The organism is Staphylococcus sp. HGB0015, from assembly GCF_000411275.1.
Taxonomy (GTDB): domain Bacteria; phylum Bacillota; class Bacilli; order Staphylococcales; family Staphylococcaceae; genus Staphylococcus; species Staphylococcus schleiferi.
On record NZ_KE150418.1, the window covers coordinates 726,754 to 780,142 of the forward strand.

Annotated in this window: 49 protein-coding genes and 2 pseudogenes; 35 read left to right on the top strand and 16 right to left on the bottom strand. The window is 36.3% G+C overall.

The genetic code is table 11. The features are described from left to right. On the top strand, nt 1-597 hold a 597-nt coding region (locus HMPREF1208_RS09775), incomplete at its 5' end, for a Rib/alpha-like domain-containing protein (RefSeq protein ID WP_037559464.1). A gap of 136 nt (nt 598-733) precedes the next feature. On the opposite strand, the gene HMPREF1208_RS09780 is transcribed toward HMPREF1208_RS09775, so the two are convergent. After that, a complete protein-coding gene (locus tag HMPREF1208_RS09780; RefSeq protein ID WP_016426224.1) occupies nt 734-1,915 on the bottom strand; it encodes a glycosyltransferase family 4 protein in 1,182 nt (393 codons plus the stop codon). Nucleotides 1,916-2,516: 601 nt separating this feature from the next. Between HMPREF1208_RS09780 and mqo the strand changes: the two genes are divergently transcribed. Next, nucleotides 2,517-4,022 carry a malate dehydrogenase (quinone) gene (gene mqo / locus HMPREF1208_RS09785; RefSeq protein WP_016426225.1) on the top strand — a complete coding sequence of 502 codons (1,506 nt, stop codon included), beginning with the start codon at nt 2,517-2,519 and terminating at the stop codon, nt 4,020-4,022. 248 nt (nt 4,023-4,270) lie between these two features. Here mqo and HMPREF1208_RS09790 read toward each other — a convergent pair whose 3' ends face one another. Further along, nucleotides 4,271-5,641 (bottom strand): HAMP domain-containing sensor histidine kinase, encoded by a 1,371-nt coding sequence (locus tag HMPREF1208_RS09790; protein WP_016426226.1) that lies wholly within the window; start codon nt 5,639-5,641, stop codon nt 4,271-4,273. Beyond that, entirely contained in the window at nt 5,634-6,311 is a 678-nt protein-coding gene (locus HMPREF1208_RS09795; RefSeq protein ID WP_016426227.1) for a response regulator transcription factor, read from the bottom strand. The genes HMPREF1208_RS09790 and HMPREF1208_RS09795 overlap by 8 nt, the downstream gene beginning before the upstream one ends. Nucleotides 6,312-6,540: 229 nt before the next feature. Here HMPREF1208_RS09795 and HMPREF1208_RS09800 point away from each other — a divergent pair, with 229 nt between their 5' ends. Beyond that, a complete protein-coding gene (locus HMPREF1208_RS09800) occupies nt 6,541-7,605 on the top strand; it encodes an ABC transporter permease (RefSeq protein ID WP_016426228.1) in 1,065 nt (354 codons plus the stop codon). After that, complete coding sequence (locus tag HMPREF1208_RS09805) at nt 7,602-8,303, top strand: ABC transporter ATP-binding protein (RefSeq protein ID WP_016426229.1); 702 nt, start codon at nt 7,602-7,604, stop codon at nt 8,301-8,303. The genes HMPREF1208_RS09800 and HMPREF1208_RS09805 overlap by 4 nt, the downstream gene beginning before the upstream one ends. A 122-nt stretch (nt 8,304-8,425) precedes the next feature. Here HMPREF1208_RS09805 and HMPREF1208_RS09810 read toward each other — a convergent pair whose 3' ends face one another. Next, nucleotides 8,426-9,211, bottom strand: coding sequence for a YdcF family protein (locus HMPREF1208_RS09810; RefSeq protein ID WP_016426230.1), 786 nt, complete (start codon nt 9,209-9,211; stop codon nt 8,426-8,428). A gap of 308 nt (nt 9,212-9,519) precedes the next feature. Between HMPREF1208_RS09810 and HMPREF1208_RS09815 the strand changes: the two genes are divergently transcribed. From HMPREF1208_RS09815 to tenA, 4 genes are all read left to right on the top strand, one after another. Then, entirely contained in the window at nt 9,520-9,984 is a 465-nt protein-coding gene (locus tag HMPREF1208_RS09815; RefSeq protein WP_016426231.1) for a MarR family winged helix-turn-helix transcriptional regulator, read from the top strand. 14 nt (nt 9,985-9,998) lie between these two features. After that, nucleotides 9,999-11,486: a TcaA NTF2-like domain-containing protein gene (locus tag HMPREF1208_RS09820; RefSeq protein WP_231371817.1), complete on the top strand. Its 1,488-nt coding sequence runs from the start codon at nt 9,999-10,001 to the stop codon at nt 11,484-11,486. Between the two features lie 475 nt (nt 11,487-11,961). After that, a complete protein-coding gene (locus HMPREF1208_RS09825) occupies nt 11,962-12,504 on the top strand; it encodes a TetR/AcrR family transcriptional regulator (RefSeq protein WP_016426233.1) in 543 nt (180 codons plus the stop codon). Nucleotides 12,505-12,645: 141 nt separating this feature from the next. After that, a complete protein-coding gene (gene tenA, locus HMPREF1208_RS09830; RefSeq protein WP_016426234.1) occupies nt 12,646-13,323 on the top strand; it encodes a thiaminase II in 678 nt (225 codons plus the stop codon). Nucleotides 13,324-13,427: 104 nt separating this feature from the next. Here the strand turns inward: tenA and HMPREF1208_RS09835 are convergent, their stop codons facing one another. Continuing rightward, complete coding sequence (locus HMPREF1208_RS09835; protein ID WP_016426235.1) at nt 13,428-14,051, bottom strand: hypothetical protein; 624 nt, start codon at nt 14,049-14,051, stop codon at nt 13,428-13,430. Nucleotides 14,052-14,362: 311 nt separating this feature from the next. On the opposite strand from HMPREF1208_RS09835, the gene HMPREF1208_RS09840 reads away from it, so the two are divergent. Together HMPREF1208_RS09840 and HMPREF1208_RS09845 are read left to right on the top strand one after the other, a co-directional pair. Next, nucleotides 14,363-14,689: a thioredoxin family protein gene (locus HMPREF1208_RS09840; RefSeq protein WP_016426236.1), complete on the top strand. Its 327-nt coding sequence runs from the start codon at nt 14,363-14,365 to the stop codon at nt 14,687-14,689. A 101-nt stretch (nt 14,690-14,790) separates the two neighbouring features. Beyond that, a complete protein-coding gene (locus HMPREF1208_RS09845) occupies nt 14,791-15,693 on the top strand; it encodes an alpha/beta hydrolase fold domain-containing protein (RefSeq protein WP_016426237.1) in 903 nt (300 codons plus the stop codon). Between the two features lie 474 nt (nt 15,694-16,167). On the opposite strand, the pseudogene HMPREF1208_RS12470 reads toward HMPREF1208_RS09845, so the two are convergent. Beyond that, a pseudogene (locus HMPREF1208_RS12470) lies at nt 16,168-16,251 on the bottom strand (hypothetical protein); the annotation flags it as partial. Here HMPREF1208_RS12470 and HMPREF1208_RS09850 point away from each other — a divergent pair. Then, nucleotides 16,214-17,200: a PTS sugar transporter subunit IIC gene (locus HMPREF1208_RS09850; protein WP_231371823.1), complete on the top strand. Its 987-nt coding sequence runs from the start codon at nt 16,214-16,216 to the stop codon at nt 17,198-17,200. The pseudogene HMPREF1208_RS12470 and the gene HMPREF1208_RS09850 sit on opposite strands and share 38 nt — an antisense overlap. A 142-nt stretch (nt 17,201-17,342) precedes the next feature. Here the strand turns inward: HMPREF1208_RS09850 and HMPREF1208_RS09855 are convergent, their stop codons facing one another. Further along, nucleotides 17,343-17,828 carry a thioesterase family protein gene (locus HMPREF1208_RS09855; RefSeq protein ID WP_016426239.1) on the bottom strand — a complete coding sequence of 162 codons (486 nt, stop codon included), beginning with the start codon at nt 17,826-17,828 and terminating at the stop codon, nt 17,343-17,345. A gap of 176 nt (nt 17,829-18,004) precedes the next feature. Between HMPREF1208_RS09855 and fni the strand changes: the two genes are divergently transcribed. The 3 genes from fni to HMPREF1208_RS09870 all read left to right on the top strand — a co-directional run bounded on the left by fni (nt 18,005) and on the right by HMPREF1208_RS09870 (nt 22,161). Continuing rightward, on the top strand, nt 18,005-19,036 hold the full coding sequence (fni, locus tag HMPREF1208_RS09860) for a type 2 isopentenyl-diphosphate Delta-isomerase (RefSeq protein WP_016426240.1): 1,032 nt from the start codon (nt 18,005-18,007) through the stop codon (nt 19,034-19,036). A gap of 261 nt (nt 19,037-19,297) precedes the next feature. Beyond that, on the top strand, nt 19,298-20,503 hold the full coding sequence (locus tag HMPREF1208_RS09865) for a GTP-binding protein (protein ID WP_016426241.1): 1,206 nt from the start codon (nt 19,298-19,300) through the stop codon (nt 20,501-20,503). 458 nt (nt 20,504-20,961) lie between these two features. Then, entirely contained in the window at nt 20,962-22,161 is a 1,200-nt protein-coding gene (locus tag HMPREF1208_RS09870) for an IS110 family transposase (protein WP_281182775.1), read from the top strand. A gap of 45 nt (nt 22,162-22,206) precedes the next feature. Here HMPREF1208_RS09870 and HMPREF1208_RS12685 read toward each other — a convergent pair whose 3' ends face one another. From HMPREF1208_RS12685 to HMPREF1208_RS09895, 5 genes and pseudogenes are all read right to left on the bottom strand, one after another. Then, nucleotides 22,207-22,485, bottom strand: a complete 279-nt coding sequence (locus HMPREF1208_RS12685) for a hypothetical protein (protein WP_442852182.1) — start codon at nt 22,483-22,485, stop codon at nt 22,207-22,209. A 176-nt stretch (nt 22,486-22,661) separates the two neighbouring features. Continuing rightward, nucleotides 22,662-22,967: pseudogene (locus tag HMPREF1208_RS12690) on the bottom strand (transposase); the annotation flags it as partial. A 389-nt stretch (nt 22,968-23,356) separates the two neighbouring features. Next, nucleotides 23,357-24,556: an IS110 family transposase gene (locus tag HMPREF1208_RS09885; protein ID WP_331270901.1), complete on the bottom strand. Its 1,200-nt coding sequence runs from the start codon at nt 24,554-24,556 to the stop codon at nt 23,357-23,359. A 344-nt stretch (nt 24,557-24,900) separates the two neighbouring features. After that, nucleotides 24,901-26,112 (bottom strand): sodium/glutamate symporter, encoded by a 1,212-nt coding sequence (gene gltS, locus HMPREF1208_RS09890; RefSeq protein ID WP_016426245.1) that lies wholly within the window; start codon nt 26,110-26,112, stop codon nt 24,901-24,903. A gap of 145 nt (nt 26,113-26,257) precedes the next feature. Next, nucleotides 26,258-27,091, bottom strand: a complete 834-nt coding sequence (locus HMPREF1208_RS09895) for an AraC family transcriptional regulator (protein ID WP_016426246.1) — start codon at nt 27,089-27,091, stop codon at nt 26,258-26,260. Between the two features lie 135 nt (nt 27,092-27,226). Between HMPREF1208_RS09895 and HMPREF1208_RS09900 the strand changes: the two genes are divergently transcribed. The 5 genes from HMPREF1208_RS09900 to HMPREF1208_RS09920 all read left to right on the top strand — a co-directional run bounded on the left by HMPREF1208_RS09900 (nt 27,227) and on the right by HMPREF1208_RS09920 (nt 31,427). Then, nucleotides 27,227-28,090, top strand: a complete 864-nt coding sequence (locus HMPREF1208_RS09900; protein WP_016426247.1) for a hypothetical protein — start codon at nt 27,227-27,229, stop codon at nt 28,088-28,090. A gap of 162 nt (nt 28,091-28,252) precedes the next feature. Beyond that, entirely contained in the window at nt 28,253-28,573 is a 321-nt protein-coding gene (locus HMPREF1208_RS09905) for a PadR family transcriptional regulator (RefSeq protein ID WP_016426248.1), read from the top strand. After that, nucleotides 28,570-29,127, top strand: a complete 558-nt coding sequence (locus HMPREF1208_RS09910) for an HAAS signaling domain-containing protein (protein ID WP_016426249.1) — start codon at nt 28,570-28,572, stop codon at nt 29,125-29,127. Before HMPREF1208_RS09905 ends, HMPREF1208_RS09910 begins: the two co-directional genes overlap by 4 nt. Then, nucleotides 29,124-29,945 (top strand): DUF4097 family beta strand repeat-containing protein, encoded by an 822-nt coding sequence (locus HMPREF1208_RS09915; protein WP_016426250.1) that lies wholly within the window; start codon nt 29,124-29,126, stop codon nt 29,943-29,945. The genes HMPREF1208_RS09910 and HMPREF1208_RS09915 overlap by 4 nt, the downstream gene beginning before the upstream one ends. 159 nt (nt 29,946-30,104) lie before the next feature. Further along, a complete protein-coding gene (locus HMPREF1208_RS09920) occupies nt 30,105-31,427 on the top strand; it encodes a Na+/H+ antiporter NhaC family protein (RefSeq protein WP_016426251.1) in 1,323 nt (440 codons plus the stop codon). A gap of 56 nt (nt 31,428-31,483) precedes the next feature. On the opposite strand, the gene HMPREF1208_RS09925 is transcribed toward HMPREF1208_RS09920, so the two are convergent. Next, a complete protein-coding gene (locus HMPREF1208_RS09925) occupies nt 31,484-32,098 on the bottom strand; it encodes a DNA-3-methyladenine glycosylase (protein ID WP_016426252.1) in 615 nt (204 codons plus the stop codon). Nucleotides 32,099-32,277: 179 nt separating this feature from the next. On the opposite strand from HMPREF1208_RS09925, the gene HMPREF1208_RS09930 reads away from it, so the two are divergent. From HMPREF1208_RS09930 to HMPREF1208_RS09960, 7 genes are all read left to right on the top strand, one after another. Beyond that, entirely contained in the window at nt 32,278-32,955 is a 678-nt protein-coding gene (locus HMPREF1208_RS09930; RefSeq protein WP_016426253.1) for a DUF805 domain-containing protein, read from the top strand. A 155-nt stretch (nt 32,956-33,110) separates the two neighbouring features. Further along, complete coding sequence (locus HMPREF1208_RS09935; protein ID WP_016426254.1) at nt 33,111-34,496, top strand: YfcC family protein; 1,386 nt, start codon at nt 33,111-33,113, stop codon at nt 34,494-34,496. Between the two features lie 153 nt (nt 34,497-34,649). Next, entirely contained in the window at nt 34,650-35,525 is an 876-nt protein-coding gene (locus tag HMPREF1208_RS09940) for an ABC transporter ATP-binding protein (protein WP_016426255.1), read from the top strand. Then, nucleotides 35,518-36,768: an ABC transporter permease gene (locus tag HMPREF1208_RS09945; protein WP_016426256.1), complete on the top strand. Its 1,251-nt coding sequence runs from the start codon at nt 35,518-35,520 to the stop codon at nt 36,766-36,768. The genes HMPREF1208_RS09940 and HMPREF1208_RS09945 overlap by 8 nt, the downstream gene beginning before the upstream one ends. A 190-nt stretch (nt 36,769-36,958) precedes the next feature. Further along, complete coding sequence (locus HMPREF1208_RS09950) at nt 36,959-37,291, top strand: YnfA family protein (protein ID WP_016426257.1); 333 nt, start codon at nt 36,959-36,961, stop codon at nt 37,289-37,291. Between the two features lie 35 nt (nt 37,292-37,326). Then, nucleotides 37,327-38,349: an aldose epimerase family protein gene (locus tag HMPREF1208_RS09955; RefSeq protein WP_016426258.1), complete on the top strand. Its 1,023-nt coding sequence runs from the start codon at nt 37,327-37,329 to the stop codon at nt 38,347-38,349. Between the two features lie 245 nt (nt 38,350-38,594). Beyond that, nucleotides 38,595-38,804 (top strand): helix-turn-helix transcriptional regulator, encoded by a 210-nt coding sequence (locus HMPREF1208_RS09960; protein WP_016426259.1) that lies wholly within the window; start codon nt 38,595-38,597, stop codon nt 38,802-38,804. A gap of 78 nt (nt 38,805-38,882) precedes the next feature. Here the strand turns inward: HMPREF1208_RS09960 and HMPREF1208_RS09965 are convergent, their stop codons facing one another. Further along, the gene (locus HMPREF1208_RS09965; protein ID WP_016426260.1) at nt 38,883-39,533 is read right to left on the bottom strand and encodes an MOSC domain-containing protein; all 651 of its coding nucleotides are present in this window, start codon (nt 39,531-39,533) and stop codon (nt 38,883-38,885) included. 121 nt (nt 39,534-39,654) lie between these two features. On the opposite strand from HMPREF1208_RS09965, the gene HMPREF1208_RS09970 reads away from it, so the two are divergent. Further along, nucleotides 39,655-40,356: a ribose 5-phosphate isomerase A gene (locus HMPREF1208_RS09970; RefSeq protein WP_016426261.1), complete on the top strand. Its 702-nt coding sequence runs from the start codon at nt 39,655-39,657 to the stop codon at nt 40,354-40,356. A gap of 35 nt (nt 40,357-40,391) precedes the next feature. Here the strand turns inward: HMPREF1208_RS09970 and HMPREF1208_RS12540 are convergent, their stop codons facing one another. Continuing rightward, a complete protein-coding gene (locus HMPREF1208_RS12540) occupies nt 40,392-41,564 on the bottom strand; it encodes a CPBP family glutamic-type intramembrane protease (protein ID WP_016426262.1) in 1,173 nt (390 codons plus the stop codon). Between the two features lie 525 nt (nt 41,565-42,089). Between HMPREF1208_RS12540 and hutG the strand changes: the two genes are divergently transcribed. Next, entirely contained in the window at nt 42,090-43,028 is a 939-nt protein-coding gene (gene hutG, locus HMPREF1208_RS09980) for a formimidoylglutamase (RefSeq protein WP_016426264.1), read from the top strand. A 73-nt stretch (nt 43,029-43,101) separates the two neighbouring features. Here the strand turns inward: hutG and HMPREF1208_RS09985 are convergent, their stop codons facing one another. Beyond that, nucleotides 43,102-43,974, bottom strand: coding sequence for a LysR family transcriptional regulator (locus tag HMPREF1208_RS09985; RefSeq protein WP_016426265.1), 873 nt, complete (start codon nt 43,972-43,974; stop codon nt 43,102-43,104). Nucleotides 43,975-44,161: 187 nt separating this feature from the next. Between HMPREF1208_RS09985 and HMPREF1208_RS09990 the strand changes: the two genes are divergently transcribed. The 7 genes from HMPREF1208_RS09990 to HMPREF1208_RS10020 all read left to right on the top strand — a co-directional run bounded on the left by HMPREF1208_RS09990 (nt 44,162) and on the right by HMPREF1208_RS10020 (nt 53,155). Further along, nucleotides 44,162-45,472, top strand: a complete 1,311-nt coding sequence (locus HMPREF1208_RS09990; protein ID WP_016426266.1) for a YjiH family protein — start codon at nt 44,162-44,164, stop codon at nt 45,470-45,472. 18 nt (nt 45,473-45,490) lie between these two features. Next, nucleotides 45,491-47,155 (top strand): urocanate hydratase, encoded by a 1,665-nt coding sequence (hutU, locus tag HMPREF1208_RS09995; protein WP_016426267.1) that lies wholly within the window; start codon nt 45,491-45,493, stop codon nt 47,153-47,155. Continuing rightward, nucleotides 47,155-48,393, top strand: coding sequence for an imidazolonepropionase (hutI, locus tag HMPREF1208_RS10000; RefSeq protein WP_016426268.1), 1,239 nt, complete (start codon nt 47,155-47,157; stop codon nt 48,391-48,393). The genes hutU and hutI overlap by 1 nt, the downstream gene beginning before the upstream one ends. A gap of 312 nt (nt 48,394-48,705) precedes the next feature. Continuing rightward, nucleotides 48,706-49,896, top strand: a complete 1,191-nt coding sequence (locus HMPREF1208_RS10005; protein WP_016426269.1) for a SulP family inorganic anion transporter — start codon at nt 48,706-48,708, stop codon at nt 49,894-49,896. After that, nucleotides 49,886-51,016, top strand: a complete 1,131-nt coding sequence (locus tag HMPREF1208_RS10010) for an amidohydrolase (RefSeq protein WP_016426270.1) — start codon at nt 49,886-49,888, stop codon at nt 51,014-51,016. The genes HMPREF1208_RS10005 and HMPREF1208_RS10010 overlap by 11 nt, the downstream gene beginning before the upstream one ends. Before the next feature lie 213 nt (nt 51,017-51,229). Continuing rightward, on the top strand, nt 51,230-52,531 hold the full coding sequence (locus HMPREF1208_RS10015) for a Na+/H+ antiporter NhaC family protein (RefSeq protein ID WP_016426271.1): 1,302 nt from the start codon (nt 51,230-51,232) through the stop codon (nt 52,529-52,531). Between the two features lie 117 nt (nt 52,532-52,648). Then, complete coding sequence (locus HMPREF1208_RS10020) at nt 52,649-53,155, top strand: SRPBCC family protein (protein ID WP_126496114.1); 507 nt, start codon at nt 52,649-52,651, stop codon at nt 53,153-53,155. Nucleotides 53,156-53,389 lie beyond the last annotated feature (234 nt).

Sequence of the window (53,389 nt, forward strand, 5' to 3'; positions counted from 1 at the left end):
ATTCCAAACTATCCAGAAGGTAAAGAAACACCAAAAGTTACTATCGATGACCCAACACAATTACCAGATGGTAGTCAATCAGGTACAACAGATGTGGGTGTAACAGTGACGTACCCAGATGGAACGACAGACCATATTACAGTATCAGTGACAATCGGTGAGCAAGTGGATAAAGATGGCAATGAACCAAAAGTAGAAGGTATTACGAAGAAAGGTACGGGTGTTACTGTTGAAGATGTGATTGGCGTAATCACAGTACCAGACTATCAAGAAGATAAAGGCACACCACAAGTGACAGTAGACAATCCAAACCAATTGCCAGATGGAACACAATCAGGAACAACAGATGTGGCTGTAACAGTGACGTATCCGGATGGCAAAGCAAGTCATATTAATGTCCCAGTAACAATTGTAGAACAAGCTGAAGGTCAGTCTGAAGAAAGTAAAAATAATGAGCAAATTTCGAATAAAGGTAACCAAAAATCATTACCTGATACAGGTGGAAATGATAATAACGCTACAGTATTCGGAACATTATTTGCAGGATTAGGATATCTACTATTTATTGGACGCAGAAAGCGTAATAAAGATCAATAAATGAAGTGATTATTAAAAATTGAAGGGGACAAGTTCTCCCCTTCAATTACCTTTATAACTTATGAAATAGTTGTAAATTTATAAAAATAAAACAAAGCCATTCAAAGATGAAACAAATATCTTTGAATGGCTTTTATTATGAGTTTATATTGTGTGGCTGAACGACGGCATCTATAGTGTCTTTGAATTGTTGATATATGGCTTCTGGTTGGTAGTTGTCTACAGTTTTATACCCATTTTGTATAATCGGTTTAAGGTATTTAGAGCTATCATATTCCATGATTTCCAATATTTGCATTGCCAATTGTGAGGGTTGGTGGTGTGGAACTAAAAATCCATTTTGACCGTGATTTATGATGGATTCGGGTCCAGTGTTGCCATCAAAACTAATCACGATGCTCCCCTGATTCATTGCTTCCAAAATGGTCATGCCAAATCCTTCGTTGCGCGATGGTATGCAAGTGATCTTACTTTCAGCAATATAGGTACTTAAGTGTTGCGTTGTTGGACGTAAAAAGATTAAATCTTGAATGCGTAAAAAATTGATTTGTTGTTGTAAGGCTTCTTTTTCACTACCGTCACCAAAAATAGAAACAGTGTAACCAAAGTCTCTTAAATCATCTTGAATTTCAAAAATGGCTTGTATTAATAGATCGAACCCTTTTTCATATTCAAATCGACCTGCAGCAATAATTTGTCGCTTTTTCATAATGTGGTGGCGTTTTTCATCAATCATATTGGTAACGACAAAAATTGGAATATCCAAGTATTCAGCATAGCGCTTTTTGTCTTGAACCGTTAAAGTTGTCACTGCGCTGAGTTGTGGATAATAAGTCAGAATTTCATCTTTTAATTCAGGGGAATGGGCATCTAAGTTCATATGTTCCATTCCGATTGTTACTTGGTGATGTTTACCAAACCGAGCAATTAATATGTTATGGCTTGCACGCGTGCCGACAAAAACATCTGATTGATCATTTTGAATGGCATGGATGATTTTTTTCTCAATATAACTTGAATATTGACGATAGCCGGGCTCGTATTTGGATAAATATTTTGGTTTTAATAACGGTGTAAATTTACGAATTCGGTTGGCAGCGAGCGGCATCAAGTGACGTATTCTGAGTTGATAATAGATGAGAGGCTTGACGATGACACGTGAATCAAGATTGAAATAGGGTTTATCTTTAGATTTGAAAATAGAAATAATTGTCACTTGGTGTCCTTGACGAACGAGTTGGTTCGCGAGGTTTGTAATGGTTTTTACTGTACCGCCAACTGCATAAATGTTATGCATTAAAAAAGTGATAGACTTCATGTCGCATCCCTCAATTGCTTGCTTTTTATATATTATATCATTCTTAAAATCATTAGTGTTAGAGAAGTGATAATTTTATTCGGAATATTTGAAAATTTATATATACATAAAAATGTTAATTTGTTTGAAAGTAAAAATAGTAGTATTAAAAATTCATAATTTTAATCGCAAACGCTTTTTTCTTCTATGATTAAGGTATATAATTGAAGTAATAATCATCATGATGGGTGTACTTTGAGGCACATTTATCAAACAATTTTGAAAGATTGATGATGATTCATTTGAGTCAATGTGAGTTTGAGGCTGACGCTGTCACCATGTTACGTCAATTTTTACATATTTCGCGGTGAGATGGCGCAATCCATTTGATTACGTACTCACGCTTAACAAAGGGCAAAGCTGGGAATATGAATGAATTCACATTTAAGTGTGGTCGCTAGTTGATACGTAGCCAGTGACGTACTTCTATTGCTGCTTAAACTAAAGCCGTTAGAAGTTGAGCGCTCCTCACGGGATAGAATGTGGCAATGGATTCTGGGTTAAAATTGTCTATCCTACATGCAAACAAATGATTTAAAACGAAAAGGGGGACTGGATTGTTATGAACAACTTACATAACAAGACAGATGTCGTACTTATCGGCGGCGGAATTATGAGTGCTACATTAGGAACATTACTAAAAGAGTTGGAACCAGACTGGGATATTAATGTTTTTGAACGCTTAGATGAATGTGCGCAAGAAAGTTCAAATGTATGGAATAATGCTGGAACAGGTCATTCTGCATTATGCGAATTAAACTATACAAGCGAAAAAGAAGACGGCACGATGGATATTTCTAAAGCGATTAAAATTAACGAGCAATTCCAAGTGTCTAAACAATTTTGGTCATATCTCGTTAAAAAAGGTCAATTACAAAATCCTGAAGCATTTATTCGTACAGTACCTCATATGAGTTTTGTAACTGGGGAAGAAAATGTAAGATTTTTAGAAGCACGTGTAAAAGCACTCCGTGAAAATGTACTGTTCCAAGGCATGTCTCTAGCAGATGATTTTGAAACATTAAAAGAATGGGTGCCTTTAATGATGGAAGGCCGTGAAGATACAACGACACCGATTGCGGCAACGCGAGATGAATCGGGGACAGATGTCAATTTTGGGGCATTAACACGTAAGTTATTGTCACAAATTAAAGCCAAAGGGGGCGCGCTGTATTACGAACATGAGGTGTTAGACTTAAAGCAACATAAAGATGGAACTTGGACTGTGAAGATTAAAGATTTAAAAGAAAATCGTGTTTTCACAGTGTCATCTAAATTTGTATTCATTGGGGCAGGGGGCGCTAGTTTACCGTTATTACAAAAAACAGGTATCCCTGAATCCAAACATATTGGAGGCTTTCCGGTAAGTGGGCTGTTTTTAGTATGCAAAAATCCAGAAGTTGTGCAAAAACATAGAGCTAAAGTTTATGGTAAGGCTGAAGTAGGTGCACCACCTATGTCGGTTCCACACTTGGATACACGTTTTATTGATGGTGAACGTGCATTATTATTTGGTCCTTTTGCAGGTTTTTCACCTAAATTTTTGAAAACAGGTTCATATTTAGATCTCATTAAATCTGTGAAACCTAATAATGTCACAACTATGTTAGCAGCGGGTGCGAAAGAAATGGGATTAACGAAGTATCTCATCCAACAGCTGTTACTTTCAAATGATCAAAGAATGGCGGATTTAAAAGCCTTTGTACCAACTGCACAAAATGAAGACTGGGAAGTAGTTGTGGCCGGTCAACGTGTTCAAGTGATTAAAGATACTAAAGAAAAAGGTAAAGGCACGCTTCAATTTGGTACGGAAGTGATTACTTCTAAAGATGGTACACTTGCGGCACTTTTAGGCGCATCACCAGGTGCTTCTACTGCAGTTGCAGTGATGCTCGACATTTTACAACGTGCATTTCCAAATCAATTTAAAGAATGGGAGCCACGTGTAAAAGAAATGGTACCTTCATTCGGTAAGCGTCTTACAGATGAAATCGAACTTTTTAAATCTTTGAATCATGAAATTTCAAAACAATTAAAATTAGATGAGTCTGGTACATTATTAAGTTAATAGTGACTTATCTTTAAATATAGAAGTTATAAAGGCGTAACCAAAGCCTAATGAATGGGACAAAACTTGAAATCAAAAGTTTTGTCCCTTTTTTTAATGACATAATGAAATTGAACCTCATTTGTTAAATAATAAATGAGGGAAACGCGGGGGAGCTAAGGTGATTACTTTCTTATAGAAACGAAAGTCTTTTCCAGATTCAGATTGTTACAGCTTATGTGCGTTCTGCTCAAGGCTTTAGACTCTTGTTAAGCATGGCGTGGCAATATGATTGTAAATGTCGTGCCGTCACCCAGTTGACTGTTAACGCTAATTTCTCCATGATGGCGTTCTATAATAGATTTTGTAATTGCTAGGCCTAATCCATTGCTATCAGTATGTGATGTCGTTTTATAAAAACGCTCAAAGATGTGTTTTTGAACTGATTCAGACATACCAGGGCCATCGTCTGTGACCTCAAAGTAAACATTCTTATCATTTGCTGTGAGTTGGATTTCAATCGTCCCATAAGTATCTGTATATTTAATCGCATTACGAATGATATTTTCAAAAGCCTGGGTCAGTAAACGTTGATTTCCTTTAATCGTAACTTCATCCAGATCATATATTAAGACTTGATTCTTTTGGTCAATCGCATAGTTTTCGTTTTTTAAGATAGCCAATACACATTGATGTACTTTGATGTCATCGTCAAATTGAAGATGTGCATCATTGTCCAGTTCAGATAACAATAGAAGCTGACGTGTCAATTGACTTAAGCGATGAGTTTCATCATAAATCTTAGCAATATAGTCCGATTGTTTAGGTGTTGTTTTTTCTTGTTGTAATTGGGTTAATAAATGATGAATATGTGTTAAAGGCGTTTTAATCTCATGAGAGACATTTTGTACAAAGTGTTGGCGCATATCATCGAGTTGTTTTAATTCAAGGCGCATCGTATCAAAATGTTGTTGTAATGTCCCCAATTCATCACGACGTGTAATAGCAATTGGTGTTGCGAAATCACCAGACATCATACGTTCTGTTGCATTTCTAAGTTGTTTCACAGGCTTCACTAAAGCATAAGTGGACCAAATAACAAGTAAAATAGAAATAACAACGAGTAATACGAGTAAAACGAGCAGAAAAATTCTAAATTCTGCAAAGGTATGACCGATATCAGGTCGGATAAATACGGCATAACGACCATGATCAGTTTTAAATTGAGTGCCGACTGTATTACGTGTTTCATTATCAAAAAAGCCAGTAATAAAAGGATGAAAAGGTCTTTTTGCGATTCCGTGATAGTCATGACCGGATAAGACGTGTGAAATTGTTGCGCGATTTAAATTATCTTTCCTAAAAGGTTCTCCGAAAGATTGAACTTCCCCCTTTGCATTGTATGCGACCACTTGATAATTAAGATTTCCTAATAATGTTAAATAGCGCTTTAAATCTTGTTCTTGCTGTGCTTCTTTATAAGCTTGTGCGCGTTTTAAAGTAGCCATTATTTTCGCATCGTTTTTGTCTTTGAGTTCAAAGTGATAATAAATATTGGAAATTTCAAAACTTAAAAGGGCGCTAATAATCATAACCGTCAGTGTATAAATAGCAAAACGAGAATAAAGTGATTTAAGCATTTTCCATCACCTTATAACCGATACCACGAACGGTTTCGATATGGATATTAGCTCCAAGCTTAGCCAATCGCGTGCGCAAGCGTTTAATGTGGACATCCACAGTTCTTTCATCCCCCTCATAATCCAAGCCCCATATTTTTTCAATCAGTGATTCACGTTCAAAAACTTGTCTAGGGTAAGCAACTAATAAACTCAGTAAGGCAAACTCTTTATTAGGTAATATCATGCCTTTAGACCCCACTTTTACTTCTAATTGACTTTGATCTATTGTTAAATTTCCTAATGTCAGTTGTGTAGCTGTTTCGACTTGATATCGTCTTAATACAGCTTTAATTCTAAAGACAAGTTCAGCCACTTCGAACGGTTTTGTGACATAATCATCTGTTCCAGCTAAAAAGGCGCGTTCCTTATCGTTTAGGGCATCTCGTGCTGTTAACATAATGACGGGATATTCATAGTCATATTTTAAAGTTTGGCATAGCTCAAAACCGTCCATACCGTCCATCATAATATCTACAATTGCAATATCAATCGTGTGCTTTTCAAGGTAACTCAGTGCGGCTTCTCCACTTTTTAATGAAACGGCATGATAGCCTTCATGTTGGAGGCGTGTTTCGACATAGTTTAGTATTTCAGGGTCATCGTCTACGATTAAACACGTGACTGGCATGCTTCCACAACCTTTCTTTTATAAATGAGAGCGACGTTTCATAATTTGTTATCTATTGTATCATGTCTATTTTGAAACTGGGTAACCAAAGGTGATTGTTGCACAGCGCTCCCTAAACGTCTTTCACGAAAATATTTAATAAAAATGATGAAACCGTCTATTGTTCATATTCAGTTCATATTTCCGAAGTAAACTGTGAGAGAAATGAGAAAGAAAGGGAGTCGTGTTCATGTCTATTGCATTAAATGAACTGAAGTTTCATAAATTTAAATATCTGTTAATTACGTTTATTGTGATCTTACTGGCAAGTATGGTGCTCTTTATTACGGGATTAGCACAGGGCTTAGCAAGAGAAAATATTTCGCTTATTGATTCCTTTAAATCAGAACAATTTGTGATTCAAAAAGGCGTGGATCAACAACTTGAAAAATCGAATTTGTCAGATTCGGAACAGCAAGCCGTTGAAAAATTCGTTACGCAGTCTCCTTTAAAATTAACCATGGCAACTGGAAAATTTAAAGGGGATACGATGGATATGTTATTCGCAACAATGCCGAAGCAAGAATTACCTTCATTAAAAGCAGGTCAACTTCCACAACATGACGGGGAAGTCACTATAAATAGTAAACTCGAGGGAGAAGGTTTACACATCGGTGATACGATTCATATCAAAGGGAATGATACAAAATTGAAAGTTGTCGGCTTCTTCGATGATGCGATGTATGCACATACGAATGTGGCATTGGTCAATGAAGGCGGTCTTAAGAAAGTTGCCAATCATCAAAGTGCGACTGCTTTATACTTTTTGAATCATGTGAGTAAAAATGATATTGACCATCTTAAACAGATAAAAGATGTGAAAGTCGTAAATAAAGACGATTTAACGGGTGCAATTCCAAGTTATCAAGCAGAACAAGCACCACTGAATATGATGATTGTCAGCTTATTTGTAATTACTGCTATTGTTTTGACTGCATTTTTCTATGTGATGACGATTCAAAAAACGGCAGAAATCGGTATTTTGAAAGCAATCGGAATGAAGACAAGTCACTTATTATGGTCATTACTATTCCAAATTCTGTTTATTACAATCATTGGTGTCTTGATTGCATTGGGAGTTATTGCAGGCCTTTCCGCAGCATTGCCTGTTACAATGCCGTTTCATATTAGTATGATGAACATGGTGCTCGTTGTGATTGTCTTTATCGTGGTCGCCGTGATTGGGGCGCTGTTATCGTTGATTCGTGTTTTTAAAATTGACCCTATTGAAGCAATTGGAGGTGGAAATCAATGAGTTTAATTGTCCAAGATTTAGTCAAAACGTTTGGTAAGGGTGAAGCAGAGACCAAGGTTCTGAACAATATTAATTTTGAAGTCAATCCCGGTGAATTTGTCATTTTAAATGGTGCATCTGGATCGGGTAAATCAACATTATTATCTATTATTGGCGGGCTGCTTTCTCCTACAGAAGGTCAAGTTTTATTAAATGGTGAAGCGTTCAATCATTTAAATCAAAGTGAATTAACTGAAAAAAGATTAAAAGATATTGGCTTTATTTTTCAAGCTGCACATCTTGTGCCTTATTTAAAAGTCAGTGCGCAATTAGAATTGGTAGGAAAAGAAGCGGGAATGAGTAAAAAGGCGGCTCGTGAACGTGCGGTTGCGCTGTTAAAACGTATTGGCTTGGCACATCGACTAGATGCCTATCCACATATGCTATCTGGTGGAGAAAAGCAACGTGTGGCGATTATGCGTGCTTGGATGAATCAACCACAATTGTTATTAGCGGATGAGCCTACCGCAAGCTTAGATGCAAAGCGTGCAACGGAAGTGGTAGAAATGATTAAAAGTCAAGTGAAAGAAGAAGGTGCAATCGGCATTATGGTGACACATGATGAGCGATTATTCGACTATGCTGATCGTATGATTTACCTGAAAGATGGTCAATTATCTGATAAAACGCATGCATCAAAAATAGCAGTTCAATCATGAACTTGATAAGCTTTTAAATCATATAAAAAGAAAGACTCGATTTTTGAAAATGTGTAGTAGCACACGCAAAAGTCGAGTCTTTTTATTGTGATGAAGTGGACAAACAAATGGCACATGCACGTTTACATCAATAGCCCATAGATACCGATAAGAACTTGTACGATACCAAAAATCCACCAAGTAAAAGGATATTTGAAAAGCAATCCACAATAATCGTGGAGTAAAGAGATGCCAAGGCGTGGTGTAGGTGCACCGAAACCAGTCGCTTGAATCCCTTCGCGTTGTGCAATACGAAGGGCACGCATAATATGAAAGTCGCTTGTGACGATGACTAATTTTTCGATATCTGATGCATCCAAGTAAGCTTTAGAAAATATAATATTCTCTTGTGTGTTTGTCGAAGCGTCTTCTAAAACGATATGTTGCGGTGAAATACCATGTTGTATTAAATAGCGTTGCATAGCTAATGCTTCTGGTATCGGTTCATCGGGACCTTGTCCACCACTCATAATCAATTTGAATTGAGAAGAACCCTGTGGGATCAATGTCATGGCAGCATCTAAACGTGATTTTAATAAAGGTGTCACACGCTCTGTAAAAATACCTGCACCTAAAATGAGAATCGTTGGGTTTTGATATAGCGGTCGTACTTGTTTAAATTGATAAGTCATCAAAAGGTAACATTGCCACGATGCGACAAACACGATTGTCAAGTTAATCAGTAAATCAAAAGGGAGGGTTAAAACACTTGGAATTACGGCTTTCACGAAAAAGCAACCTAAAATTAAACTGATCAGCATGAAATGATATAATAAAACGTACTTTATCGTGTAGTTGCGTTTAATCAAAAATCGAAAAGGTAATGTCGCAATTGCACATAAACCTAACCCTAAAAGTATGCCCATCATAAGAAGCCGATTCTCTCCTAAAATAAAGGTATTGCTAACGATGAGCATATTGATTAGCATTAAAATATAAAACAATGAAATATTTAATATACGATGTGGCTTTATCTTTATAAATATTAAGATTATAATGTAGCTTGTTAATAAAAAATAAGTGAGTATATTCATTTAAATAAGTGTGTCCTTTATTTGTCATTTACAATCATCATACTAAATTCTCCAAGAAAATGATAAAAAAGACCGTTTCATTATAAAATAATTGTTGTTACGATAGTAAAGATCGTCGAATGTTGTGAAGGTGGTGATGAACGATGGCTGATTCTAAAACAATGAGTCAACATGTAACGTTTATGGGTGAGTTTATGACGAATATGAATGCGTTAACGACAGCGTTATTAAAAGATTTGCGTTCGAAATATGGGGTTTCTAACGAACAATCAAGTGTCCTTTTGATGCTCTCTAGTCATAAATCATTAACTTTAACGGAAATTACTTTAAAGCAAGGTGTCAATAAAGCAGCTGTCAGTAGGCGGATTAAGAAACTCGTGGACCTTGGGCTAGTTCAGTGGATGACAATGAATCATGAATACGATAAACGATTAAAATATGTAGCACTTACCGAAGAAGGGGCAAATTATGTACGTGCATCGCGCGATTTGATAGCTAATCTTGCCAATAAAATGTTATCAGATATTCCGCTTAATCAAATTGAAGCTACGCGGGAAATGCTTGAAAAGATAGATGAACGTATCAAATCTCAGCTCAGTCGTTTATAATTGAGTCGAATAGATTGTTTTTATCTAATGATGCCGTCTTAATGGGGCAATCTAAAAGTTTTGATAAAGGCATCGTTAAAATTTTAATTAGAAGGAATAGAGGTGAAAATATGAGCTGGTGTCCAGTTTGTGAAGAAGAAACGATAAATCAGAAAAATATATGTCGACATTGTGGTAGTCAAGTTTCTTATTCGAAAGAACCTACGCCATCATTGAGTCGACAAACTAAAGGAAACTCAACACCTCCTCATAAAAATCGTCTCCCATTAAAGACGGTCATACCTATTGCTATCGTTACGTTTATTCTAATTTTGTTAATGATTTTGTTTTTATTATTAAGAAATTTCAATTCTCCTGAAGCGCAAGCAAAAATATTAATTAATGCTGTGAATAACGATGACGTCGCAAAAGTATCGAATATTCTTAGTTCAAAGGACAATAAAGTAGGTCGAAAAGAAGCGGCAACTTACATCAAATATATTAAAGATGAAATAGGAATGAAAAAATTTGAAAAAGATGTTTTCCGCACTGTGGATAGTTTAAATCATGAGACAGCCGTTGCTTCTTACGTTAAAACGAAAAAGGGGCAAGATGTTTTACGAATTAGTAAAAATGGGCGGCGCTATCTCATTTTTGATAATATCGGATTTAAAGCACCTACAAAACAAGCTGTCATCAAATCAAATGAAAAAGCAACTTTTGAATTTGAATCAGACGGTTTGAAGAAGAAAATCATTACTGAAAAAGGGCAATCCGTCGCTTTAGGGAATTACATCCCTGGACGGTACGCAGTTGATGCAGTTAAGACAACAGACCGAGGGACTTATGAAGGACAAATGAAGTTTGATTTTGATCAAAGTAGCAACGAGACGATACCTGTAACAGAGGATTTTGAAGAAGCGAAAGTAAAAGTGAAACTTAAAAATACTGAAGGTTTGAATAAAAAAGACTTAATGATTGTCATTAATGGTGAAAAAATTAAACCGCGATCAGATGAAACGTATGAATCATTCCCGCTTAACAAAGATATAGTGATTTATGCGGAAGGAAAATCCTATGATCAAAAGTTTAAGTCGAATGAAAAAGTAATCAAAAAGAATGACATACAGTCTGAAAATGAAGTGGAATTGTCCTTTGATAAGGATGAAATTAAAAAATTTAATGCATCCAAACAAAAGAATACTTTTGACAAAGTCAGTGAGTTTATCAAGAAATACACAGGTGCGCTCAATAAAGCCTATGAAAAATCAGATTTTGCTGAGGTTTCAAGTTATCTATTAAAAGATACATCTAATTATGAGGTCATGAAAGCGAAAATTAATGGACACACACAATATCATTTTACAAACCCCAAAGTGACGAATGTAAGTAAAAATAATGATTTTTATTCGGTGTTAGTTGAAAAAGAAAATGAGCAAGGTCAAATCATTCAATCCCATTATTTAATTGATGGTGATGCCAATGGGGAACATTTAAAAATCGTCAATTATGAAGACTATTAAAAGCATGGCCCATAAGTGAAGCGATAGACAGATTGTGGCTGATGAATAGTGTATTGTGTATTTGTATGATAATATGTCACGATGCTTCGTTCAAAAAGACAGGATTATGAAATCAAAATTAATTTTTTGAATTTCTATTCTGTTTTTTTGTTTCCAGTCATTTAGAAAAGTTGACATTTTGAAGCGACTTCCATTCATATCAACCATCCCAATAGCTCAATATTTGTACATTTAATCGTCACCTGAACGATTTATTTTCTAATTAAAGCTTTGTTCGTCTTTTTTTATATAATTAAATATGATACTTATATAAAAGATGTAGTAAAACAATATACATTTGATAATTATGTCGTTTCAAGAATTTTTTCATTGTAAATGAATTAAAAGTTAGTTTATAATAAACAAAATGTGTATAAAGAGACGCCATATTAAGGGGTAACACCTTTAAGCATGAAGAAAGGTGAAGGTGGGGATTATGAATGAAAAAGATATACGTGTACAAAAGACAAATTTAAGATTATCTCAAATATTTTTAGAGTTATTAGAAGAGCAATTGCTCACTAAAATTACAATTAATCATATTTGTCACAAAGCCAATGTGCATCGAACGACTTTTTATCAGCATTTTAAAGATAAATATGAGCTACTTTGGTATGTTTGTAGAGGTGTGATGAAACCTTATTTTAATTTACAATTTGAAGAGCGGCTATATTATCCTTTTAGCAGTCTGGAAAAAGCATTTGATCAACAAATTATAAACATTTTACAAACACAAAAAGAAAATCCTAAATTTTATCGATTAATTTTAAAACAATTTTCCAAGTACTTTGAAGGTGAGCTGAAATCACATGAGATGACGCTGCCTTTTGAACCGCACTTCCCAGTAGAAGTGTTCGGTTATGTGTATACGTCTACGATACAATCTATGAATCAATGGCGCATTGATTGTAATATTGCATTCGATGCTTATTATATGGATAAACTCTATCAAAAATTAATTAGTTTTAAGCACGAATAACAAATATGAAATGGGCTAACAGAACGACATTCATCCGTTTTACTGGTGAATAAAAATTGGAATCAAATTTTGCCTCTGTTCTTGAAGTTTTCGGAAATTTATGTGATGTTAAATAAAGAAACGATGAGAGGGGATGCGGTTATGACATTTACAGATCGACTGTTTGAACGGGTAAAACCGATTTGGCAAAGTTATCTTGATCATCCGTTTGTTAAAGGGATTGGTGACGGCTCACTTGATCAAGAAAAGTTTAAACATTGGTTAAAACAAGACTATATTTATTTAATCGATTATACGCGACTCTTTGCGATAGGTGTTACTAAAGCGTCGGATTTAGAGATGATGACAACATTCGGTGAGTTAGTCGCAGGCACATTAAATACAGAAATGGCATTACATAGACAATATGCAGCAAGATTTGGCATTTCAGAACAAGAGTTAGAGGAAACAAAGCCAGCGAGTACGACTTTAGCGTATACGAGTTATATGTTGAATCTTGCGCAACGCGGAGATATTGAAAACGTGATTGCGGCTGTTTTAACGTGTACTTGGAGTTATCAATATATTGGAGAAGCGCTGAGCCAAATTGAGGGTGCGATTGATCATCCATTCTATGGGGAATGGATTGAGATGTATAGTTCGGAAGCATTTACGACATTTAAAGACGATGTTGTACGGATCATGAATCAGGTCACAGAAGGTATGCCCGAAGAGAAGTTACGAGCATTAGAAGATATTGTGGTTTATACGAGCTACTTTGAATATATGTTTTGGGATATGGCAGAAAACCTTGAAACGTGGCCAGTGCCTTATAAGTAAGTTGATATAAGATGAATCATTGAAGCGAAATTGTTGTACAGTAAATTAAAATCGAAGCCACCTTCAATCCAAAAGTAATGAATGCGGAAGGTGGCTTCGATTTATTATTTAATTTTCGGACGGCGATTTCTAAAGAATAAGCTAATGAAATAAAGGAATGTCGCAATCCCCATGAAAATAATAGCATTATGTAACGCATTGGCGCCTGCTAATAAATTAGAAGCGTCGACTTGACCAACATAAGGTGCAAGTTGTTTCGCAAATTCATCAGCAACTTCATCAATGTAGTAAAGAAAACCAATCGGAATCAATGTGATGAAAAATGCAATGATGAAATTAAGTATTTTTAAAAGCGTACGATTAAAAATGAGTGTTAATAAAGCTAAGACGATGTTAACAAGAGATAGTATAAAGAAAACATTCAATACTTTAATTAAAACGCTGAGCTTTTGTTCAACTGCAGAAATATCAATGAGTGTAATGCTGCTCAATTGCGTTGTAATGACTTTAAGCTTATCAAAAGTGACATTTTCATTAATGAAACCCATTTTAAACAGCGTATCGGAATACATGCTGTAGGCAGCTATCGTTACAAATACCGCCGCAATTAAAGTAAGAGTAAAACTAACCCATGAGCGACGTTTTTTGCCATAACGCTTACCACGATGAATGGTTTGATAGTCAAACTGTTGCTGGAAATGGGGCTGGGATTGAGATTTCTCTTTCATAAAGGACGCCTCCAAGAATAAGATTTGAGATTTTGAACGAATGATAATGACAATAATATAAGCATTATATTATACCTACGCCTATATTAATAGTCGTAAGCAACAAATCTGAAAGGTTCTGCTCATCGCAATCCTTTTTTTCTTGTCTTTGGATGATGTTTTAAAAAGATTTGTCTTGATAGGTGCTACAATAAATGATATTTTCTCCATCCATATAGGATAAATTTCCTATCAAGTGAAATTTAAAAGCATTCATTGAAAAATGTTTGTATATCAATGTTATCATTTGTATGATAGCAAGGAGGTAGATGATGGAAAGATTAAAAAGTTTAGAAGCCTATGAACAGTTTATACAGACGCATGAAATCGCAATTGTGCATATTTCGAGAGAAAATTGTTCAGTTTGTCATGCGGTATTGCCAAGAGTTGAAGCGCTCGTTGAACGATATGAAGGTTTTGCTTTAGGGCATTTGAGTGCGGATGATGTGCCCGAAATTGCCGGGGCTTTATCCATTTTTACAGTTCCAGTTGATATCCTATTTTACGAAGGGAAAGAAATGCATCGAGAAGGTCGATTTATTGATTTAGATCGTTTAGAATCACAATTATTTAAAATTTATGAGAGCATCAATAGATAAAACGTATTATAATGAAAAAGAATGCGAATGTTCTATTTTAGGAGCCTAAAATAGAATTAATCATAATAAGAGGACAATGTAGACAAAAGTGAGGGATTGAATTGAAACGTAATGTCATGAGTAATTTAATGGGGAGATATTTATCGCATCAACGTCATATTAAATTTAAAACACAAGATGAGATCGATGCCTATTTAGAAAAACGACGCCAACTCAATAAAGAAAAACATAAACAACCTGAGCAAATCAATGTCAAATCGAACTTAGTGAAGGATATGTTTGATGACATGCAAGTTTTTCGTTTTAACTTTGGTCATCATATTAAAAATAAGATTTTATATATTTATGGTGGCACTTTTGTGTTACAACCCTCTGTTTTTCATTGGCGATTTATGGATAAATTAGCTTATGAAACGTTACATGAAGTGGTTTTGCCTATTTACCCAAAAGCACCGGAATATACGTATCGTGAAACGCATCAAGCCATTGAACAAGCGTATCGTCGTTTACTGAAAGAAACAGATGCAGATAATATTGTGATTATGGGGGATGCTTCTGGTGGAAATATGGCATTAAGCTTTGTTCAAAAATTAATGGAGCAAGATGAGCTACCATTGCCCCGCCAGTTGTACTTAATTTCACCTTGGCTCGATCTCTCGCTCTCTAATCCAGATATTACAGAGCAAGTTCAAAAGAAAGACCCTATTCAAAATGTGTTTAGCTTAAAATCTGTCGCTAAAGTTTGGGTCGACGATTTAGAGCGTAAAAATCCGCGTGTGTCACCAATGTATGGTCCAGTTCGTGGTTTACCACCCGTTTATATGTTTGGTGGTACAAGTGAAATCTTTTATCCAGATATGCGTAAGCTTGCTGATTATTTTGAGGCAGAGCAACAGCCGATTCATTTTTATGAATATAAAGATATGGTCACGGCTTTTCCGTTATATCCTATCGTTGAATCTAGAAAAGTTTTAAAACAAATCCGTAAAACAATCCATCCATAAAAGAGATGAAGCCAGACATGCGATGGTGTGCTACTTCTACAATAAATAAGCAGAATGGTCTTTGATGAAAAGCAGATGCAAATGTGCTTTTTATCAAAGTCCATTCTGTTTTTCTATATTGAAGTAGTTTATTTTCGAGGCATGAAAGACAATGCTTTGAGTCAAAACGTTTTGAAAAAATAATAGATATAGCAAGATGAATGGTGAGCGTATGTTCGCGTTATAAAGACAAAATTGAAACGGATTATCGTATTTACATAATAATTTTGTTTTTATAAAGCTTTTTTTGGATTAAATATAGAATCAAATGAACGTCTGAGACAAACAATTTCTTAAATGAAGTAAAGCCCGTGCAATTAAGTAAAATTTTTAGTAGAATTAACTATATGCAAAAATATCAATATTATAAAGTTATTCAGAAATTGATAAATATGTAAATTTAAGGGGCCTTTTCGAATAACAAGAGGGGGACATTATGGATTTATTAATCGGTACTGCTTTTTTAATTTTAGTACTTGTCATTTTCACGTTATTTACATATAAAGCGCCAAACGGCATGCGTGCTATGGGTGCACTTGCGAATGCAGCTATCGCGACGTTTTTAGTCGAAGCATTTAACAAATACGTTGGTGGACGTGTATTTCATAATGCTTTCCTTGAACAAGTCGGCGCTGCAGCCGGAAATTTAGGTGGTGTGGCATCAGCAGGTTTAACAGCATTAGCGATTGGTGTTTCACCTGTTTACGCTTTAGTCATTGCAGCGGCTTGTGGTGGCTTAGATTTATTACCTGGTTTCTTTGCAGGTTATTTAATTGGTTACTTAATGAAATATACCGAAAAATATGTGCCGGATGGTGTCGACTTGATTGTGGCCGTGTTAATCGTAGCGCCATTATCACGAGCTGTGGCATTATTGTTCACACCAGTCGTTAAAAATACATTAATTAAAATTGGTGACATTATCCAAAGCTCAACTGATACAAGCCCAATCATTATGGGGATTATTTTAGGTGGTATCATTACGGTAGTAGGTACGGCACCATTAAGCTCTATGGCACTGACGGCTTTGCTCGGCCTTACAGGTGTGCCAATGGCTATTGGTGCGATGGCAGCGTTCAGTTCAGCGTTCATGAACGGAACTTTATTCCATCGTCTCAAATTAGGTGACCGTAAATCCACAATATCTGTAAGTATTGAACCATTATCACAAGCAGACATTGTCTCGGCCAACCCTATTCCTATTTATATTACGAACTTCTTCGGAGGCGCAACCGCCGGCTTAGTCATTGCTCTTTCTGGACTTGTGAATGATGCGACCGGAACTGCAACGCCAATTGCAGGTTTTATCGTAATGTTTGGTTTTAATCATTGGGGGACTGTCGTTATCTATGGTGTGATTATGGGAATTATTGGTTTAATATGGGGCTATATTGGCTCAATCGTATTCAAAAAATATCCTATCGTCACTAAAGCAGATATGATTCGCCGTGGTGCGACTGACGCTTAAATAATTCGTTAAATAATCCGGAACTTCATATGTAAAGAAGACATGACATGTTAAAAGACTGCGGACGCTTAATTTAAGATTGAGGCGCGCAGTCTTTTTATGTTTCTATAGAAAATGCAGTGCAATTTAAAGCTTTTCGTTATTAGTTTTTTTCTTTTTTAGGTATTTGTATGCGATGCCCCAATTGCTCAGGCCAATCCGTTCTGTTTTGTGAATGGGCATAATGTTGGATCTGTGCAAATATATCTTCAGGATAAGGGGCTGCGTGGCGTGTCGACTTATCAATGCCCATCATCATCGTTTCTGCAGTTGCGGCAACTTCGTTCGTATTGCGATTGATTAATTCTAGGAAGTAATGTGTTCGCTTTTCATCAAAATCGTAAATATTGACTTTAATGGCAATAGGCGTATGCAATGTCAGTTCTTTGAGAAAGTTGATGTGCGTTTCAAGGGTGAAAACAGTATAATTTCTTGCATCTCTTTCAGGATTGGACAAACCGATTTGATCGTGAAAGTGATCAATCGCTAAACTAAAGACACGTGCATATTCTGAGTCATTCATATGTTGATTGCGATCAATCCAATCTTCTTGGACGCTATTTTCATCATAAAATGGAAAGTGAATCATATTAACACCTCGTTTTGCATTTTTGTCATATTATAACGTAAATTTTAAAGTTTTGTGATGTTAAATACTGGTAAAGATAACAGTAGAAATTTGGTTTTAAAGGTCGAAAGGTGTTCATCATGCGATAGGTTATGATATAGTCAAAACAAGAAAAGATGATAAGGGGACGCTACTCAATGACTGAAAAAAGAGAACAACGAAAAAATGAACATGTTCTATTAGCGCTTGCACAAAGTGAAGCACAGCAATCTGATTTTGATCGAATCCAATTTGTCCATCATGCGATACCTACAATTGATGTCGAAGATGTTTCGTTAAAATCAAGATGCCAAGCATTAGAAATGGCACACGTACTTTATGTGAATGCGATGACAGGAGGCTCTGAATGGACAGCTGACATGAATACGAAGTTGGCCCAAGTTGCAGCAGCCACACATTTGCCGATTGCAGTTGGAAGTATGCATGCGGCTTTTAAAAATCCAGATGTGCGTCATTCATATGAAGTGGTACGTCAAAACCATCCAGAAGGACAGATTTGGGCAAATATTAGTGCAGAAGCATCGGTTGCTCAAGCAAAAGAGGCCATCTCAATTGTAGATGCGAATGCACTACAAATCCATGTAAATGCCCCCCAAGAGCTTGTCATGCCAGAGGGACAACGTGAATTTAAACATTGGATGACACAGATTAAAAAAATTGTAGAAGCTATTCAAATACCGGTTATCGTTAAAGAAGTCGGTTTCGGAATGAGTTATGATACGATACAAGATTTGATTGACCATGGCGTGAAATATGTCGATGTCAGTGGACGGGGCGGTACAAACTTTATCTCTATTGAAAATGAGCGTCGTGTCCTTAAAGATATGGAATATTTAAGTGATTGGGGACAATCTACAGTCGTCTCATTATTAGAGGCACGTAATTTAAGTAATCGTGTACATCTTTTAGCGAGTGGGGGAATACGTCATCCGCTTGATGCAGTGAAGGCATTGCGCCTAGGTGCTGAAGCGGTGGGAATGTCTCGCCCTATTCTAAAACGCGTCCATGAAGCAGGTGTTGAAGAGACGGTTCAATATATAGAGAATTTTAAAACACAAATGGCGCATATCATGACTTTACTAAATGCACGAACGATTCAAGAGTTGAGACAGTCAGCGATTGTATTTGATCCTTATTTGAAAAACTGGATGCAACAACGACAACTCTAGCTTAAGATTGCTTCTTAAAATGAAGAGATAGGTTTTCGACATAAAAATCAATGTAACAAAAAATAGGATATTCACCCTCTAAAGTGAACATTTAAAAAATGGAAACTTTGGAGGGCATTTTTATTTTAGAGGACTTCTAAAGCGCTAGATTGATGAAACTTAAACGGTTAAAAGAATTTATCATTGCGTTATTGTAAGAATATGTTATATACTGTAAAACGTAATTATTACGATTTGTAGTAGAATAGAGGAGGGTTTATAATGGGTAAAATACCTGTTACCGTTTTAAGTGGCTATTTAGGCTCAGGAAAAACAACGTTACTCAACCATATTCTTAATAACAGAGAGGGTAAAAGAATAGCTGTTATTGTCAATGATATGAGTGAAGTCAATATAGATAAAGATCTTGTTGCCGATGGGGGCGGATTGTCTCGTACTGATGAAAAATTAGTAGAGTTATCAAACGGTTGTATCTGTTGTACGTTAAGAGAAGATTTATTGAAAGAAGTCGAACGTATTGTTCAACGTGGTGGTATTGATCAAATTGTGATCGAGTCAACAGGCATTTCTGAACCTGTACCCGTTGCACAAACATTCTCATATGTCGATGAAGAGCTTGGTATCGACTTAACAGAAATTTGTAATCTAGATACGATGGTTACAGTTGTGGACGCTAACCGTTTTATTAAAGATTACCAATCAGGCGATATGTTATTAGATCGTGATCAAGCAGTGGGCGAAGAAGATGAAAGAACTATCGCAGATTTGTTAATTGATCAAATCGAATTCTGTGATGTCCTCGTATTAAACAAAGTCGACTTAGTTAGTGAAGAAGAAGCGAATCGATTAGAAGCGATGTTACGTAAGTTACAACCATCCGCAAAAATTATCCGTACAGTAAATTCAGTGGTTGATTTAGATGATGTATTAGAAACAGGACGTTTTGATTTTGATACTGCGAGTCAATCAGCAGGCTGGTTACAAGAACTTGAAGCAGGCGGTCATGCAACACATACGCCGGAAACAGAAGAATACGGTATTTCATCATTTGTTTACAAACGTCGTTTACCATTCCATGCAGCACGTTTTAATACGTGGTTGGAAAATATGTCAGAATCAATTGTACGTGCAAAAGGGATTGCATGGTTAGCCCAATACAACCAAGTTGCGTGTCTTGTTTCTCAAGCTGGTACGGCTGTAGATATTCATCCTGTCACATTTTGGGTCGCAACAATGCCTAAAGCTGAAAAAGCTGCAATCTTACAAGAAAGAGAAGATGTGCGCGCAGATTGGGATCCTGAATATGGAGATCGTCATACGCAACTCGTTATTATTGGTGTAGATTTAGATGAAGAAAAAATTACAGCAGAATTAGATGCTTGTCTATTAAATAGTGATGAAATTGATGCAGATTGGTCACAATTAGAAAATCCTTATTACTGGGAAATTCGACGACAAGAAGCATAAAAAATGAACTGGGATGTCAATCCCAAAATAAAAAGCGCTAAGATGATTTTTAATAAAAGTCGTCCTAGCGCTTTTTTATGATTAAACTTTGTATGAGATGACTTCGCTTTCCTAGTGTACACTATTATAAAAATAAGACACGTGCGTATCATTGAATGAATAATGAAAAAAACGCAATTAACGAGAGAGATTATATATATAGATTAAACATACTAAGATTAGCTGTGAAGAAATTTATGACGATAGATTTCTTCACAGCTATTTTTTATAGTTGTAGAGAGAAGTAGATCGAGTAGACTCTTGGATCTTTGAATCCGCAATTTAAACTGATCAGCTTTACTCTCCTTTTGAAATTCGTTTGAAGTATGTTGGGTTCTTGAAACCGTGTATAGGAAAATGAGATGAAAAAGGCTAAGTAAAGTTCAAAGCTTCTCAATTCTTTAAAGGAGGCTATATTTATCAATTACTTAGGTGTTGATATTAGTAAAAGAAGTAGTGTCGTAGCTCATTATCATAACGATCAATTTCAAAGAGAATTTACCATTCAAAATAATAAAAATGGTTATAATTATTTATTAAAGTATTTGAATGATTTAGACCACCTACAAATCATTTTTGAATCTACTGGTATTTATTCAAGAGGTATGACTCGATTTTGTCGCGTAAATCAAATTAATTATATTGAGATGAACCCGTTAGAAGCTAAATTCAGAACAAGTTCTTTAAGATCATGGAAAACCGATCAAGCTGATGCACATAAACTTGCGCTTTTGGCATTCAATATGAAGGACGCTAAAATTCAACGTCATACTGAAGAAATATATTTTGAGCTTAGAGAACGTGCAAGATTTCATTTAGAAATGGAAAATGATCAAAATAAACTAAAGGTAGAATTAGTTGAAGTGCTTCATCAAACATTTCCAGGCTTAGAAAAGTTATTTAAAAATAGGTACTCTAAGATTGCTTTAAATATAGCTAAAGTATTTCCTCATCCCAATTGTGTTTTCGCATTAACACATGACGAATTAACTCATACCATACTTAATTCAACAGCTAAAGGCATGTCCATTAAAAAAGCTCAAAAGTATACGAATGATTTGATTTCAATAGCACAAAATAGCTTCCCTACAGTTAAACAATCTTCATTTCTCGTAGAGAAATTAAGACATCTATGTGATAAATTACTTAAATCTATGCATGAAAAAGATTTGTTTGATAAAGAGATGATTAAATTAGCTAAGACAACTGATGCGTTTGAAAATATAGTTTCTATTCCTGGGTTAGGAGAATTAACCACTGCTTTACTGATTGGAGAGCTTGGAGATATAACACATTTTGAAACAAACAAACAACTCAATGCGTATGTCGGAATTGATATAAAACGTTATCAATCAGGTAATTCTATGAGCAGAGATACAATTAATAAAAGAGGTAATAAGAAAGCTAGACGTTTATTGTTTCTAATCATCATGAATATCATTAGAGGACGAAATCGTTATAAAAATCATGTTGCAGACTATTACTACAAATTAAGAAAGCAGCCAAATGAGAAACCTCATAAGACTGCAGTCATAGCTAGTGTGAATCGTTTGTTAAAAACCATTCATTATCTTATTACTAACAATCAATTATATGATTATCAAAAAGCACCACACTAATGTAACCATATAATCATATACATCATAACACCTTATTCAAAAAAATTAAATTGAACGGGCTAATTTAGTAATGCTTATTTTAAACATAAAGACTTGACTAATCGTAGGAAGAGTCTGGGACAAAATTGTCTCAGTAATCGATGAAATCCGAGGTTTTCGTAAAAAACGAAAAATCTCGGATTTTTTTCCTTTTACCATCAGTTTAGCTGCACTAGATGCGACTAATTTCCTTAGATTTAATGCCATGAGGACAAAGCCAAACTCTCGTTTGACCTTATTTATCCCCCGCACGGACATTCGATTGAATCCCAAAATAGCTTTCATAAATCTAAAAACGGGTTCTACATCAATTTTTCTTTGATTGTAGATTTTTGTGTTTCTGGTTTAGAAAGCTTTTGATTAATTTGAGCTTTAAAGTACTCCCAATTATAATTTCTCATGATTTTTTTATTTGCTTTTGAATTAGATTTCATACACTGATTTCGAAGTGGACAAGCTGAACGGTTGATGGTTTTATAGGAAGGTGTTTGACGTTGAGAAAGCCACATCATGCGAAGACTATCATGAAGTAATCTTTCGATCTTACGTCCAGAGAAAACAGATTGTGTGTAGGCATACAGAATGATTTTTAACATCATTTTAGGATGGTAAGCAGTCGCACCACGATGGTGTTTGAATCCCTCGAATTTAATATCTGGTATTGATTCAACGATATCATTGACATGTTGGGATAAATCATTATCAGGAATTAAAATAGATGTTTCTATTAGTAGAGTTAATTGAGACATATTATAATCTTTTTGCATAAGGCACCTCGTTAATTTAGTTTTTGTTGTGATGAATTAAATTATACGAAGTGCCTTATTTTTTAAAATATAATGGTGAATGATTACATATATAAGCGAAGTATTTATAGCGAGACTCCTGAGGGAACAGGACGAGCCGAAGACTACAGGCTGAGGCTGTCCCCTCGGAAAGCGAGCCTATATAATACGAAGCATGATAATAAAAAGGAAGCTCGAAGACGATTTTTATCAAAATCATCTTCGAGCTATTTATTTTGGTATTTATGTCCCAGACTCTTTTTCCTACGATTAGTCAAGTCTTTATGTTTAAAATAAGCATTACTAAATTAGCCCGTTCAATTTAATTTTTTTGAATAAGGTGTTATGATGTATATGATTATATGGTTACATTAGTGTGGTGCTTTTTGATAATCATATAATTGATTGTTAGTAATAAGATAATGAATGGTTTTTAACAAACGATTCACACTAGCTATGACTGCAGTCTTATGAGGTTTCTCATTTGGCTGCTTTCTTAATTTGTAGTAATAGTCTGCAACATGATTTTTATAACGATTTCGTCCTCTAATGATATTCATGATGATTAGAAACAATAAACGTCTAGCTTTCTTATTACCTCTTTTATTAATTGTATCTCTGCTCATAGAATTACCTGATTGATAACGTTTTATATCAATTCCGACATACGCATTGAATTGTTTGTTTGTTTCAAAATGTGTTATATCTCCAAGCTCTCCAATCAGTAAAGCAGTGGTTAATTCTCCTAACCCAGGAATAGAAACTATATTTTCAAACGCATCAGTTGTCTTAGCTAATTTAATCATCTCTTTATCAAACAAATCTTTTTCATGCATAGATTTAAGTAATTTATCACATAGATGTCTTAATTTCTCTACGAGAAATGAAGATTGTTTAACTGTAGGGAAGCTATTTTGTGCTATTGAAATCAAATCATTCGTATACTTTTGAGCTTTTTTAATGGACATGCCTTTAGCTGTTGAATTAAGTATGGTATGAGTTAATTCGTCATGTGTTAATGCGAAAACACAATTGGGATGAGGAAATACTTTAGCTATATTTAAAGCAATCTTAGAGTACCTATTTTTAAATAACTTTTCTAAGCCTGGAAATGTTTGATGAAGCACTTCAACTAATTCTACCTTTAGTTTATTTTGATCATTTTCCATTTCTAAATGAAATCTTGCACGTTCTCTAAGCTCAAAATATATTTCTTCAGTATGACGTTGAATTTTAGCGTCCTTCATATTGAATGCCAAAAGCGCAAGTTTATGTGCATCAGCTTGATCGGTTTTCCATGATCTTAAAGAACTTGTTCTGAATTTAGCTTCTAACGGGTTCATCTCAATATAATTAATTTGATTTACGCGACAAAATCGAGTCATACCTCTTGAATAAATACCAGTAGATTCAAAAATGATTTGTAGGTGGTCTAAATCATTCAAATACTTTAATAAATAATTATAACCATTTTTATTATTTTGAATGGTAAATTCTCTTTGAAATTGATCGTTATGATAATGAGCTACGACACTACTTCTTTTACTAATATCAACACCTAAGTAATTGATAAATATAGCCTCCTTTAAAGAATTGAGAAGCTTTGAACTTTACTTAGCCTTTTTCATCTCATTTTCCTATACACGGTTTCAAGAACCCAACATACTTCAAACGAATTTCAAAAGGAGAGTAAAGCTGATCAGTTTAAATTGCGGATTCAAAGATCCAAGAGTCTACTCGATCTACTTCTCTCTACAACTATAAAAAATAGCTGTAAAGAAATCTATCGTCATAAATTTCTTCACAGCTAATCTTAGTATGTTTAGCATCCGTTTTAAAATGTTAGCTTAAGAAGTGAAAATAGCTTAGGTATTTTTACTTCAATATCATAAATCAATCTCTTACATAATATCCATTAAGGTTTAAAAATATTAATAAAAGTTGTGATAATTGGTACACCGAGTAAATCTACGAGGAATGCACCCACGATAGGTACAACAAGATAGGCACGTGGAGAATTCCCAAAATTTTTCGTAATCGCATCTAAATTGGCCATCGCATTAGGTGTTGCACCTAAGCCGTGTCCGATAAAACCACCAATCATGACGGCAGCATCATAGTCTTTACCGAGACAACGGAAGACAACAAAGATAGAAAAGAGCGCTACGAAAATAACCTGACAAATGACAATAACAATAAGCGGTAGTGCAAGATGATACACATCCGTGAGTTTGATGCTCATTAACGCGATGGATAAAAACACACTCAATGAAATATCGCCAATTTGATTTGTCAGTTTTAAATCAATTAAATTTAAGTTCGTATACTCTGAAATGTTACGGATGATGACAGCGATAAACATAGACGCAACATATAATGGAATATTCAAGCCTGACCATTCACTAAATGCTTTGCCTAAAAATGTCCCTAATCCCATACAAAATAGGATGACCGTCATTTGAATGAAAAAGACTTCGTTAATAGAAAAGTTTTTATGTAAGCGACGATTAATGTCGATTTCTGAATAATCTTTTTGTGTTTCTTCTGTATGTGCAGGTGCTAAATCGTGTTTTTTTATAAGGTAACGCACAACGGGGCCACCCATTAAGCCACCAGCAACAAGACCCAGTGTTGCCGCCGCTAATGCTGCCGTTACAGCTGAGTCAATACCATAACTTTGAATTGTTTGACCATATGCAGTGGCATTCCCATGTCCACCTTCCATTGACATGGCACCGGCAGTTAACCCGAGTAAAGGATCAATATGTAAAACTTTTGCCATTGAAACCCCAATGATATTTTGGAATGTCGCAAGCACACCACATAAAATCCAATAGACGATTAATACTTTTCCACCCAGTTTTAATAACTTGAATGAAGCGCCTAAACCAATTGTTGTAAAAAAGGCAAGCATAAAAAAGTCTCTGAAAAAGTCACCGTCTAATTTAATATGAAGCACACCTGTTGAAGAAAGAATCGCAGATATAATCGCAAAAATCAGTCCACCGATTACGGGTGAAGGGATGCTTAATCGATTAAAAAGTGCAACTTTATTGACGATTGCTTGACCAATAATAAGCAATAGACACGCAACAAACAACGTTGTAATACTGTTCAGCTCTATCACTGTTACGTTCCCCCTTTAAGTTAATGAAATAGAAAGGGCTTTCAACCCCATACTAAATAATTATACTTTTTTTAAGGGCAAAAATCTATATAAATATAAAATTGGATGTAATCTCTCACAATATACTATTATTAAATAGTTCAAATTAATCAGAAGGTTGTTGTGATTTTCTATATGCTGTTGCACTCATGCCAAACTGTTTTTTGAAAGTTTTAGAAAAAAGGAGAGGGTCTTTATAACCAACACGATATGCGATTTCTTGGATTTGCAAGTTGGTTCCTTTAAAAAGTTTTGAAGCTTGATACATCCGAACATGGATTAAGTAATTTTGTGGGGATTGATCGATATGTTTTTTGAACATTTTATACAAGTAGCTTCGGCTCACATTGACGTGCTTTGCGACATCGGCAATCGTAATGGCCTTCATATAATTGTCATTGATATAGCGGATCGCTTCACGCACATTTGAATAAATCTCAGTCTGAACAACAGCAAACGGTTTTGGGAAATGCAAATGTAACTGATAGAGCAGTTCATACAAGTCACGCATATGCTGGATATCATCTGATGCTTCAGTCGAATAGTGAACCGAGCGATGACACATGCGATAAATGATATGTTCAATCGCACCCGTGTTTTCATTTTGGACTACAATACGCTCTTTTAAAGTGGTTCGATTCAAATAGTCTAGTGCAATTTTGCCACTAAAGCCGACCCAATAATAAGTCCACGGCTCATTTAGTTCTGATTCATAATGAACTTCCATACCTTGTTGAAGCAGAAATAAATCACCCGGTTTTAAAATATAAGTTTGATTTTGATAAATGAGTCTGCCAGTCCCTGCCATGACGATATGTAATACAGCCGGTTTTGACACAGTATATTGGTAACCCCCTTGAGGCGTTCCAACTTCGATGCCACACTCATCAACGTGTGCCTCGAATTGGTCTTTTTTAAACATTTTCCATAATATTTGCATGCCAACACCTTCTGCTTAAAGATATGGAAACATTTTACCATAATTTGTGATGATTGGTATATATTCTCATATCTTTTATAGTGTTAAATTAATTGTATAATAAAAAATAATATTCTATTTAGAGGTGTATGGAAAATGAAAAAATTAAGGAATAAGCCAATGCGACAGGCGCAACCTCAACCCCTTGCACGTAGAATACGTTATATACCTTATATTAATCGACATGTTTTTAATTCGTATTCTATGGATTATATAAATCATACAATAACCGTTTTAGCTGGTGAATGGGAGTCAACAGTGAAACGCTTTGAGACTGACGAAGAAGTCGCTTACACATGGGAGAAGTCGGAACAGCATGATTCAGGGGATGTCGGATTAGATTTAGAACAACTTGGATGTACGAACTGGTTAAGTTACCAACAATATTTTGATATCAAAGACTTTGATGACAGTAAAGATTATCATCTAAATATAGAAGGCATCAATCAACTTTTTCTCATTAAAGTGAATGACATGAGTTTGGGGGTTGTCGATACAACGCAAGCCGTAATTGAATTCGATGTGACGGCGATGATTAATGGGCAAAATAATAAGATAGAGTTAATCACTGGTTTTCAGTCAATGGATGTTGTAAGCGATTCAGCTGAGCTAGATTTCGAAATGGATTTATGCCAAAATCTTTATATTTTAGAACGGGCGAATGATCGTATTGAGAATTATGAAATCGTCATTAAAGATATCAATCAGCATGGTTTGATGCTACAATTACAGATTTTAGATATTGATGGTGCACCGCTTCCTTCCTTTGTGCTTGTTGATGCCGAAGCGCGTATGATATTGGAAAGTGACATTGATATAGATAAGGTGACATCAATTCATATTCCGCTTAGTCAAGATGGACATCCTCCTTTTATTTTGTATATAGAAACCGAACATGAAACCATTGCACATCGTATTGAGATCAATGGAAAACATGAACCAGTTGTCCTAACACATTAAAAAACGAATATAAGCATCAAAAAATAAAACACAACCATTCATTATTGAAAGATTGTGTTTTAATTTTTAATCAGTACCTTGTAATGTTTAATAGCTTAGGTAAGTTAAGTTTAGTATTATACTTTAAACAGTACTGATTGATGTATAGTTGGAGGTTTTGTGATGAATATACAATTTAAAAAAGGTGCATTAGAAATGATTGTCCTTTTGATTATTAAAGGAGAGGCACAATATGGTTACTCCCTTGTGCAAAACATTTCTAAGCGAATGATGATTGCAGAAGGTACCGTTTATCCCTTATTAAGGCGTTTAGTGAAAGAGGGTTATCTTTCGACATATTATCAACCTTCAACAGAAGGACCAGCAAGAAAATATTATGAATTAACAGAGTTAGGTTTGGTGCGCTTGAATCAATTAAAATCGGAATGGCGTGCGTTTGTAGATATCGTACAACTATTTATAGAAGAGAGTGAGCAAGCATGACAAAGAATGAATATTTAGCCTTACTTTATGAGCATTTGAAAAATATGTCTGAAACAGAGAAACAGGATATTGTCTCAGAATACGAAAATCATTTTATTGAAGGTTTGAATGATGGCAAAACTGAACAACAAATCGTCAAGATGCTAGGTCATCCTAAAGATATGGCGAAAGCAATTAATGCTGAAAGTGCAGTAGGTGAAGCAGAAAAGCACAAGGGTTTTTCTAATACGGGACAAGCAATTATAACTGTATTAGGGTTGAGCGTTATTAATTTTATTTTAATTACAGGTCCATTATTGATATACATTAGTTTGCTTATCAGCCTTGCATTCGTAGGACTCATTGGCTTGGCAGCCCCTTTTTTAGTGTTCTATCAACAAAAGTTTACAACAGCCCTTGTTTTAATTTCAGATTGGTTTGCAGCGATAGGGTGGCTTGGCTTAGGTATCATGCTCGTCGTTTTAATCATTATTATTGTGAAATGGAGTTACTTGATTGTCATTAAATATTTAAAATGGAATATTCAATTGATCAAGAGAGGTGATCAATCATGAAAAAGACACTCAAGATTTTATTTTTAGTCGGCTTGCTCCTCTTTATCGTTGGTATTGTAGGTACCATCTATTACACCTTTTTTAATCAACAGTCTAAAGTGCACTATGACAAAATAGAGAAGAAGTTTGATACGTCTCAAATAAAATCGCTACATATTGAAGCTAAAGGAAAAGATGTGGAATTTACTACTGGGAATCAACTCAAAATTGAAGGTGCGTTTACTGACAAGAAAAATGCGATTCAAGCTAAGCAACATCAACAACAATTAAATATTAACATTAAAGGAAATGATGCAGTAGAACCTCGTATTAATGTCAATCCTTTTAAAGATGTAGAACGTCATAAAGTGTTAATCACGATTCCAAAATCGAAATTAGATGAACTTTCATTAAAGTCAGCAAAAAGTGCCATGAATATCGAACAATTAAATATCAATAAGTTGAGTGTAGATACAGATTCTGGCTCAATCGTAATCAATCATAGTCAGATCGATACGCTGAATGCGCAAATAGGTTCTGGTTTTATAGAAAGCGAATCAACAGATTATAAAGAGATACTCATTCATAACCGTTTAGGTCATACAGATTTAAGTGATGTACCAATAGATATTCCGATAACAATTGAAAATGAAAAAGGAGGCGTCGAAGTCACTTATAAAACACAGCCCCGTAATACGAGATTCGATATACAAAATCGCTATGGGAATGTCGATTTAGAAGATATTGAAAACTTAAAGCATAAGCAAGTTGGTGAAGGACAGCATCGGGTCGTTATTAAAAATAAGACGGGTTATGTTACTTTTTCAACTGATGATTAAGAAAACGACTTTATACGAAAACCATCATTTGTTTGGATTGTATGATAGTGAGTAAATAATCTTAAAACGAATATGTAGAAGTAATGAAGCAAGTGACTTGTCAAAGTTAAATAATGGTGTATAATCCTTATCGTGAAACTAAGGTATAAGGAGAAAGAGATGTCACAAGAATTAAGAAGTCAAAAACAGTATGGTGCACTCGCATTATTACCCCTTATCATTTTTCTCGTCTTATATATTGGGGTAGGTTTATATTTTACTGCGATAGGTGCTAAAGACCCATTCAGTCGATTGCCACGGCATGTTGCGATATTTATAGCCATAGTTATTGCTTGGGTTTGTTATGATCGGAAAACACCAGTTGCGAAAAAGATTAAGATCTTTACTGAAAACGCGGGTTCTTCAGGTATTGCTGAACTTGGATTAATTTTATTGTTAGCAGGAGGATTCGCGAGCGCTGCTTCTGCGATGGGCGGACAAGAAGCAATGGTAAATATGGGGCTTTCAGTCATACCACCAAGTTTACTCATACCTGGTATCTTTGTGATGAGTGCTTTTGTAGCCACATCATTAGGGACATCAACGGGAACGCAAGCGGCGTTTATCCCGATTGGTGTTGCTGTAGCACAGTCTGCTGACTTAAATGTTGCAGCCGCTGCAGCTGCTGTCATTGCAGGGGCTTATTTCGGGGATAACTTGTCTATTATTTCAGATACAACAATCGCTGCAACAACAGGTGTCGGTGCTAAAATGAAAGACAAGTTTAAAGCGAATTTTTTAATCGCACTTCCAGCTGCGGTGATTACATTTATTATTTATGCCATTGTGGGTGGTACGGGACATATTGATAAAGATTTAAGTTATAACTTTATTGATTTACTTCCTTATTTATTTGTGTTGGTTGCTGCTATTGCAGGAATGAACGTCATGCTCGTCCTTATTTCGGGGATTTTACTCACAGGCGTGATTGGTGTAGCAAGAGGAAATATTGGCGTTTTTGAATGTACTACTAAAATAGGTGAAGGTATGGAAGGTACCTTTATGATTTTCCTTATCGCGTTTTTAATTTCCGGACTTGTTGCGTTGATTCGATATTACGGGGGTATCGATTGGATTATTGAAACGATGAAAAAACGTGCGAATGGACCGAAAAGCGCTGAATATGCGATGAGCTTTCTATCAGGCTTTTTATCCGCTGCATTAGTGCATAATGTGGTCGCAATTATTATATCAGCACCGATTGCTAAAGAAATTGGACAAATGTATAAAATTGCGCCCAAACGAATGGCAAGCTTATTAGATATCTTTGCAGCGAGTGCATTGATGGTACTACCGCACGATAGTGGTATGTTAATGGCCGAACAATTTGGTCATGTCACATATTTAGAAGTATTGAAATATTCGTTTTATCCAATTATTTTAGTTATTTGTACCATTATTTCGATTCATATCGGTATGTTTCGTAGGAAAGAAACAGCATAAAGAAAAAGCCATGGATTTCGAACAGCGTTTTCAGTTCGAGATTCATTGCTTTTTTATTACGAAGATTTCCACGTTTCATGTGCGGGTAACCGATCTTTCGCACGCATATGGGACACATAGGGGTTTCCTTTAACCGTAAAACGTAGCGGTTCATCCGTCCACTGTCCTTTATTTGGGATGCCAATTCGAGGGCCTGCTACAATTGCTCTTGGATATTTGCGATGTTTTGTATCAATTTTTAATCGGCCTATATTCAATTTGGAGCCATCTATTGCACGCGGAATTTGTAATGCTTGTGTTAATTTTCCCGGCCCGTTCGTTAATTCATAGCCTTTTTTGCCACGATTGTATTCCATAATATCGATGCCTTGCTCTGGTTGAATGGCACGGATAAGGACGCCTTCAGGAACACCAGCTGTTTGGGTCACAAAATTAATTAATAATTGTCGGTGCATCGTATGCGCATAAATCGTGCCACCTTCTTGATAGAGAGATTCGACTTTCGGTGTGCGCTTCCCTTGAAAACCATGTGCAGCTTGATCTTGATGGCCGAGATAAGCTTCAGTTTCAACAATATATCCTGTAAGCGTATGGTGTTCAGATTCATAAATCAATTGAACGCCTAATAAGTCTTGAGCAGTTTGAATCGTTGGACGATGAATAAAATCCATAATACGTGCCTCCATATATGATGATGATTCATATTGTAGCGAACTTGCGTGTCAAAACCAACTCATAGCCACATCGAAGGGAAATATATTAAAGAGATGCATCGTGAAAAAGGGACCTGTTACATTAATTAAAGAGTATGGTACACTGAAGAAAAGAGAAAATACAAGGAGGATCAATCATGTACGTCACGCCGAAAGTTGGCTTTGTAGAGGCCTACAAATATTTTTGGTTAAATTACTTTAACTTCAAAGGGCGAAGTCGTCGAAGTGAATACTGGTGGGTAGCGCTTTGGAATTTTTTGATTTATGTTGTCACATTTTTCATTGCATTCTTATGTTTCTTTATCCCAGGAGCAGGACCCATTTTAGGTGTAATTCTAGTCATTCTTATATTCCTCTATGCGTTAGCAACCATTATTCCTAATTTAGCGTTACAGGTCAGAAGATTTCATGATGTGGGCTTTTCAATGTGGATTCCAATGATTAGTTTTATCGTTAGTATCATTTATAATATTATCAGTGACCTAAGCCCTGATGAAGATATTTCTGAAGGAAACATCAATGGGGTCGATACAAAAGTGACTGGAAACTTGAATTTTGATTTTATTCCAGATTGGTTAGGTTATACTTTACTTAGCCTCACAATCATTTTAAATATTGTGTGTTTAATTATTGCCTTGCTTGATAGTAAGGAACAAGTCAATAAATATGGACCTTCGCCTAAATATATTGAGGCCGGTCACGATAAGGGCTTCCCTAACGATGAACTAAAAGATGATGCTTCAAACGAGGAATCATTCACATCATACGAAACATCACAACAAAAACAAATAGAACAAGATTCTTATAAATATTAAATCAAGTGTGCTCAAAGATGAGATGAAGTAAGCAAGCATTTCATTTTTGAGCATTTTTGTTTAATTCAGAGCGCATGATTAGAACAGATGGATTAAGTGTATATAAATAAAAGTCAGTTTATTTCGAAAATTTAAACAAGAGGGATGTTTTAATCATGAAAAACAAGCTGAAAAAACTTAAAATGCCACATACGTATGCTTTATTGATGATGGTGATTGTGGTGGCTGCACTATTGACTTATCTGATACCGGCGGGTACATTTGAACGAAAAAAGGTCAATAGTCAGACGGTTGTTGTGCCTGATTCTTATCATGTATTACCTTCACACCCTGCAAGTTTATTGGATATCTTTCGTGCTGTACCAGAAGGATTAATAAGTGGTGGAGAAATTGTTTTTTATATTTTTTTAGTAGGCGGCGCTTTTGGCGTTGTACATAAGAGCGGTGCAATAGAAGCAGGGATTCGGCGATTGATGACGCAATTAGGGCAGTTTAAAGTGTTAATGATCCCGCTCACTATGTTAATGTTTTCAATTTTAGGTTTTTCAATTGGACTCGCGGAAGAAACGATTATTTTTGTGCCTATCGGGATTATAATTGCACGAACTTTAGGTTACGATGCATTGACGGGGGCGGCAATCGTTATTTTAGGTGCAGCGAGTGGCTTTATTGGAGGGATGCTCAATCCATTTACAGTCGGCGTTGCACAAAGCGTCGCCGAACTCCCACTATTCTCAGGATGGGGATTGCGTTCTATCATTTATATTTTTATTCTGCTGGCCGCAATGGTGGTGGTCATGCGCTATGCGCGACGTGTGAAACGTTCGCCTGAACAGAGTATCGTATACAAATTAGAACAGGAAGAAGTGGATCGTCATCAACAAGAAGCGGTTCCATCATTTTCGCGTAGACAATTCGTCAGCCTATTATTCATTGTTGGCGCTATTGGATTGAATATTTTTGGGATTTTTAAATTCGGTTGGACATTTAATGAAATGAGTGCAAACTTTTTGTTAGCGGGACTCCTTGCTGGCTTTGTAGCTGGATTGGGCTTCAACGGTACATTCGACGCTTTATTAGAGGGCATGAAAAATGTCTTATTTGGTGCAATGATTGTTGGTTTTGCGAAAGGGATTATCGTTATTTTAGAAAACGGAAAGATTATCGATACGATTGTCTATTTCATGACATCAATGTTAGAAGGATTACCATCAGTTGTGACGATTATAGGGATGTTCATTTTTCAATTTTTCCTCAACTTTTTCATTCCATCTGGATCAGGTCAAGCTTTAACTACAATGCCGTTGTTAGTGCCAATTTCAGATTTACTCGAGGTGAATCGACAAATTACAGTTTTAGCTTTTCAATATGGTGATGCAATTAGTAATAGTCTCTTTCCAACATCTGCTGTTCTAATGGGTGCCTTAGCAGTCGCTAATATAAGCTATACACAGTGGATTAAATTTGTATGGAAACTGATACTTGCATGGGTAGTGATATGTGCAGTGGCAATGTCTGTAGCATATTTAGTAGGTTATTAAATAAATAGAAAAGAGGCTCCCGTGTAGTTGAGATTGAGGTGCTGTGCTGACATCTTTTAAGGCAGTACTTCATCTTGGCTACACTTTTTTCTACAAAGTGACATTAAGTGAGGTTAACTGCTTCAATTTACGTTATGCTTTAAGGGTACTACAATGCCGTTAATGAAACATATTGTGGCAGTAGATGATATTTCGTTTGAACTTCAAAAAGGTAAAATGTTGGGCTTTTTAGGCCGAAATGGTGCGGGTAAGACGACGACATTTCGTATGATTTTGGGATTATCTGAACCGACTGAAGGCAAAATTACATACGAAGGTAAAAAGATAGATAAGACGATGTATGACATAATTGGCTATTTACCAGAAGAAAGAGGATTACATCCTAAATTGACTGTAACAGAAGAACTCAAATATTTAGCGACTTTAAAAGGGATGAAAAATGCGGATATTAAAAAAGCTTTAGATTACTGGTTAGCGCGCTTTCAAATTACAGAAAACCGTCATAAAAAAATAGAAGCGCTATCTAAAGGAAACCAACAGAAAGTACAATTGCTTGCAAGTATGATTCATGAACCGTCACTATTGATTTTGGATGAGCCATTTAGTGGGTTAGACCCAGTTAATGTAGAGTTGTTAAAAGATGCTGTAAAAGGTCTTAACGCCAAAGGGACGACGATTATCTTTAGCTCACATCGTATGGAACATGTCGAAGAGCTCTGCGATGATATATGCATATTAAATCGTGGACAGATGGTTGTACAAGGGGACATTCAACAAGTGAAACATCAAGCAGGCTATCAACGTCTTGTCGTCGATGCGCCTTATGACTTATCAGAAGCGGCGCAACTTCCGGGTGTTTTACATTATGAAACCCATCGCTCAGAAAAACATTTTACAATTGAAAGTGAAACTGTGGCAGAAGCAATATTTCAAATCGTTCAACAAAAAGGTTATGCGAAACGTTTTCAACTAATGGAACCAACGATTAATGAAATCTTTATAGAGAAGGTAGGTGACAAAAATGCATAAATTTTTAGCGACTTTCCAAATCACATACCAAAAGAAGTTGAGATCTAGATCTTTTATCACGACGACGGTCATCATGATTTTACTCATCATCGGTTTAGCGAATGTGGATAAAATCATTAAACTGTTTGACGGTGGAGAAGACCGTATTGCAATCGTAACGCAGGATAAAAATTTGTATCAACAAGTCAAAAAGCAATATTCGATTGTTAATGAAGACACGAAGTTTGAACATGTATCAGAAAAACAAGCAAAGCAGAAATTAAAAAAGGAAGATATTGATCAAGCTTTCATTATTAATGAAACGAAGACACATGAACTCAATGGAACTATTTTAAGCCACGATACACCTTCAGATAAAGATAAATCGACATTACAATCTGTTTTGACTCAACTACAAGTGCAAAAGGTTGCACAAGATCTTGGACTTCAAGGACAAGATTTACAAAAGTTACAAGCACATAGTAATGTTAAAAGCCAAATTGTTCAAAAAGAAGGTCAAGCAGATCAAAATTTAAGTTCTGAAGAAGAAGGTTTTAGTAAAGCAATTGTAATGGCAGGAACATTTCTAATGTTTTTTATTACAATTAACTATGCACAACAAATAGCGATGGAAGTAGCGACAGAAAAAACATCGCGTGTTTCCGAAATGATTATTACGAGTGTCAGTCCTGTGCATCATATCTTAGCCAAGATTTTAGCTGTATTAGCTGTGGCATTCACTCAAGTTTTAGCACTCTTTATCACTGTCGTCGCTTGTTATTTTATATTTGATTTAAAACATACATTTGACTCGATATCTGTAGAATTTACACCTCATATCGTTCGCTTAATTATTTTCGGATTGATTTTCTTGATTCTTGGCATCTTTAGTTATGTTATCTTAGCTGCTATTTTAGGTAACTTAACGTCTAGAATAGAAGATATGGCACAATCATTAATGCCAATGACTTTATTAATAATGGGTGCATTTTACTCAGGTTATTTTGGTGCGCTTAATCCAGACAATTTATTTATCAAAATTACGAGTTATGTACCGTTCTTCTCACCGTTTGTGACATTCTCTCGCTTATCCTTATCCAATGTCTCAACGATAGAAGGTATTATTGCAGTAATCATTCACATTGTGCTGATTATTGTGTTATTTATTATTGCTGCAAAAACATATAAAAATTCGGTTTTATCGTTTGAAAAAGGATGGGTCAATGTTTTAAAACGCGCTTTTCAACGCCAAAACCAATCTTAAAAAGACGTCAAAATGATGAATAAAATTAAGGTAACGGGTTTCGTAAACAGACACTACTGTTTTAGGAATTCAGTTACCTTTTTATCGGTGATGGCCGCAAGTCATTTTTACTTTATGTAAGCGTGATTGTCTTATCATTTATATTTTGTAGTATACTGTTAGAATAGAGTAAAATATATGAGGTGAAGATGTGAGTTTTGTGTATTCCACAGTGATTTTTATCATAGCAGGATTATGTGAAATCGGTGGCGGTTATCTCATATGGCTATGGCTACGCGCAGAGCGACCATTCATGTTTGGATTCATCGGTGGTGTCGTACTCATTTTATATGGTGTGATTGCGACATTTCAAACCTTTCCAACTTTTGGACGTGTATATGCAGCGTATGGGGGTGTCTTTATCGTTATGAGCCTTTTATGGTCATATTGGATTGATAAAGAACCGCCGGACAAGTTTGATTTGATTGGTGGTGCCATCTGTATCATAGGGGTGCTCATAATGGTATTACCAACTAGGGGATAAACTTTGGGAGCAGTGTAAAGGAGTACAGTGTAAAAATGTTTATTAATATTGAACAACAATCTAATGGTATTGAACTCATCAAAATAGAAAATAACAAAAGTAAAATTGTATTCATGAATTACGGTGCACGTATTGTTAGCTGGAGAATTGGTGACAATAATATTGTTTTAGGGAACGAAGTTGAAGCTGATGAATTTTATCCTCATCATCCTTTTTATTTTGGTGCAACAGTTGGAAGAGTCGGCGGTCGCATAGCAAACGGTCAATTTGAATTGGAAGGCAAAACCTATACTCTTGAACAAAATGATTCGCCACATCATTTACATGGTGGACATCATGGTCTGTCAGATCGGCTGTTTGATTATCAAATCATTAAAGAGGATCTTTCAGAAAAGGTGCAAGTTGTCTTTACCACACAAATGCGACAAGAAGAAGATCATTACCCGGGAAATATAGATGTAAAAGTGACTTTTACGTATGATACATCGGAAACATGGACAATTGAGTATGAAGCACAATCAGATGCAGATACACTATTTAATCCAATGAATCATGTGTATTTTAATTTAAATCGAGATAGCAATGTGGTGGATAACCATGTGATTGCAAGTGATCGATTAGCAATGTATCCTTTAGATGAAACAGGCATGCCTAGGCTAACTCCGATTGATCTCGTCGAAGAAATGGGTTCGAATCAGATTCAGTTAGCACAACTTTTTAATACTACAAAGGAGAGCATCCAGCAACAAGTGAATGCGAAGAGAGGTTTAGATCATCCTTTTGAAGTGGCGGAGGGTCAACTATCGATTTCAAATGATGACCTTGCTTTGCATGTCTCAACAGATGCGCCTCAAGTTGTGCTTTATACGCTAAATGACTCTGAAAATTGGAAAAGCCATATGAATATTTTTAAGCCTCATTCAGGTATTACAGTCGAAACGCAAAGCTTACCGAATGATATACAGTTATTAGGTCCTAAGGCCTATTCGATTTTGAAAGCCAATACACCTTTTTATTCTAAAACGGCATTTCAAATCCAAAGATTATCCAATTGTTAAATGCATTGTGAATTCAGGTAAGTGTGGGGTAGGTTTAAGGATGTTGGAAGAGAGGATATGAAGTTTTCCGCCTCCTATTTCTGTTTAAGAATCGTACAAAAGACCATTTGTATGTGGAAAATAAAAAGGCATTGGTAGCAGTTTGCTTTTATCTTTATTTCTGCCTTGTTAAAGGTGTAAAATGCATCTTATATCAAATTTATAGTTTCATCCCAACTTTTACTTTTATTTGAGGAGATGATGCGATGCGCAATCGTTTGAAAGAATTACGTGCAAGAGACGGCTATAATCAGACACAATTAGCCGAAAAGGCGGGTATCTCTCGTCAAACCGTGTCATTAATAGAGCGCAATGATTTTATGCCCTCTATTTTGACAGCGGTAAAGATTGCGCGTATTTTCAATGAGCCTGTTGAACAGGTCTTTATCTTTGAAGCCAAAGACTTCAATACCTAGTTTCCTGTTTCAATGCCAATTAAAGTCGATACATAGTAGGGTGACAAATGTCAGCCTGCTTTTTTTGCATCCATAAAGCTAGAGGCGTGCAAGCATTTTTTCAAGTTTTTGTCTGCGCTTTTGTGTAAGAAATGGATTTTGAATCGCATATGCGAGGCGGTCTTTATTTCTTCTATCGTTATAATAAATATCATTGAGTTCTTGAACAGAAAGTCTTGTTGCTTCAGGCGCACTTTTTATAAGTTGCAAGTCATCATTTGGAGAAACATAGCCTTCTTGTAAGACGCGGAAGTAACAGTCTGTTTTTCCAGAAGACGTCATATCTTTAACAAGGTGAGGATAACCATATTTACTTTGGATTTTCCAACAAGGTTCACGTATTTCAGAGACTTCGATACGTGCTTCTCCAAGTTGGTATTGATCACCAAAAAATAATGTCGTCTCATCTACATGATGTACAGTAAGATTTTCGCCAAATAAAGCATAATCAGGTAAGGGCTGAATAACCTCTTTCCACATATCATAATGAGAATAACTGTATAAACAGAGTGCTTTATCAGGTCCGCCATGGTCTTTATATTCTTGTTCGTCTGTGATTAAACCTGTTTGAGATAGCCATACCTTATCTTGAATAGGCTTTTTGTTAAGTGCACTTTTCATAGGTCGATCGTTTCGATATTGTAAAGATTCTATTTTTCCCGTTGAGATGGCATGGATTTGATATTTCATTTTGCTTCCTCCTCATATTTAAGGTTTATTTTAACGTAATTCGGTTGATTCGTCATGGCTTTTTCAGATGAATATTGTACAATAAAGACAGATACATAAGTCATAAAAAAGGAGTGCGACAATGGGCATTAAGCAACTAAAACAAATGACACTAGATGAAGCGACAAGTCGTATTGAAGATGGCATGACGGTGGGCATTGGAACAGGAAGTACAATCGAATTACTCGTTCCGAAAATTGCGCAACTCATCCATGAAAAGGGGTATCAAATTAAAGGCGTATGTACTTCAGAACGTACAGCACTACAAGCGAAGTCATTAGATATTCCAATTGTTGATGTGAATGATGTGACGCATATCGATATCGCGATAGATGGTGCAGATGAAATTGATCCGAACTTGAACTTAATTAAAGGCGGCGGTGGGGCGCTGTTTCGAGAAAAGGTCATCGATACTTTTGCGGAACGATTTATCGTTATTGCGGATCAAACAAAGTTAGTTGATTATTTAGGACAAACGTTTAAGCTCCCTGTTGAAGTGGATGCTTTCAACTGGCGTCAGTTGATTCGTACCATTGAACAAGCATTTGACGTTAAAGTGATACGACGAATGATTGGTGATATTCCCTTTATTACAGATAATGGGAACTATATTTTAGATTGTACGCTAAATCAAAGCATTGATCCGTATGTATTTCATGAATACTTAATTCACCTTGTTGGCATATTAGAAACAGGCTATTTCTTAGACACTGTTGAAGAAGCCATCGTTGGAACAGATGAAGGCTTAAAAGTGATTCATCACTCCGAACAAATAAAAAAGTAGCGCGGTCGTTGACCGGCTACTTTTTATTTATAATATCAATCTGTTTTGTCCTCATGTTTTGACGTTTTTGTCACGTCGTTTTCATCTGTCGTTGTTTCTGCAGATGATTGAACCTCATTATCCGTATTTTCAATATTTACTTTTTCTTCATCGGCTGTATCCGATGATGTCGCCTCACGCTCTTGAATAGATTGATTTGTTTCGTTCGTTTGTTTTTCTTCATCTTTGATTTGTTCTTTAGACGTTAATTCTTCGTCAACATTTGCGTCATTTTGTTGTTCTGGTTGCACGCTTGTATTTGGCGCATCAGAACTTTTTGTTGTTGGCTTTGGTTCCGCTGCTGTTTCTGTTTCATAATGTTCTTCAAGTGGATTATCTTCTTCCTCTTGAGATGTATCGAACATCAATGGTGTATCGTCATCTTCGCCTTTATGACGTGGTGTAAAGAGACGCATGATGAGACCTAATACGACAACGACAGCTGCAACACTTGCTGTAGAATAAGCAAGGACTTTCATAGAGAAAACATCTCCAATTTCTTCACTAAAGAAAAAGACTCTAGCAAAGGACATGGCTGCATGGAATAGCGTAGCGATATAAATTGAACGCCCGCCTGTCCCTCTAACAAGTTCGCCTGCTATCATTGAGAATGAGAAAACGTAGAGTGCACTGAATAAAGTATAGGTTGATCCAAATGCAGTGTTCACATCCCATACTAAATAAAGGACACTGACAACGATGTTCGCAAAGAAGTGTGGCAATTTTGCTTCGACAATATTTAATAGATAAGAACGAAAACCAAACTCGATAAAGAATGCCATAAGAAGATGGCCGATTAAAATAGTCCAGATCGTCTCAGACAAGTCTTTAGACTGTAATAAGATAAAACTATCCGCATATGTATTAAAACTATACATACCGATGATAAAAATAATTAAAGGTAAAGTCAGTGCTAATAAAATTCTTTCAATAACTTTTAAATTAATCCCTAACTTTAATCCACCAAGTTGTTCTTTTTTATTTTTAAATATAATGATACATAATACCGCGGCAATAAATGGACCTAAGCTATTTAATGCAAATACAAACGGCTTGAAACCAGATGCTTTCTGGAAGTCTTGTAAAATCAAGGGGCTTGCATATGCAAAAATAAAAAACACAAAGATGGTCATTGCCCATTGGAAGCCTGAAATACGCGTTCGATTCATAAAAAATCCTCCATATTAAACGTAGCTAATGAGGTTCGTATGCATGAGGGTGTCCCATCAACATATGCTGCAATGAATTACAACGCAAGAAAGGACGACGATCAAGTCATAGAATCTAACGTTCATTATAAACATATATTGTAAAGAAATAAATTATTAACAGTCAAATATCATTGAATTGTAATATAAGTTAAGAAAATTGTTACAGATTTTATCGTGTAATATAAACCTCACATGATACGTTCAATCGTGTCTTTACCGACTCAAATATCAAAAGGAATATCTTCATTGATTTATGACGCTTCCCATTTGTTAACGTTTTCTTTGTATTTTCAAGGGTAAAAATAGTAGCATAGAATTGTAGAAAATTATGACGTAGGGGTGTCTCATCTATTACAGCAGGTCAAACGATTCAAGCGTAGTCGCTACTTAACACGAATATGTGCTTGTCACCAAGCATGCTATTTCAATTTTTGCTGAGATGGGACAACCTTATTGAAGTCTCGTACGAAAGAGGGGGTTCTTATGTATCAAAAGCCAAATCAAGAATTGTGGACAGGTCGCTTAGATAGTGAAACGGATCAGCGCGCATTTCGTCAATTTCAAACCATCCAGTTAGCTCATATTGAAGAGGTTGCACAACAACAAGCAGACGTTGCTTTATTCGGTTATGCCATTGATGAAGGTGTCCGGCTGAACCAAGGTCGTGTCGGTGCTAAAGATGGACCTGATGCGATTAAACGTGCATTTGCAGGATTGCCTGCATCGACGTCATTAAACATAGTGGATTATGGCAATTGGACCCATTCCGCTGATACATTATTCGCTTCACAACAAAAGTTCGGGCATTATGTACACCAATTACTCCAACAGCATCAAAGAACATTTTTATTGGGAGGCGGCCATGACATCGCATATGCACAGTATTTAGGTGTCCGTGCAGCCTATCCTGATCAATCTATAGGTGTCATTAACATTGATGCACATTTTGATAACCGCTATGAGGCGCACTCAACTTCTGGTACAAGCTTTAGACAAATGTTAACTGAGGACGAAAACTTAGATTATTTTGTTTTAGGTATCCAACGCCCTGCAAATACACAAGCGTTGTTTGATTACGCAGAAGAGACGGATACAGCGTACGTTTTAGCTGAGGAGCTTGTCGGTCAAATCGGGCCACCCGTGAAGGATAAAATTGATCACTTTATTAATGCACATGATGTGATTTTGTTTACGATTTGCATGGATGTCGTTGATAGTGCCTTTGCACCCGGTGTGAGTGCTGCTGCAGTGCTTGGATTGACACCTTATACGGTATTAGATTTAGCGAGACGTATTTTAGAATCGCCTAAAGTGACATCAGTGAGTATTGCGGAAACCAATCCAAAGTATGATGTTGATCAACGCACAGCTAAACTCGTTGCACATTTATTATCACATTTTATTCATTGTTCCGCTTCATAAAATGACAATGTAGGTTGCATGATGAGAAAATGATGTGAGCTAAACGATGCATGTGTAACCGATGATATTCGTGTTATCCCATATCCCAGTATTGACGACAAGATTGCACAAGATCTAATATATGTGGACTGTATTGGCGTTTTTTTAAGTAATTTAAATATATTGTTCGTTCAATACTTGGGCGAATTCGAATTGCGCGTAAATCATGTGTAGAGTAAGACTGGTAGTACATACGTGGTATTACCGCATAACCCATGCCTTGATGTACAAAATTGGTCGCTGCTTCAAAGCGGTCGACTTCCATAATAATATTAGCTCGCTCTTCAAGACGTGTAAAATAATCATCAATATGTTTACGAACTTGATATTTCTTATTGGGCACAATTAATGGTAATTTTTTAATTGAAATGGATTTTTGAGGTGTAAATGCGTCTTTAGGCGCGAGCACGACATAGTCTTCCTTGTAAAGTGGCAAAGAAATAATGTCATCATGTCGTATCTCATCATTGGATAATCCGATATGGATATCAAAGTTAATTAATTTTTGTGTCAGTACGTGTGGATCTAATATTTCTGTGATTTGGTAATGTTGCTCGGGATGTATCGTTTGATGCTGGCGTATCACATTGGCAACCCAACGTGCAGCTGATTCAATGATGGCCATTTTAATTTTAGGGGTTTGGCTCATTTTTAAATCATACATTTTCTCTATCGTTTGATGATAGTGTTTGACGAGTTCAATGGCCTCATTATAAAACTGAATCCCTTTTTCAGTAATGGAGATCGATTTCGTTGTCCTTTTTAACAATGGATAACCTAAGTCGTTCTCCATTTTTTTAATTGTCGCAGTCAGTGAAGGCTGGCTAATGTGTAAAATATGTGCGGCTTTAGTAAAACTATTTTGGTTTACAACTTCAATAAAATATTCCAATTGTACAATCTTCATATCGTTCCCTCTTATTTATAGTTTGTGGTTATAGATAATTAGTTTATTTATATTAGTTATTGATAGCTTACCATATTACAATGAGAATAGTAAGAATTGAAAAAACATTGGCACTCGCATATCACAATTGGAGATGATTTGAATGAAACAAAGAGAATAACATCACGATTTTAAAGGGGGAACTGTAATGGGAGAACAAAAACAAGTGCTAAAAGGCAAACAGATGTGGCGCTTTTGGGTCTATAGCTTGATTGGTGTCGTTTGCTTTTTTGTTCCAATTCAATGGCATGGTGAAAAAACGATAATTGTCGACCATGTTCACCTTGCGATTCGATCGGGACTGCATCAATGGATGCCGTATATCGCATTGTTAATGATTATAATCGGGGCATTGCTTCCTATTATGAGGAAAGAATACAAAAAATCAGTGACTGACTTTGTCATTGTATTGTTTAAAGTTTTAGGTGCAGTCATCGGTGTGATGTATGTCTTTAAAATGGGTCCAGCCTTATTGTTTCAAAAAGACTATGGACCATTTTTATTTGAAAAACTCATGTTGCCGCTCAGTGTCTTAATACCTGTCGGTGCAATTGCATTATCGCTATTAGTTGGCTATGGCTTGTTAGAATTTATTGGCATTTTAATGCAACCGATTATGAGGCCACTATTTAAGACGCCCGGTCAATCAGCTATAGATGCAGTCGCGTCCTTTGTAGGCAGTTATTCACTTGGGCTATTAATTACAAATCGTGTGTATAAAAAAGGGGTATACAACTATAAAGAAGCTTTAATTATAGCGACAGGATTCTCTACCGTTTCTGCTACTTTTATGATAATTGTGGCCCGTACGCTCGATCTGATTCCGCATTGGAATCTTTATTTTTGGAGTTGCTTAGTAATTACTTTTGTCGTTACAGCAATTTCGGCACATTTACCACCGATTTCGAAAGCTTCTACAGCGTATTACAACAATCAAGAAGGCTATCAAGAAGTCGTTGTTGAAGGGAGCCGTTGGAAAAGTGCATGGATGGAAGTTAAAAAGCAATCACACGAAGCACTTCCTCTTGTAAAAAATGTATGGCTGAATTTTAAAGATGGATTAGAAATGACGATCGCGATTTTGCCTTCAATTTTATCGATTGGTTTTGTTGGTTTATTGCTCGCTAATTTCACACCTGTCATTGATATTTTAAGTTACATTTTTTATCCATTTGTATATCTATTTCCTATTGCAGATCAAGCTTTACTGGCAAAAGCATCTGCAATCTCAATTATCGAAATGTTTTTACCTTCATTACTTGTCGTTAATACCACTTTACAAGTGAAATTTGTTGTAGGGATTACGAGTGTATCCGCTATTATTTTCTTTTCAGCGTTAGTGCCGTGTATTTTAGCGACAGAAATTAAAGTGCCAATTTGGCAACTTGTGTGTATATGGTTTATCCGTGTCACACTCACATTGTTAATCACGATTCCATTAAGTTTAGTTCTATTTTAATCAAAGGAGAGATGCATTATGGCTAGAGAAGTTAAAGCGAAAAAAGGATTGGAAATCGAATGTAAAGGTTGGGAACAAGAGGCTGTCTTACGCATGCTCTATAATAATTTAGATCCAGAAGTTGCAGAACACCCTGACAAACTCGTTGTATACGGGGGCATCGGAAAAGCAGCAAGAAACTGGGAAAGTTTTGATGCAATAGTTAAAACGTTAAGACGATTAGAAAAAGATGAGACGATGCTCGTTCAATCAGGTAAACCCGTTGCAGTTTTTAAAACACATGAAGAAGCACCGCGCGTTTTAATTTCAAATTCTGTACTCGTACCGAAATGGGCCAATTGGGATCACTTCCATGAATTGGATCGCAAAGGCTTAATGATGTATGGCCAAATGACTGCGGGAAGTTGGATATATATCGGCTCACAAGGGATTGTTCAAGGGACATACGAAACATTTGCAGAATTAGCCAAGCAGCATTTTAATGGCTCATTAAAAGGAACAATTACATTAACAGCTGGATTAGGGGGCATGGGTGGTGCACAACCACTTGCTGTTACGATGAACGAAGGGGTTGTGATTGGCGTAGAAGTTGACCCTTCACGTATTCATAAACGGATTGATACAAAATATTGTGATATCATTACTGATTCTTTAGATGAAGCGCTCGAAAAAGCTGAAAAAGCCAAACAAAATGGTGAAGCTTTAGCTATAGGGCTTGTTGGAAATGCAGCTGAAGTTCATCATGAAATATTAAAACGAAACTTTAAAATTGATATTATTACGGATCAAACGTCAGCCCATGACCCGTTGAATGGCTATATTCCAGAAGGCTATTCTTTAGAAGAAGCGGAACAGTTGAGAGAAAGTGATCCTGAAACTTATGTACAAAAATCACAACAGTCAATGAAAAAACATGTGGAAGCCATGTTGGCATTTCAAGAAAAAGGTGCGGTCGCTTTTGATTATGGCAATAATATTCGTCAAGTTGCCTATGACCAAGGGCTTGAAAATGCATTCGACTTTCCTGGCTTTGTCCCAGCTTATATTCGACCGCTCTTCTGTGAAGGAAAAGGGCCTTTCCGTTTTGCAGCCTTGTCTGGTGACCCTAAAGATATTGAGCGTGCAGACCAATTGATGCGCGAGCTTTTCCCTGAAGATGAAAAACTCATGCGCTGGTTAGATATGGCAACTGAGAAAATTGCTTTTCAAGGTTTACCATCAAGAATTGCATGGTTAGGTTACGGCGAACGTGCGAAAATGGGACTGGCATTAAATGATCTTGTGCGTAAAGGTGAAATTTCAGCACCAATTGTTATTGGACGTGACCATTTAGATTCGGGCTCAGTTGCCTCGCCAAATAGAGAAACAGAGTCAATGAAAGACGGTTCGGATGCTGTCGGTGACTGGGCAATTTTAAATGCACTTGTCAATACTGCAGCAGGTGGTTCATGGATTTCTGTGCATCATGGTGGCGGCGTTGGCATGGGTTATTCATTACATGCAGGTATGGTCGTTGTTGCAGATGGAAGTGAACGTGCAGAAAGAAGATTAAAACGTGTATTGACTACAGATCCGGGTATGGGTGTAGTAAGACATGTAGATGCAGGCTATGATATTGCAATTGAAACAGCACAAAGAAAAGGAATCGATATTCCAATGATGAAAAAGGAGGATGAAGCTTAATGGCATATGATTTAATCATTCAAAATATAAAAGAATTGATTTTGCCTAAATCTGTCGATCAAACTTTAAAAGGAAAAGAATTGGATGAATTAACGGTCATTCAAAATGGAACTGTTGTCGTTGATGATGGGAAAATTGTTTATTCAGGGCCGTACACAGAAGATTATGAAGCTAAAGATGTGATTGATGCCTCAAATCGTGTCGTTTCACCTGCCTTAGTGGATGCACATACCCATCTTATTCATGGTGGGTCACGTGAACATGAAATGGCACTCAAAAGACAAGGTAAGTCATATTTAGAAATTTTAGAATCAGGAGGCGGTATTTTATCTACCGTTGAAGCGACACGTCAAGCAACGGAAGATGAGCTTTTTGCCAAAGCAGAACACGCATTATTAACGATGGTGCATCATGGTGTGTTAGCGGTTGAAAGTAAAAGTGGTTACGGTCTTGATAAAGAAAATGAATTAAAACAGTTAAGAATATCTAATCGATTGGCAGAAAAATATGGTTTAGCGATGCGACATACTTTTTTAGGACCACATGCTGTACCTAAAGAAGCGACGTCTAACGCAGCCTTTTTACAAGAAATGATTGATTTATTACCCGAAGTGAAAGGATTGGCAGATTTTGCAGATATATTCTGTGAAACAGGCGTTTTCACGATTGAAGAATCTCAACGTTATATGGAAGCGGCTAAGGCACAAGGTTTTAAAGTTAAAATTCACGCAGATGAAATCGACCCATTAGGGGGGTTAGGCCTTGCCATAGATGAAGGCGCAATTTCTGCAGATCATCTTGTTGCTTCAAGTGAAGAAGATAAAGCGAAGTTAAGTCAATCGAATACAGTCGCGGTACTCTTACCAGGAACAACATTTTATTTAGGTAAAGAAAGCTACGCTGATGCAAGAGGCATGTTAGACTATAATGGCGCGATTGCCATTGCTACGGATTACAACCCAGGAAGTTGTGTAACAAATAACTTGCAAATGGTCATGGCGATTGCAGCTTTAAAACTAAAATTATCACCAAATGAAATATGGAATGCAGTTACTGTGAATGCAGCTAAGGCAATCGATGTCGATGCAGGTACCATTAATCCTGGTGATCAAGCGAATATTGTGATTTGGCATGCACCTAATCATGAATATATTCCTTATCACTATGGAGTAAATCATGTAGAAAAAGTCATTCAAAAAGGACGTGTCATTGTAGACCGTCATTTGGGATTATTATAAGCTTCAGTTTCATCATTTATCGTAAGCGTTCGGGACATAAAATCTCTGATAGTCTTGACTTCATGAACGCGATTGCTTAAGAGCTGAAGTCTTAACTTATAAATATCATACGAAGTTTCATCATAAAAAAAGCGCTAAGACAAATTTTCTATTAAAAAATCATCTTAGCGCTATTTATTTTTGGCATGTATGTCACAGCCTCTTAATAATTAACGCAATTAGACTTATGCGTAAAATGTATCGATTTGTCAACTTAGCTTTTTAAATTTGATACAATAAATACAACTGAATACGAGACATGGGGGAATAGGTATGAGGGGAGATGTAGTGGCCTATTTAAATAGCTGGCGAGGCAACGTCGTCCAAAATATCAGCGCAGGGATGCTTGTTGCACTAGCGATGGTACCAGGGGCCATTGCTTTTTCTTTTATCGCCGGTGTCAGTCCAACTATCGGGTTGTTGAGTTCTGCGTTGATGATGATGCTCATCAGTTTTCTTGGCGCGCGCCGCTTAATGGTATCAGCCCCGAGTAGTGGTGTGTCAATTGTTGCTGTATTGATTAATGATCGTTACGGTGTAGCAATGCTTATTGCAGCGATGATTGTCATGGGGCTCTTTCAAATACTGTTTGCATTTTGTCATGTAGAAAAAATGATTCATAAAATTCCAGTGCCAGTGGTCATTGGCTTTATGAATGCACTTGGCTATCTTTTGCTCACTTCTCAGCTTAAGTATGTTGTAGGTCAGTCGGCTTTGACATATATTATCGCTTTAGGAAGTTTATGCATGCTATTTTGGCTACCACACGTTACTGAACGTGTTCCTGCTGCTTTAGTTACAATTCTATTTTTCTCACTTATTGCGGGATGTTTCAACTTAGATTTGAAGTATGTGAAAGATTTGGCTCAGCTCCATTTTGAAATGCCTACAATTGGGTTTCCAGATGTGCCGTTACAGTGGATGACCTTATTTGAAGTTGCACTATTTGGATTAATGCTTGCTGTCGTTGCGACGATTCAAACCAGTTTGACTGTACAAATGATGGATAACTTGACCGATAGTCAAAGTAGTATCAACAAAGAATCATTTGGCCAAGGGCTAACGAATGCGATTGTCGGTTTACTCGGTGGTATCGGAGGCAGCGCGCTCGTCGGACAGTCCAAATATAACTATCAACTTGGCGCAACGTCCCGATTATCGACTTTTATGACAGGCGTGATGCTATTGCTATTTCTCATGTTTTTAGGACCGATTGTTGGTCGAATTCCACTTGTTGTTTTAGCAATCGTACTGATGCGTATTGCGATGGGGACGTTTGAAAAACAAACATTGGATTATATAAGAGAAAGACGCTGGATCGAATTCGGCATCATTTGTATTACCTTCTTATTGATTATCGGGACACATCAATTAGCTTTAGGGGTACTGATAGGAACGCTTATATTTTATCTTGTAAAACGATTTAAAAATGATAGGAAAGGACGTGGCAACGATGCCAGTTGAACTGAATCAACTCATTGAATGGCGAAGAGCCTTTCACCAAAATCCAGAATTATCTAATCAAGAATATGAGACAACACAGCGGATTCGTGAAATTTTAACACATTATGATATAAAAATATTAAATACGCCGCTTTCAACAGGATTAGTTGCTGAAATCGGTCATGGGGAAGACTTTATCGTCATCCGTTCTGATATTGATGCCTTACCTATTGAAGAACAAACCGCATTAAAATTTCGTTCTGAAAATAAAGATGTAATGCATGCTTGTGGTCACGATATTCATATGGCTGCCATATTAGGCACAGCTATTCAATTGAAAGAACAGGAAGCGCAGTTGAAAAGCCGTGTTCGCGTTATTTTTCAAGCCGCAGAAGAAATTAGTGAAGGGGCTTTTGAAGTGGTCAAAACGGGTGTGCTAGATGGTGCGAAGGCAATTTTAGGATTTCACAATGATCCAACATTAAAAGTAGGTGAATGGTGTGCTAAATCTGGATTTATGACTTCGAATGTGGATCGTTTTATCATTCGAATCCATGGTATAGGTGCACATGCTGCGATGCCACACAATGCGAAAGATCCTCACGTGATATTGAGTCAGCTCATTTCGAGTTTGCAAACGATTGTCAGTCGAAACATTGCCCCACATGATGAAGCGGTTGTGACAATCGGGCAAGTGCATAGTGGCCATACTTGGAATGTCATTCCACAAGATGCTATGATAGAGGGCACAGTTCGAAGTTTTAAAAAGGATATTAGGGATCAGGTTGAAGCGCGTATGACTCAAATTTGTGAAGGACTCGCACTCCAATTTGATGCTCAAGTTGAGTTAGACTACCAACGTTTAGCAGGTGCGGTGTTTAATGATGATACTTTACAACAAATAGCATTAAAAAGCGCGCAACATGTAGGGTATCAAGCTGATGTTTTACCTCGTGCCTTAACGATAGGAGAAGATTTTTCAGGTTATCAAGATATCGCGCCAGTTCACTTTGCGATGATAGGTTCTGAAAGTCAGTTTCCGCTTCACCATGCACAATACAATCCTAATGAAGTCATTTTAGAAAAAGTACCAGCTTATTTTGTGGCTTTAATTCAAGAGATTTGGGAGGCTTCAAGTTGACATTGATGTTAAATTAGATTTCATGTATTGTTTAACAGTAAAATTCAATTTTAAATCAATACGTATATCATATGTTGACTTTTAAAGTCATTTTTAAAGGGATGTTTAAAAGGACAGATGCACAATGAATGATTTTGATATAAGGAAAGTTTAATTCTGTTGATGAAATTGAAAAAAAGGGGACTATACTTTTTATAAATAAGGAGTTTCAAAATGTCTAAACCATATCGAGATCAAAATAATCCATGGGCATTAACACCGCTCGTTGTATTTATAAGTATTTTTTTAGGCGCCGGTATCATTACGAAAGATTTCACCTTTATGCCGTTAAATGTTGCCGCAATTATTGGTGTCGTTGTTGCACTTATGATGAATCGTCAAGAGAAATTGACGACTAAAGTTGAAGTGTTTGCTCAAAAAGCAGGTCATCCCAATATTATTTTAATGATGTTTATCTTTATCCTTGCAGGTGCGTTTTCAAAGACAGCCCAAGCTATGGGGGGTGTAACCTCAATAGTGAATCTAGGTCTATCATTAATCCCGCAAAATTACTTGATAGTCGGTCTATTTATCATTTGTATGTTTATCTCTATTTCAATGGGGACATCCGTTGGAACAGTGGCTGCGATTGCGCCCGTCGGTTTTGGGATTAGCCAAGCTACCGAAATCCCAGCAGCGTTAGCAATGGCAACAGTTGTTGGTGGCGCAATGTTCGGAGACAACTTGTCTATGATTTCTGATACGACAATAGCTGCGGTTCGCACGCAAAAAACGCAAATGAGTGATAAGTTTAAAGTGAACTTTAGAATTGTAGTGCCAGGTGCACTGATTACCATTGTATTACTCTGGTGGCTCACAATGGGCTATCAAATTGATCATACAAAAACTTATGATTACGAATGGTTTAAAGTCATCCCTTATTTACTTGTATTGATTCTTGCGATTATCGGTGTGAACGTCATATTAGTATTATTAGGTGGCGTTGCGCTTGCAGGTGTCATAGGACTTATTGATCATGCATTTAGTTTTGCAGGTTTATTAAAAGTGATATCGGAAGGCATTATAGGTATGCAAGATATCGCCATGATTGCTTTATTGATTGGTGGTATGATTGGCCTTGTTGAGCACCACGGAGGTATTACTTGGCTGTTAAACTTTGTTAAAAGTCGTGTTAAATCTAGACGTGGCGCTGAATTTGGTATTGCGGGATTAGTGAGTATTGCAGATATCTCAACTGCAAACAATACGATTTCCATTATTATGGCAGGTCCCTTAGCAAAAGAGATAGCAGATGAGTATCAAATCGATGCGCGTAAATCGGCAAGTATTTTGGATATTTTTGGCAGTGCGTTTCAAGGATTTGTACCGTACAGTCCTCAGTTGATTGCGGCAGCGGGTGTCGCGAGTATATCGCCTGTTATGCTGTTACCTTATTCTATTTATCCGATTATGCTTGCTTTATGTGGTGTGGTGGCTATCATTTTTAACCTTCCAAGACTAGAACGCAAAAAATAGCGACATCTCTCTTTATAAAAGTTTAGGAATAGGTTGTGAGATGTTCAATTTGTTCGGTATGCGTATGGATTTAAGTTACAATAAAGATGATGGGGTGCATCGGGAAAAGTATGGAGAATGGAAGTGAAGCATATGCAAAATGAATGGGTTGAAATAAAACTTGTACGTCTCATGAAGACGACACCAACAAGCGCGTATCGTGCTTGGTTAGAGCCAGAGCAATTGAAAGAATGGTTTATGACTTCACGTCGTACGAATCAAGAAATAGAAAACCATCCAGTCGAGGGTGGCACTTATAGAATCGTTGATCAACGTCAAGGCAAGCGCTTAGAAATTGAAGGCGTTTATCAAACATTAGTTGAAGATACCCATATCATTCAAACGATTCAAATGCCTGAGTTTAGCGATGAAGCGGATGAAATTGAAGTTTACTTTGAAGAAAGAAGTCCAGGCATTACACAGATGACGTTTTATTATAAAGGCTTAGTACCTAAAGAAAGACGATTGACAAACTTAGAATACAAGCAAAAGAAAAAAGCTTATCACGATCATACGGCACATGGCTTTGAATTGATGTTTGATACGTTACAACAAGAACTAGAAGCGCAGCAAGATGTAAATTAAAACGTGTCTATTTTAAGTTTCGGGAGTAATGACCCGTCATTGACAAAAGCATGTACTATTAAAATATGCTGTACACTTTATATGGTGGTTATGTGTCTATAATAATTAAGTCGCAAACTTCCGATTGCTTCTTCGAGTCTCGCTTTCCCAGGCGCCTTACCTCAACTAATTTTGGCTTTTATTGTAGCTCATAAGAAGCCAAAATGGATTTTCGGTTTCGGCTCTATGCCTCGG

Coding starts and splice junctions, on each gene's coding strand:
- HMPREF1208_RS09780 (WP_016426224.1), bottom strand. CDS start 1,915: ATGAAGTCTATCACTTTTTTAATGCATAACATTTATGCAGTTGGCGGT.
- mqo (WP_016426225.1), top strand. CDS start 2,517: ATGAACAACTTACATAACAAGACAGATGTCGTACTTATCGGCGGCGGA.
- HMPREF1208_RS09790 (WP_016426226.1), bottom strand. CDS start 5,641: ATGCTTAAATCACTTTATTCTCGTTTTGCTATTTATACACTGACGGTT.
- HMPREF1208_RS09795 (WP_016426227.1), bottom strand. CDS start 6,311: ATGCCAGTCACGTGTTTAATCGTAGACGATGACCCTGAAATACTAAAC.
- HMPREF1208_RS09800 (WP_016426228.1), top strand. CDS start 6,541: ATGTCTATTGCATTAAATGAACTGAAGTTTCATAAATTTAAATATCTG.
- HMPREF1208_RS09805 (WP_016426229.1), top strand. CDS start 7,602: ATGAGTTTAATTGTCCAAGATTTAGTCAAAACGTTTGGTAAGGGTGAA.
- HMPREF1208_RS09810 (WP_016426230.1), bottom strand. CDS start 9,211: ATGATGGGCATACTTTTAGGGTTAGGTTTATGTGCAATTGCGACATTA.
- HMPREF1208_RS09815 (WP_016426231.1), top strand. CDS start 9,520: ATGGCTGATTCTAAAACAATGAGTCAACATGTAACGTTTATGGGTGAG.
- HMPREF1208_RS09825 (WP_016426233.1), top strand. CDS start 11,962: ATGAATGAAAAAGATATACGTGTACAAAAGACAAATTTAAGATTATCT.
- tenA (WP_016426234.1), top strand. CDS start 12,646: ATGACATTTACAGATCGACTGTTTGAACGGGTAAAACCGATTTGGCAA.
- HMPREF1208_RS09835 (WP_016426235.1), bottom strand. CDS start 14,051: ATGAAAGAGAAATCTCAATCCCAGCCCCATTTCCAGCAACAGTTTGAC.
- HMPREF1208_RS09840 (WP_016426236.1), top strand. CDS start 14,363: ATGGAAAGATTAAAAAGTTTAGAAGCCTATGAACAGTTTATACAGACG.
- HMPREF1208_RS09855 (WP_016426239.1), bottom strand. CDS start 17,828: ATGATTCACTTTCCATTTTATGATGAAAATAGCGTCCAAGAAGATTGG.
- fni (WP_016426240.1), top strand. CDS start 18,005: ATGACTGAAAAAAGAGAACAACGAAAAAATGAACATGTTCTATTAGCG.
- HMPREF1208_RS09865 (WP_016426241.1), top strand. CDS start 19,298: ATGGGTAAAATACCTGTTACCGTTTTAAGTGGCTATTTAGGCTCAGGA.
- HMPREF1208_RS12685 (WP_442852182.1), bottom strand. CDS start 22,485: ATGAAAGCTATTTTGGGATTCAATCGAATGTCCGTGCGGGGGATAAAT.
- HMPREF1208_RS09895 (WP_016426246.1), bottom strand. CDS start 27,091: ATGCAAATATTATGGAAAATGTTTAAAAAAGACCAATTCGAGGCACAC.
- HMPREF1208_RS09900 (WP_016426247.1), top strand. CDS start 27,227: ATGAAAAAATTAAGGAATAAGCCAATGCGACAGGCGCAACCTCAACCC.
- HMPREF1208_RS09905 (WP_016426248.1), top strand. CDS start 28,253: ATGAATATACAATTTAAAAAAGGTGCATTAGAAATGATTGTCCTTTTG.
- HMPREF1208_RS09910 (WP_016426249.1), top strand. CDS start 28,570: ATGACAAAGAATGAATATTTAGCCTTACTTTATGAGCATTTGAAAAAT.
- HMPREF1208_RS09915 (WP_016426250.1), top strand. CDS start 29,124: ATGAAAAAGACACTCAAGATTTTATTTTTAGTCGGCTTGCTCCTCTTT.
- HMPREF1208_RS09920 (WP_016426251.1), top strand. CDS start 30,105: ATGTCACAAGAATTAAGAAGTCAAAAACAGTATGGTGCACTCGCATTA.
- HMPREF1208_RS09925 (WP_016426252.1), bottom strand. CDS start 32,098: ATGGATTTTATTCATCGTCCAACGATTCAAACTGCTCAAGACTTATTA.
- HMPREF1208_RS09930 (WP_016426253.1), top strand. CDS start 32,278: ATGTACGTCACGCCGAAAGTTGGCTTTGTAGAGGCCTACAAATATTTT.
- HMPREF1208_RS09935 (WP_016426254.1), top strand. CDS start 33,111: ATGAAAAACAAGCTGAAAAAACTTAAAATGCCACATACGTATGCTTTA.
- HMPREF1208_RS09940 (WP_016426255.1), top strand. CDS start 34,650: ATGCCGTTAATGAAACATATTGTGGCAGTAGATGATATTTCGTTTGAA.
- HMPREF1208_RS09945 (WP_016426256.1), top strand. CDS start 35,518: ATGCATAAATTTTTAGCGACTTTCCAAATCACATACCAAAAGAAGTTG.
- HMPREF1208_RS09955 (WP_016426258.1), top strand. CDS start 37,327: ATGTTTATTAATATTGAACAACAATCTAATGGTATTGAACTCATCAAA.
- HMPREF1208_RS09960 (WP_016426259.1), top strand. CDS start 38,595: ATGCGCAATCGTTTGAAAGAATTACGTGCAAGAGACGGCTATAATCAG.
- HMPREF1208_RS09965 (WP_016426260.1), bottom strand. CDS start 39,533: ATGAAATATCAAATCCATGCCATCTCAACGGGAAAAATAGAATCTTTA.
- HMPREF1208_RS09970 (WP_016426261.1), top strand. CDS start 39,655: ATGGGCATTAAGCAACTAAAACAAATGACACTAGATGAAGCGACAAGT.
- HMPREF1208_RS12540 (WP_016426262.1), bottom strand. CDS start 41,564: ATGAATCGAACGCGTATTTCAGGCTTCCAATGGGCAATGACCATCTTT.
- hutG (WP_016426264.1), top strand. CDS start 42,090: ATGTATCAAAAGCCAAATCAAGAATTGTGGACAGGTCGCTTAGATAGT.
- HMPREF1208_RS09985 (WP_016426265.1), bottom strand. CDS start 43,974: ATGAAGATTGTACAATTGGAATATTTTATTGAAGTTGTAAACCAAAAT.
- HMPREF1208_RS09990 (WP_016426266.1), top strand. CDS start 44,162: ATGGGAGAACAAAAACAAGTGCTAAAAGGCAAACAGATGTGGCGCTTT.
- hutU (WP_016426267.1), top strand. CDS start 45,491: ATGGCTAGAGAAGTTAAAGCGAAAAAAGGATTGGAAATCGAATGTAAA.
- hutI (WP_016426268.1), top strand. CDS start 47,155: ATGGCATATGATTTAATCATTCAAAATATAAAAGAATTGATTTTGCCT.
- HMPREF1208_RS10005 (WP_016426269.1), top strand. CDS start 48,706: ATGAGGGGAGATGTAGTGGCCTATTTAAATAGCTGGCGAGGCAACGTC.
- HMPREF1208_RS10010 (WP_016426270.1), top strand. CDS start 49,886: ATGCCAGTTGAACTGAATCAACTCATTGAATGGCGAAGAGCCTTTCAC.
- HMPREF1208_RS10015 (WP_016426271.1), top strand. CDS start 51,230: ATGTCTAAACCATATCGAGATCAAAATAATCCATGGGCATTAACACCG.
- HMPREF1208_RS10020 (WP_126496114.1), top strand. CDS start 52,649: ATGGAAGTGAAGCATATGCAAAATGAATGGGTTGAAATAAAACTTGTA.